General features: G+C 35.8%; 32 protein-coding genes (1 of these 32 cut by a window edge). 6 read left to right on the top strand and 26 right to left on the bottom strand.

Going from position 1 to position 57671, the window contains the following annotated elements:
* Positions 1–240 carry the 3' portion of a hypothetical protein gene (locus NLJ00_RS17175; RefSeq protein WP_256634716.1) on the top strand. 126 nt of this gene lie to the left of the window's left edge, so 240 of the gene's 366 nt are visible here — the last part of the coding sequence; its start codon lies beyond the left edge, outside the window; the stop codon is at positions 238–240.
* 77 nt (positions 241–317) lie between these two features.
* Here the strand turns inward: NLJ00_RS17175 and NLJ00_RS17170 are convergent, their stop codons facing one another.
* Complete coding sequence (locus NLJ00_RS17170) at positions 318–605, bottom strand: hypothetical protein (protein ID WP_256634715.1); 288 nt, start codon at positions 603–605, stop codon at positions 318–320.
* Positions 606–607: 2 nt separating this feature from the next.
* Here NLJ00_RS17170 and NLJ00_RS17165 point away from each other — a divergent pair, with 2 nt between their 5' ends.
* Positions 608–700: a winged helix-turn-helix transcriptional regulator gene (locus NLJ00_RS17165; protein WP_256634714.1), complete on the top strand. Its 93-nt coding sequence runs from the start codon at positions 608–610 to the stop codon at positions 698–700.
* Between the two features lie 28 nt (positions 701–728).
* Here NLJ00_RS17165 and NLJ00_RS17160 read toward each other — a convergent pair whose 3' ends face one another.
* From NLJ00_RS17160 to NLJ00_RS17110, 11 genes are all read right to left on the bottom strand, one after another.
* On the bottom strand, positions 729–1199 hold the full coding sequence (locus NLJ00_RS17160) for an energy transducer TonB (protein WP_256634713.1): 471 nt from the start codon (positions 1197–1199) through the stop codon (positions 729–731).
* Positions 1200–1214: 15 nt separating this feature from the next.
* Positions 1215–1895 carry a 3-keto-disaccharide hydrolase gene (locus tag NLJ00_RS17155; RefSeq protein WP_256634712.1) on the bottom strand — a complete coding sequence of 227 codons (681 nt, stop codon included), beginning with the start codon at positions 1893–1895 and terminating at the stop codon, positions 1215–1217.
* A gap of 181 nt (positions 1896–2076) precedes the next feature.
* Positions 2077–5325, bottom strand: a complete 3249-nt coding sequence (locus NLJ00_RS17150) for a TIM-barrel domain-containing protein (protein WP_256634711.1) — start codon at positions 5323–5325, stop codon at positions 2077–2079.
* 100 nt (positions 5326–5425) lie between these two features.
* Complete coding sequence (locus NLJ00_RS17145) at positions 5426–7549, bottom strand: RICIN domain-containing protein (RefSeq protein WP_256634710.1); 2124 nt, start codon at positions 7547–7549, stop codon at positions 5426–5428.
* A 182-nt stretch (positions 7550–7731) separates the two neighbouring features.
* Positions 7732–8895 carry a SusF/SusE family outer membrane protein gene (locus NLJ00_RS17140; protein WP_256634709.1) on the bottom strand — a complete coding sequence of 388 codons (1164 nt, stop codon included), beginning with the start codon at positions 8893–8895 and terminating at the stop codon, positions 7732–7734.
* A gap of 16 nt (positions 8896–8911) precedes the next feature.
* Positions 8912–10804 (bottom strand): RagB/SusD family nutrient uptake outer membrane protein, encoded by a 1893-nt coding sequence (locus NLJ00_RS17135; protein ID WP_256634708.1) that lies wholly within the window; start codon positions 10802–10804, stop codon positions 8912–8914.
* A 17-nt stretch (positions 10805–10821) separates the two neighbouring features.
* Positions 10822–13962: a SusC/RagA family TonB-linked outer membrane protein gene (locus NLJ00_RS17130; RefSeq protein ID WP_256634707.1), complete on the bottom strand. Its 3141-nt coding sequence runs from the start codon at positions 13960–13962 to the stop codon at positions 10822–10824.
* A gap of 569 nt (positions 13963–14531) precedes the next feature.
* Entirely contained in the window at positions 14532–15515 is a 984-nt protein-coding gene (locus NLJ00_RS17125; protein ID WP_256634706.1) for a glycoside hydrolase family 43 protein, read from the bottom strand.
* 51 nt (positions 15516–15566) lie between these two features.
* Positions 15567–17942 carry a GH92 family glycosyl hydrolase gene (locus NLJ00_RS17120; protein ID WP_256634705.1) on the bottom strand — a complete coding sequence of 792 codons (2376 nt, stop codon included), beginning with the start codon at positions 17940–17942 and terminating at the stop codon, positions 15567–15569.
* A 25-nt stretch (positions 17943–17967) separates the two neighbouring features.
* Positions 17968–20133: a TIM-barrel domain-containing protein gene (locus tag NLJ00_RS17115; RefSeq protein WP_256634704.1), complete on the bottom strand. Its 2166-nt coding sequence runs from the start codon at positions 20131–20133 to the stop codon at positions 17968–17970.
* 187 nt (positions 20134–20320) lie between these two features.
* Positions 20321–21370, bottom strand: a complete 1050-nt coding sequence (locus tag NLJ00_RS17110) for a glycoside hydrolase family 43 protein (protein ID WP_256634703.1) — start codon at positions 21368–21370, stop codon at positions 20321–20323.
* 410 nt (positions 21371–21780) lie between these two features.
* Between NLJ00_RS17110 and NLJ00_RS17105 the strand changes: the two genes are divergently transcribed.
* Positions 21781–25731, top strand: a complete 3951-nt coding sequence (locus NLJ00_RS17105; protein WP_256634702.1) for a hybrid sensor histidine kinase/response regulator transcription factor — start codon at positions 21781–21783, stop codon at positions 25729–25731.
* Positions 25732–25815: 84 nt separating this feature from the next.
* Here the strand turns inward: NLJ00_RS17105 and NLJ00_RS17100 are convergent, their stop codons facing one another.
* The gene (locus NLJ00_RS17100; RefSeq protein ID WP_256634701.1) at positions 25816–27132 is read right to left on the bottom strand and encodes a sugar porter family MFS transporter; all 1317 of its coding nucleotides are present in this window, start codon (positions 27130–27132) and stop codon (positions 25816–25818) included.
* 212 nt (positions 27133–27344) lie between these two features.
* Between NLJ00_RS17100 and NLJ00_RS17095 the strand changes: the two genes are divergently transcribed.
* Entirely contained in the window at positions 27345–29831 is a 2487-nt protein-coding gene (locus tag NLJ00_RS17095; RefSeq protein WP_256634700.1) for a beta-glucosidase, read from the top strand.
* A gap of 41 nt (positions 29832–29872) precedes the next feature.
* Entirely contained in the window at positions 29873–33067 is a 3195-nt protein-coding gene (locus NLJ00_RS17090) for a glycoside hydrolase family 2 TIM barrel-domain containing protein (protein WP_256634699.1), read from the top strand.
* Between the two features lie 84 nt (positions 33068–33151).
* On the opposite strand, the gene NLJ00_RS17085 is transcribed toward NLJ00_RS17090, so the two are convergent.
* The 12 genes from NLJ00_RS17085 to NLJ00_RS17030 form a co-directional block, all read right to left on the bottom strand.
* A complete protein-coding gene (locus NLJ00_RS17085) occupies positions 33152–35854 on the bottom strand; it encodes an alpha-L-rhamnosidase (RefSeq protein ID WP_256634698.1) in 2703 nt (900 codons plus the stop codon).
* 493 nt (positions 35855–36347) lie between these two features.
* The gene (locus NLJ00_RS17080) at positions 36348–38306 is read right to left on the bottom strand and encodes a glycoside hydrolase family 97 protein (protein WP_256634697.1); all 1959 of its coding nucleotides are present in this window, start codon (positions 38304–38306) and stop codon (positions 36348–36350) included.
* 66 nt (positions 38307–38372) lie between these two features.
* Positions 38373–40553 carry a GH92 family glycosyl hydrolase gene (locus tag NLJ00_RS17075; RefSeq protein WP_256634696.1) on the bottom strand — a complete coding sequence of 727 codons (2181 nt, stop codon included), beginning with the start codon at positions 40551–40553 and terminating at the stop codon, positions 38373–38375.
* 32 nt (positions 40554–40585) lie between these two features.
* Positions 40586–42016 carry a glycoside hydrolase family 125 protein gene (locus NLJ00_RS17070; protein WP_256634695.1) on the bottom strand — a complete coding sequence of 477 codons (1431 nt, stop codon included), beginning with the start codon at positions 42014–42016 and terminating at the stop codon, positions 40586–40588.
* A gap of 40 nt (positions 42017–42056) precedes the next feature.
* Positions 42057–44354: a GH92 family glycosyl hydrolase gene (locus NLJ00_RS17065; protein ID WP_408611652.1), complete on the bottom strand. Its 2298-nt coding sequence runs from the start codon at positions 44352–44354 to the stop codon at positions 42057–42059.
* 6 nt (positions 44355–44360) lie between these two features.
* Positions 44361–46169 (bottom strand): glycoside hydrolase family 2 protein, encoded by a 1809-nt coding sequence (locus tag NLJ00_RS17060; protein ID WP_256634694.1) that lies wholly within the window; start codon positions 46167–46169, stop codon positions 44361–44363.
* Positions 46170–46296: 127 nt separating this feature from the next.
* Positions 46297–47481, bottom strand: a complete 1185-nt coding sequence (locus tag NLJ00_RS17055; RefSeq protein ID WP_256634693.1) for a glycoside hydrolase family 76 protein — start codon at positions 47479–47481, stop codon at positions 46297–46299.
* Positions 47482–47542: 61 nt separating this feature from the next.
* Positions 47543–48664, bottom strand: a complete 1122-nt coding sequence (locus NLJ00_RS17050) for a SusE domain-containing protein (protein WP_180857795.1) — start codon at positions 48662–48664, stop codon at positions 47543–47545.
* 29 nt (positions 48665–48693) lie between these two features.
* Positions 48694–50319: a RagB/SusD family nutrient uptake outer membrane protein gene (locus NLJ00_RS17045; RefSeq protein WP_256634692.1), complete on the bottom strand. Its 1626-nt coding sequence runs from the start codon at positions 50317–50319 to the stop codon at positions 48694–48696.
* Between the two features lie 11 nt (positions 50320–50330).
* A complete protein-coding gene (locus NLJ00_RS17040) occupies positions 50331–53399 on the bottom strand; it encodes a SusC/RagA family TonB-linked outer membrane protein (RefSeq protein WP_256634691.1) in 3069 nt (1022 codons plus the stop codon).
* Positions 53400–53917: 518 nt separating this feature from the next.
* Positions 53918–54943, bottom strand: coding sequence for a LacI family DNA-binding transcriptional regulator (locus NLJ00_RS17035; RefSeq protein WP_053470462.1), 1026 nt, complete (start codon positions 54941–54943; stop codon positions 53918–53920).
* A 161-nt stretch (positions 54944–55104) separates the two neighbouring features.
* Positions 55105–56049 (bottom strand): ROK family protein, encoded by a 945-nt coding sequence (locus tag NLJ00_RS17030; protein WP_256634690.1) that lies wholly within the window; start codon positions 56047–56049, stop codon positions 55105–55107.
* 626 nt (positions 56050–56675) lie between these two features.
* On the opposite strand from NLJ00_RS17030, the gene NLJ00_RS17025 reads away from it, so the two are divergent.
* Positions 56676–57119 carry a DoxX family protein gene (locus NLJ00_RS17025; RefSeq protein ID WP_256634689.1) on the top strand — a complete coding sequence of 148 codons (444 nt, stop codon included), beginning with the start codon at positions 56676–56678 and terminating at the stop codon, positions 57117–57119.
* A 78-nt stretch (positions 57120–57197) separates the two neighbouring features.
* Here the strand turns inward: NLJ00_RS17025 and NLJ00_RS17020 are convergent, their stop codons facing one another.
* Positions 57198–57641 carry a carboxymuconolactone decarboxylase family protein gene (locus NLJ00_RS17020; protein WP_053470459.1) on the bottom strand — a complete coding sequence of 148 codons (444 nt, stop codon included), beginning with the start codon at positions 57639–57641 and terminating at the stop codon, positions 57198–57200.
* Positions 57642–57671 lie beyond the last annotated feature (30 nt).

The raw sequence follows: 57671 nt of genomic DNA, 5'->3' as shown, positions 1-57671 counted from the left end.
GAATTTAAATTGACACAAGGTGTTATTGTTATTCCCTCACCAACGTATATTCCTAGGAATCAAACAACAGGCGCCAGTGGGTTCGTGTTTCCTCCTCCTCAAAACAGTTGGGTTCTTCCAGCAGAAGAGGGTGATATTATACGGTTTAATTTAGGAGGTTTGATAGGTTTCAAATGGTATACTGTTACCGCAGAAGATGAACAATCAGGTGTTGTAAATGTTGACATATTAAATTTATAGTTACCCTGTAATGATTAATATAAAAACTGCTAAACGAATGGTTTAGCAGTTTTTTTAGATAAAAGAATTATTACTTCTTAAATAATTTTCAGAATATCCAAAATAGTTGATATGTTATCTACAGATTCATTCATCATTGAAACCTGCTCTTTTTTATCATAGTTTTTAATGTGATCTGCAAAAGCTTCTGCTTCAAAACTAAAACCGCTTCCATAATCAACTTCGATCTTTTCTAACTCATAATTCCAGTCTAAATCTCTTTTGATTTCTACAAAGGCTGTGTTTGGTTTTGTAGTATTGTTATATCCACAGGTAATTATACCTTTTGCACCTATCACACGGGCATTATCCTGTAGTACCGCCAAAAGTGGAATACAGCCTTACCGAAAACGGTAAAGCCATTATTCCTGTTATTATTGCTTTGAGAAATTTTGGCTGTTTTTTAAAACACCACAGTTAATAGGCAATTTTGCTTATAAAAAATTTACCTACTGAACATAAAAGGGAAAATTGTACGAACACCTTACTCGTTTTCCTCCCTTTAATGCAGGCGTCCACTTAGGAGATAATTTCATAACCCTTAACATCTCTTCACCTGATCCATAGCCAAAATCACGAAGAACTTCTATATTAGATACTGTTCCATCTTTTTCAATTACAATAGTTGTAAAAACTGGCCCCATCGCTTCTTCTTCAACTGCTTTTGTCGGCATAACATAAGTCTTCGTCAGGAAAATATTAAACCTATCCATGCCTTCCGGATATTCTGGCCGGGAATCCACTGATGATGCATTATAAATTTCCTTGTCATTTTCATCAATACCATATTCTAATACATCTTTTTTTGGAGCTTCTTTTTTAACTTTTAAAGGAGGATTAACAATTGCAGGTTTACTGCTTTCTTTTTGACAGCTTGTAATTATGATTAAACTAAAAAGTAAAAAAAACGTTTTCTTCATTTTGTTTCTCTTTATTTATAATTGTTTTAGTTCAATGTTACGATACCATACATTGTTTCCGTGATCCTGCAACGCTATTTTTCCTTTTTTGAATGTTCCAAATCCTGCCCAGTCGGCAAATTTACTTCCTGCTATTAATTTTTTAAAATTATCGTCCCAAAGTGTAGTTTCAACTACGACAACGCCGTTTAAAATAAGGGTTAGTTTTCCTTTGTTGCTGATAACTTCGGCTTTATTCCATTCCCCTACTGGTTTTACCGGTTCTGATTTACTTTCAATTAAATCGTATAAATTTCCCGCGCGGTGTTTTGTGATTTTTCCGTCAGGATGTCCGTCGTTGTCCAGAACCTGCATTTCTAAACCTGTACTAAATGTGTTTGGGTATTTTTGAGGATCTTCGTTCACATAAAAAATAATTCCGCTGTTTCCGTTTGGTGATATTTTCCATTCTAATTTTAAATGAAAATTTTCAAATTCAGCATTGGTTACTAAATCTCCTCCCTGTCCGTCTTTTGCCGTATCGGGGTTAAAATGCAATAATCCGTCTTCTACATTCCATCCGGCAAGAGCCGAATCTTTACCGTAAGTATGCCACCCTTTTGTAGTTTTTCCGTCAAAAAGAGGTTTAAAACCTTTTTGCGCCTGAATTATTTGTGTAAAAGATAAAATCAAAACTGCTGCTATAACTTTTTTCATGTGGTTTATTTTTTTTGATAAACTGAATTTTATTTCAGTCTTTTCAGTTAGTAAATTCTTAAATACTGGGTAAAGATTGGATTTTAGATTCCAACCTTAGTAAAAATAGTAAAAAAGGATGAACATTTTGCTCATCCTTTTTTAATAGTATTATGTATTTTTTACTTCTAAAAAATTCTCTTTAAATAGAAGGAAAAAGACTGGTTTTAGCGATTTTGTCTGATGAAAAATCAACTGACAATCCTGCGCCATAACTTTCCTGAAAATATTCTAATCGAATTGGCACTAATCCTTTCTTTAAGATTATTTCCGATTTTTTTTCATCAAAACCATGTAAGCCATCATTATCAATAAGCAATTGATCGTTGATATAGAATTTACTTCCATCATCAGACGAAACATAAAAAGTATATTTTCCGTCTTCGGGAACGTTTATAAATCCATTATATACCAAGCCATAATTGTTGTCGTCATGGTTAATTTTGTTTAAATCAAAATCTGGGGCATAACCTTTATCAACTGGAGTAAGTTTACTAAAATCAGGTATTTTGCTCCATTTTCCTTTGTATAAATTATAATTTAAACCTGTTTTTTTATTGTAAAATATCTTCGAAATAACAGAACTCGCTGAACCTTCGCCCACCGGAACTGCAATTGCATTTACACGCGCCGGAACATTAACTTCAAATGCTTTTGTGTAAAGCTGTGAATTACGTGTTGGAACAGAACCGTCTGTAGTATAATAAATTTTATCAGTTCCTTTTTGAATAAACTCCACTTTTGCTTTTGTATCCGATTCTAACTCTGTTTCGTTGTTTTTAAATTCTGGTCTTTCGGCAATTTTTCCGTAGATTTTCAGTAATTCGTAATAAGGTTTGTAGACTTTATTGGTTTCACTAATAGATTGAATAGTCAATAAAGCACTATTCCAGCGGGTGTTAAATCCATCAATTTCTTTTTTAATATCGGCAATATTATATTCAATATTTTGACCAAATTGAGAAAGTGACATTATTTCGAATGGACTGTATAATCCATCATTCCAATTGTTTAACAAACGAAATGTTTCGAAATTTTTCATGTATTTAATTTGTCCTTTTTTCCCCGAAAGAAGCTGCTGATCATAATCTGGAAATTGTACCTCAACAGAAATTTTTGTATTCGTTGAAGATTCGGGTACATAAATACGGGTTTCAAAATCGTCTCCTACATATGACCAGGTTCCTGCTTTAGGTTCTTCGCTGTACGGAATATTTTGTCCGTTTACTGATACCGCTGTTGGAGGAAATGAACATGGAAAACGCAGTTCATAACTTCTTGAAGTCAGCATTCCGGGAAATGAACCTTCTACAGGCGCGATCACAATATTGGTTTTATTTCCAGTTTGTTCTGAAGTTATTGGCGTATACGTAAAAGCATTTTTCTTGAAGTTGTTGTTATTGCCTTCGTCTTCATACAGTTTTAAATTTCCTTTTTTACCCGGATAGAAAGCAAGAATTAAAGGATTTAGAGGTTTTTCATCTGTTCTTTCCACTTTTGACTGCATCGGGATAATTGCACCTTCTTTTACAAAAACCGGAATATCTCCTAAAGTAAATGGCATTGCAACTTTTTTACCGCCATTTATAATGTTTCCTGTGCTCAATTCATACCATTTACCTTCTGGCAGCCATGTTTCATGCGTTAGGAAAACACTTCCTTTTTCGATAGGTTTTGTTATGGGATGCACAATCATATTACGCCCAAACATATATTCGTTTGGTGTAGCATAAGCGGTTTCTTCCTTTGGATAATCATAATACATTGGATGCACGGTAGAAACTCCTGTTTCGTACGTATTGCGTGCTTCGTTGTATAAATACGGCACAAGAGAATATCTCATTTGATACGCTTCTCTCATAATAAGAAAATTATCTAGCGGATAAGCCCAAATACGTCTTTCGTGTTGTGGTGCAGCTGTGGCATGTGTTCTGAATATCGGACTAAAAACGCCCCACTGAATCCATCTTGTATACAGTTCTGCCGTTCCTGCGTCGCCTTGGTGTCCGCCAATATCGTGGCTCCAATATCCAAATCCAACGTTGGCAGCCGTAGCGGTAAAATAAGGCTGATAATTTAATGATTCCCAAGATACGTGCGTGTCGCCAGAGAATCCAATTTGATATCTGTGGTTTCCAAGTCCTCCCCAACGGTGAAATATAAGCGGACGCACTTTGTTTTGGCGTTCCATGTCGCTGTAATGAACATAATTTAAGTAAATAGTTGGATTTACTCCTGGAATATTCGTGCTTCCCCATTGCTGCCAGTCTAGCCACCAAAAATCGACACCCGCTTTTTCAATAGGATGTAATACCAAATTCATGTAATTGGTAGCAAATTTTTTATCGGTAATATCAAAAGGGACGTATTTTTTGGTAGAAGGATCAATTCCCATTGCTTTTGCCATTTCGGGATATACTTCTTCAAAAGGCTGAATTCCAGATGCCGGATGCAGGTTTAAACAGGTTTTAAGATGCTGCTCATTCGTCCATTTTAAGAATTTTTCAGGAGAAGGAAATAAGTTTTTATTCCATGTAAAACCAGTCCATCCCGAATCTTCTCCGGCCTGATCTCTTTGTCTTTGTCCGTTTTTGAAAAATTCAGGTAACGATTTTACGTGCCAGTCCATATCGATTACAAATACATCAAGCGGAACGTCATGCATTTTAAATTCACCAACAAGATCACGAAATTCAGTATCTGAATATTCTCTGTATCTTGACCACCACGCACCAAAGGCAAATCTTGGCGGCATGGCTATTTTTCCGGCAATATCAGTGAAATCTTTTAAGGCAGCTTTATAATCAGAATCATAAGCAAAAAGGTATAAATCCTGTGGTTTATCTCCCGGACGCGCCATAACCCACGGCCACTCTGAATTATCAAAAAGCGGGCGTTCGCTGTCGTCTATTAAATACCATCCATCACGAGAAATTATACCTTTTTCCAGTTCCTTAGCCGAGCCGTCAACTCCATCCAGCGTGCGGGTTGTTCCTAAAAGGTTTTTAGTATTGGCTAAACCTGGTTTCCATGAAATGAGTTTACCGTTTACAATAAAATCTACACTTAAATTTTTGTCGTTAAAATTGCCTGAACCTGTTTTGTATTTAAGTTTTACGACATCGGTTACAATTTGTAGTACACCATTACTTTCTTTTTTGGTAAACGACGGCACGGGAAGATTTCGGTTTACAAAGGTCAGCGAAGCATTGTCTGTAAACTTTCCGTCTGAACTCCATTCCATACGAATTACTCGCGGAGAAAGTACTGTAAATCTGGCATTGCCTGAAACTACCATTGCTTTAGGATTGGCTTCGGGTTTGTATTCCTGAGCGGATAAAGCTGCGGAAGCAAGACAAATAATTGTAACTAAAAATTGTTTTGTTTTCATATTTTATTTTAAAATTAATCTTAAATAAATACTTCAAATCGTTTCGTTAAAATAATGATTTTAATAATCTTATTTGAAGTATTTACTTTTCATTCTCCGTTTATTTTTTAATAAATCGTTTTGTAACTTTTGTTCCATCTTTTTCAAAAACAGCAAAATAAATTCCTGTTGCCAAGCCCGAAACATCGATACTGTTTTCTTTTACTATTTGCTGCAAAACCTGACTTCCGGTTTCTGAAAAAACCTGAACTTTTATTCCTGCCATTTCAGAAGTAAAAAAGAGTGTATTTTTTACCGGATTTGGATATACATTTAAAGTTTCCTCAGCATTTGGTGAAGGCTTCAAAATTTTGGCAGTTCCTAAAGTTGGTGTGAATTTTAGTAATTGCAGTTTCCAGCGTTGTGCATCGTTGTTGTTATCGGTCCACTGATGTACGTTTGTTCCCGGTTCTGCAAGGTTATTGACAACGTCCAGACACAAATTCGTGTTTTTATGGGTCAGTTTAAAATAACCGTCACTCATTAATTCTATTTTCCAGCGTTGTGCATCGGTTCCCAAATCTGACCATTGCTGTACATTGGCTCCCGGCTGACTGCTGTTGTTATCTACATCTAAAACCTGAGTTGTACCTCGATGCGTTAATTTATAAAAACCATCTGATTCTTTTGTAATTACCCAGCGCTGTGCATCGGTTTCATTACTGGTGTATTGCTGCACATTTGCTCCTTGCTGTGTGCTGCCGTCACTTACATCAAGACTTTGGTTCGTTCCTTTGTGAATTAGTCTATAAACTCCGCCGGAAACAATTGGCACTTCAATTAAATCTAATTTCCATCTTTGGGCATCATTATTCGCGTTCAGGTTATCTGTCCATTGCTGCACATTGGCACCGGACTGGCTGCTGTTGTTATCAACATCCAAACATTGATTTGTTCCTTTGTGGGTTAACTTTGCATAACCATCAGACATGATTTCAATTTTCCAACGCTGTGCATTGTTATTGCTGTCCAGCCATTGCTGTACGTTTGCGCCTTGTGCATTACTGTTATTATCAACATCCAGACATTGATTTGTTCCTTTGTGGGTTAATTTATAAAATCCGTCTGCTTCGAGTGTTATCACCCAGCGTTGTGCATCATTGCCATTGTCTGTACTTTGCTGCACGTTTGCTCCCGACTGGCTGCTATTATTAACAACATCAAGACATTGATTAGTCCCTTTGTGGGTTAATTTATAAATTCCTCCCGATACAATGCTTTGCGTTGGGCAGGATTGATCCGGTATTCTTGGTGCCACACCGTAATTAGTCATGTTTACTGGTTCAATCAAATCATTAGAATTGAAATACATTCTGTCAATAGCAATTTTTCGATCCCCAGATGTGCCATTTTCATAACGATGGTAAACCATGTAATATTCATCGCAGTTTCCTATTTTGATTACACCATGATGACCCGGGCCTTTATCTTCTACATTAGAACTTAATACTTTCCCTCTATAAGTCCAGGGTCCCATTGGTGTATTTGAAGTGGAATACTGCACATTGTAAGTATCATTAAACCAGGATCCGTTCGAATACATCATATAATAAATTCCTTTTCGTTTTACCATATATGGGCCTTCGGTATAATTTTGAGGTGTTATATCTGTTGGGCCTGTGGCTAATGAAACCATGTCTGGATTTAATTTACGAACGACCATTCGGCTTTTGCCTGATCCTCCGTAATAAATATACGCCTGCCCGTCATCGTCAACAAAAACATTTGCATCTATAATATCATCGGTGTAAGGATCTGTTGCTATAAGCGGTGCGCCAATATCTGTAAAAGGGCCTATGGGTGTATTCCCTACTGCAAGACCAATTTTGGTTTCGGCAGTATAATAGAAATAATATTTGTTATTGCGAAAAACTACTGCCGGAGCCCAGCCGTTATATTGCGCCCACGGACTATCCGGAAAGAGGTCAAAAATAAGACCTTCGTCATGCCAGTTGGTCAAATCTGTGGAAGAATAGGCATGAAATTGTGTTCCGTAAATAGCTGTGGTATAGATGTAATATTTATTGTTGAAGTAATGAATTTCGGGATCGGCTCCTGTAAACAACGGATTGCCGCTTGTTTGTGCCTGAACGGTATTGGCTAAACTTATAAACATTAAAAATAATGTAAAACGCAGTCTTAAAGAATTCATAAGACAGAAACTATTTATTTTAAATTGTATCATAACTTGTTTTTTTTATAAGAATTACTACTAACTTCTTCGTTTTCCGTTTAACGGAAATCTATTAAGCATGCCTTATTTAGTTCTTGAAAAAAGTTAAAAAAGAATCCAAAACTCTCCAGTCCAATATGGACTGAAAAGCCTTGTCTTCTCCAACTTAACTATCTAATTTTTATGCCATCGTATTACAGTTTTTTCAATAGAATAGTCATTTTTGCCGGATTTATAGTAAGCTCATATTGTCCTGCGCTTTCAATAATCCATTTATTATCCGGTGATCCGTTTGGCATTAACATTACTGTTGGATTATCAGATGCTTCTCCTTTTATCACCGTTCCATTTGCTGGAGGCATCAAAAATCTTCCGCCCCAGTTGCCTAAGTCTAAAGCAAGTTTAAATTCTCCGGCATCAAATTGCCCTTTATACGTAAATACTTCAGGGTTTTGAGGATCCCAATTCATTGGTTTTGCTCTTCCAATATCCCAGCCTATACCCGTTATAGCGTTTCCAACCATATAAACATTTTCATAAGGTACATATCCAAAGGCATAAGTTCCCTGATCAATATCCAGATAGAAAGAATGACGGCCTGCCTGAGTTACTTTAAAGACATTATCATTGTTTCTTGGCTCGGTTTCGTTGTACACAATTTTGTTTCCTGCAATAGGATCATAAGATGGTAATTCGCTGCCCGGTTTTTCAATAACTTTGAATGAACCTACAGAGAAATCTCCGATGAAATTGTAAATAGTTCTTTCTGTTTTTTCCGGTAAAATTTTACCTGCACTGTAATCCCAGCCGCCGCTTATGGCATCTCCAACCATAAACAATGGCAATGGCCCCGGACTGTAACTGGTTACTGCAAAACTTGATGTAGAAACTTCCGGCAGCTGATATTGTGCTGAATTATCGACTCTCGCAATAATCTGCACTTCCAGATTGGTAATAACTCCGCCCGGACGTTTAAAGTTTTTGAGCAATAAACCATTTAACTGCTCTACGGTATACGATTTGGTAAAAACACCTGCCGGAATTTCTTCGGTAATTGTTGTACTTGTTCCGGGTGCTGCGCCTTCTCCAAAATTATTTCCTGCGATATCCATTCTGAAAAAATACGTCAGGCTGGTTCCGGCTCCTCTGTCATTTCCTTGTGTCCACGTAAATGTTATGGCGTTTGCCGCTTCATTATCTTTAGTTAATACAATTTCTTTGCTCGAAAGTGTTATCGTCAAAGGATTGGCAAAATTAGGCTGCTTAAGCCAATCCTGATTTTCAAGTCCGCTGTCTTCACAGGAGACAAAAACCAAACTCATTATTATAAATGAGATAATATTTTTTATATTTTTCATTTGCTTTGATTTTTAGTTATTTGTCCCAGAAAGGAGCCTGAATTAAATTAGGGTTCTTTTCGATTTCTGCTAAATATATCGGGAACCAATAGAAAGATTTTCTGTATACTCTCGTTTGATACGCCGTTCTTTTATAGAATTCATCAGCATTTTTACCGTTAAAGTTCATTCCGTAGAATTGTCCATTCAAAACCGTTTCTGCCAGTTTCCATCTTCTTAAATCATCATAGCGAATTCCTTCTGTACAAAGCTCAACTCTACGTTCCATTCTGATGATTTTTCTAATACTTTCCTGATCGCTGTTTACATGAATATTGTCAACATCTGTTCCGCCAGTTGTATAGGTTCTTACTCCTGCTCTTGTTCTAATTTTATTTAGATAAAGAAGGATTTCAGGATTTCCGGGATCAGATTCATTAAGAGCTTCAGAATAATTTAGATAAGCTTCGCCTAATCGGTATAAAATTCCGTGACGAGGGGCAAAATAACCAATAGTAGGATTTCTTGTTGGATCTGTTCTTTTTCTGGCTAAATATCCATTTTGTGGGGCATCATGAGTATTGTTATTGTCTTTTTTACCGTTAAAAAATTCCAGTTTTCTACCTTTGTCTTTTCCGGCATTATCACCGTCTGTATACCATGCACCATCAAAATTTACAGCCAGATAAAATCTTGGTTCACGATTACAATACATATTGTAAGTCCCTGCAAGCGTTACAAGTCCCGGACTTTTTACTTCATTAAATTTGGTTATTCCATTTGTCCAGTATCCGTCCTGAGAAGAAAAACCATTTTCAACATATCCTGAATTAGAATCGGTTATAGGTAAACCATTTGCGGTAAAAAAGGCATCTACTAATGATTGAGTTACGCCATAGCCTCCTGCTCCACCTGCTCCGCCCGGTGCGGTATGTCTGTCATATTCTTTAGATTCTACATTTACACGGGCAAAAAGTACTTCTCCATTTCCTTTACTTGCTTCAACAAGATGTAAGTTTTGACAAGATAAAAACGGGTCAATTTTTCCTGCAGCGTTTGTTTCTGTATATAACTTATGTCCCGCAGCTTCTGCACTTAGAATTAAATCTTTACTCGCATCTGCGGCAATTTTCCATTTATTGGCATCATAAGTCGAATTAAATAATGCTTTTCCGTCTTTTGTAACATGGTTTGCATATTCTGAATTTCCATTAACAAGCGGACTTGCGGCAAAAAGCAGCATTCTGGCTCTTACGGCTTTACACATAATTGATGTAGCACGTCCAAATTTTCTTCCGTCTGAATAATTTGCAGGTAAAATTGTTTCTACTTCTTTCAGTTCTTTATTAATCCACGCTACAATGTCATCATACGGCGTCTGCCCTACTTGTAAGTCTGAAAGGTTATAATTTACAGGCGTAATTTCATCCGGGCTAAAAGGAATTGGACCATATGTATTGATCAATAAAGAGTAATAATAGGCTTTTAAAAAACGACATTCTGCAATCATTAAACGAACTTCATCTTCATTTAAATTTTGTGCCGGTAATGGTTTTATGTTTTGTATTAGCAGATTACATTCTCTTATTCGCTGTGGAAGATTGTTCCAATATCCAGGGCTCCATTGTGAACCTACTGACCAGTCTCCTAAAATAAATGGAATAACCTGCCAGTCGTACTGACGCCATCTTTCTGATGGGGTCATATCATCTCCTAAAATTTCCCATCCTAAACTGCGTGCATATCCCCATGTAGGGTCCGGAATTCTGGAATAACAGCCTGCAAGCCAATTTTCTGTTTTTGTTTTGCTCTCAAAAACACCATCCAAAGTAAGTTCGGTATCGCTTTCTTTATCCAGATAATCAGAACAAGATGACGATAATAATAATCCTAGAAAAAGGAAAATCGATCTAATGTATATATTTTTCATTTTAATTTCTTTTTAAATTATAGTCCGATTGATAATCCAAAAAGGACTGATTTTGTTGATGGATATTTTAAACCATTTCCTGTATCCAATTCCGGATCCCATAGTTTAAAATTAGAAGCGTACCATAAATTATTTCCGCTGATGTAGATTCTTAATCCCTGCAGATAGAATCTTTCAATTAGCTTTTTATCTAATGTATATCCAACTTCCATCGTTTTTAAACGACCAAAACTCATGTCTTTTTTCCACCATGTTGAAGCAACAGAATTGTTAACATTTGGTCCATAACTTAATCTTGGCCAAAACACATCCTGACTTGGATTTTCTTCTGTCCAGCGATCGTTGTAATTAGAATAAATATTTCCTAAAGTTCCTGTTCCGCTTCCCGGAATAAAGTTCGCTCCGCCAATGATGCGCTCCGATTTGGCTACACCCTGAAAGAAAAAACTAAAATCGAATTGTTTGTATTTTAAATTGTTTCCAAAACCATACACAATCTGAGGATCTGTTGTTCCGCCAATAAAACCTTCGTCTAAACCGCTGATAATTCCGTCACCGTTTCTATCTTCGTATTTAATATCTCCCGGACGCAAAGCTGTACCAAAAGTTGGAATTGGCAGTCCCGGTGCTAAAACTCCCGGCGATGTAAAATCTTCATTGGTATATAATCCGGTTGCAGTATAACCGTATAAAGTATTATTTTGAATTCCTGTTCCAGAACGGTAAGTTCCTTTTACGGCTTCGGCTTCGTCTCTTTCTGTTACTTTGTTTTCAACAAAAGTGAAGTTCGCGCGCCAGCTCATAAAGAAATCCGGAGTTACCTGTTTATTGATATTAAGACCTATCTCGATTCCTTTATTTTCCATTTTTCCGAAATTGGCCCAAGGCGCATTAATAAATCCTGCCTGAGTTGGAACCGTATTTCTTTCTACAAAAATGTCTTTCCTTTTCTCCTGAAATATATCTACTGTTAAGTCCATCATATTCAGTATTCCTAACTCGATACCAATATCAGCTTTTGCCACTTTCTCCCAAGTCAAATCGTTTACTCCAATCTGACCTTCTTCAATTCCTTCAAATTTTACTCCCTGTCCTGTACCAAACCAGTAATCAGAATTATTATTATCGCTGATTGTAGTTAAGTAAGCAAACCTTCTGTTGGCTCCAATGTTGTCATTTCCAACTAATCCGTAAGAACCACGAAGTTTGATTTTATTAAAAATATCTTTAACAGGTTCCATAAATTTTTCTTCAGATGCAATCCATCCCAAGGCTACAGAAGGGAAAAATCCGTATCGGTTTCCTTTTGCAAAATTTTCTGATCCGTTGTAACCAAAGTTAAATTCCCCAATATATTTTCTATCAAAAGTATACGAAGTTCTTCCCGCTAATCCCTGATGTTTAAAAGCTTGTGGCGCTGTTCCATCATTATAACTGTCCTGATTATACAATAAAAGTCCGCTTAAATCATGTTTCCCGAAAGTGCGGTTATACGTTGTATTCGCTTCCAGATAAACACGTCTGTTACCAAACTCCGCCGATCTTTCATAGCCAAGATATTCCTGTCCATAAGCCTGAACAGTTCCGTGAATTAAACTTCCGTCAAGGTCTCTTTGAGTTGCTACGTTATAATAATCCGGTGATTTACCACGTGTAATTCTGTTTTCTGAATAAGAGTCAAACGAATAAGTAAATTTTGCTTTTAATCCCGGTGTAATAATATCTTTGAAATCCTGCTCTAACGATACCAGACTTTCGATTTTGCTTCCGCCTTGTCTGTAATATCCTTGCTGCGTGCTCATCGCCCACGGATTTTCACGTGCAAAAACTCTCGGAATAGTTCCGTCTGAGTAAATAGCAGGATGAACAAACGGTGTTGTTTCAAAAGCCGTGTTGAATAAAGCATCTGTACTGCTGTTTCCTTTTTGAAGGTTTTGTAGAAATCCTCCAATATTTACTCTTAATAAAGTTGTTTTAGATACGTTAACGTCGACATTGGTACGAACGTTTGCTCTGTTTAAATTTGTTTCAGAATCGTAAGTTTGTTTTGGATCTGCGGCAAGGATTCCTTTTTCGCTGTAATAAGAAGCGGTTAAGGCATATCTTAAAATTTCTGATCCTCCGGCAACGTTTAAATTGGATCTTGATGTAAAAGCATAATCTTTAGTTATGGCATCAACCCAGTTAACATCTGGATATAAATCCGGATCGTATTTACTTTCTGTTTTTGAAATACGGTCTTCAGAAAACAAAACCGGTTTACCCTGCTCTACCGCCAGTTCATTTAAAAGTCTCATATAAGGACCAGCTTTAATGAACTCCGGTAATTTTGTAGGTTCCTGAATCGAATATTCTGTTCTTACCTGAATTCTTGGCGCACCAACAAAACCTCTTTTAGTATTAATCAAAATAACTCCGTTTGCTCCTCTCACTCCGTATACAGCACTTGCGGCCGCATCTTTTAAAACAGAGAAAGATTCTATTTCTGAAGGATCAAGATCGTTAAGGTTTCGTTCGATTCCATCTACCAATACAAGCGGATTAGTTCCTCCTTTAAATGTAGAAATTCCACGAATCTTAATATCGGATTGATCATAGCCCGGTTCTCCTGAACGCTGTACGGCCATAATTCCCGTAATCTGACCTGCAAGGTTGTTTCCTAATGTACGTGCCGTTCCTACTTGTAATAACGAAGGTTTTATCGTTCCAATCGCTCCTACAACCGAGGCTTTTTTCTGAGTTCCGTAACCTACAACTACAACGGCCTGAAGGTCGCTGGTTTCGTCTACCATGGTTACGGTTATTGTTTTGGCATTATTTAAAGGTTTTTCGACCTCTTTCATTCCAATAAATCTAAATACAAGTATCGCTTGCGGAGATGATACTGTAATGGTAAAAGTTCCGTCAAAGTCTGCCGTGACTGCATTCTTAGTACCTTTTTCAATCACGGTTGCACTGGGTAATGATAATCCTTTTGAATCAATTACTTTTCCGGTAATTTTTACGGGGTTTTGAGTACCATTTTGTGCATAACTGGTCTCTGCAAAGAGCCCCAGAAACAATAAAAAAATCAATCCGGCACTCCTAAACTTTATTTTACCCGGGGTAAATAAGCTTAAAAGATTGGATGACATTTTCCAAGTCGTTTTAATTTCCATTTGGTTAATTTTTTTTGGTTGGTTAAAAGTTAGTTTTATCGAATTAAAAATTCATTCTAAAGATTTTTTTGAAGTATTCTTTAAAAAAATAAGATTAATCTTGTAAATACAAATAATAGATTATACCCTCTTATTTTTTAATAGATGATAAAATATCATATACTTTTTTATTGATACTTCAATTTATCTCTTAAAAATTTCATTTTAATTTTTGACCAAATTAGCGCATTGGTAACATTATTTTAATCCCATTTCGTGTCATAATTGTGTTCAAATGATTCACGAGGCCTTGAAAACACTGAAATTTAGAAATGTGAGACGAAATGGATTGTTAATTATAAAATGTAAATTGTGAATTGGTAATTTTGGGTTTGTGAGTTGTAAATTATAAGTAGGTAATTACAGCTAAAAAACTATAATTTGTGAATTTGAAATTTGAGACGCAGAATGATTTCAGAATAAGTATTATTAAGGAATAAAGACTAATACAAATCATAACTCAAAACTTTCAAAGCAAAAAAATAACGCATCACTGCGTTATTTTTACGTTCTACAACTATCACTAAAAATTATTTAATCACATTAGCTTTTACGCCTTCGTTGGTGATAACAACGGGTTTAATAAAACCATTTTCATCAAAATGCATTTCTTCAATACAGGTTTCTCTGGAGTTTCCATCGGTTTCTGTGAGTGGTCTTCGGTGGTAAACTATAAAATACTGGTCAGAATCTGGTTTTTTAATAACGGAATTATGACCGGCACCATTGGCAATTTTAAAATCTTGTTCCAAAATTTTTCCAATTCTTTTAAATGGTCCCATTGGCGAATCAGCGATGGCGTAGGCTACGCAGTAATCGGGCCCTGTCCAGCCGCCTTCTGACCACATAAAGTAATATTTGTTATTTCTGATAAACATGAAAGGGCCTTCAACATAATTCTCTGGCGTAATTTCTTTAAAAACCGTTTTATCTTCAAAAGGAATAAAACCGGTAAAATCAGGTTTTAGTTTGGCAATATTACAATGTCTCCATCCGCCGTAAATTAAATAATGCTGTCCGTCTTTATCCCTAAATACAAACTGATCAATAGGCTGCGCGCCATTATAAAATTTATCAACGAGCGGTTTTCCTAAGTAATCTTTATAAGGCCCTTCTGGTTTTGAGGCAACGGCAATACCAATTCCGCCAATTTCATTGTCACTCTGAATATCATTTGCACCAAAAAACAAAAAGTATTTGTTTTTATTTTTAATGATAGATGGCGCCCACATTGCCTTTTTTGCCCATTTTACCGCCGAAGTATCTATAATTCTGGGATGTTTTTTCCAATTGTTTAAATCTTTTGATGAAAAAGCATCCATAAAAACCTGATCTTCATATCGGGCAGAAAATGTGGGATAAACCCAATAGGTTTTATCAAAAATAATTCCCTCCGGATCTGCATACCAGCCTTTAAATATGGGATTATTGTTTTTTTTCTGATTTGAAGCTGTTGCTTGTGCAATTGTTTTTGTGCACCAAATAAGCAGCAGAAAATATAATACTTGTTTCATAACATTTGGTTTGGTTTAAGGTTAGTTACAGCAATTTACGAAGTTTAACAATTAATTAGACCACGTATATGCCGGATTTGAATCTACTTTCATATTTAAAGTTCCTCCTTTTTTGATCGCTTCTAAGTCAATTGAAAGCTGCTTTAAGTCAGTATTATTTAGTTTTACTTCTTGTAAATAAATGCTTGTTTTAGAATTATTTTTCACGTCAATAACAAAATTATTACTGCGCGTTTTTCCTAATTTCTTAATGGTGATTTTATCAAACAAAGGACTTCCAATTTGAAATGACGGGTTAATATCAGTTAATCCTTTCACATCAAATAAACCAATAGACGACATAACATACCACGCTCCCAATTGTCCCTGATCTTCGTCCTGACCGTAACCGTAACCATGAATTCCTTCGGTTCCGTAAAATTCATCGCAGATGGCGTGAACCCATTTTTGTGTGAGATAAGGTTTTCCGGAGAAATTAAAAAGCCACGAGATATGCAGATTAGGCTGATTTCCATGGTTGTAAAAACCAGATAATCCAGCAAATGCATCGATAGTCGTTCCGCCGCCAAAAACATTTTTTTGAGATTTTGTAAAAATAGTATTCAAACGTTCGTTGAAAGTATCTTTTCCTAAAACAGAAACCAATTCCGGAACATTATGCGGAACATAAAAAGTATACTGCCACGCATTTCCTTCCTGAAAACCTCTCCACGGCTGCGACGGATCAAAATCTTTTATAAATTCTCCGTTTGCATATTTAGGCCTGATAAATGTTGTTTCCTTATCGTAAATTAGTTTCCAGCCGTCGGCTAATTTTATAAGTTTTTCATAGTCCTGCGTTTTGCCCAAAGCTTTAGCAAATTGCGCTACCGCATAAGCACTATAAGAATATTCTAAAGTATGCGAAGCCGAAAACCCTGAACCTTGCGTATTCGTTTGATAATCCATATTATCCAAATACGGCGAATAGCCTAATTCTACAAACTGTTTCACATCCATTTTTCCGGCGCCTTCAATTCTGCCTTTCCATTCTAATTCATTTTTTAGAGCGGCTTCATATCCTTTTTCTACATCAAAATTACGAATGCCAGAATTATAAGCCGAGGCTATTGCAAGTCCGGTAAAGTTTGTGCCTACGCCAGATACATATTTACTATTCGCGATTCCGTCACCAAGCCAGCCCGCATCTTTGTATACCAGAATTTGTCCCTGAACCCAGTCTGCATAATATTCAGGATATGCAAGTGCCCATAATTGCGTTAAATTCCAGAATCCTCCCCAAATGGCATCGGTATTATAATAATTGTGCTGCGGTTTTCCTTTTGCATCCAAAGGAATCTGACCTATTTTGCCATTGTTCATTGGATAAGCACCATTGACATCACTTCCTAGTCCGCGTCCTAATAAAGCGTGGTATAATCCGGTGTAAAATTTAATTTTATCATTTTCATTTTTACCTTCTACGGCTATCCTTCCTAAATAATCATTCCACGTTGCTAGACTTTGTTTTTTCGCTGCTGCGAAATTTAAACTCTTGGCTTCAGTTTCAAGATTAAGTCTGGCATTAGCTACAGATGTATACGATAAACCTATTTTTACGGTAATCATTTCATTTTCTTTGGTGTCAAAAGTGAGGTAAACTCCCGCGCCTTCTCCGGTAATTTCTTTTACATTGGCCTGAATTCCCTGTTTATTGAATGTGCCAAAAGCAGTTGGTTTTTTATCTAAAACTGCCGAGAAATACATTGATACCTCGGCTCCAGCCTGATATTTTTTCACATATTCTGGTATGGTAATTACATAACCTTCAATTCTTCCGTCTTCAGTAATCGTAACTTTTGATTCTTTAACGGCACCGCTTTCGCCTTGTCTGTTTCCAATATCAAAAATTATATTCGATTGTGAAGATTTTGGAAAAGTATATCGCTGAAAACCTACACGTTTTGTTGCTGTCAATTCTGCTTTAATTTTATAATCTTTCAACAAAACCGAATAATATCCTGATGTAGCGTATTCGTCTTTTCGGTCAAATCTCGATCTGTAACCTTCTTCCGGGTTTTCAAGGCTTCCCGGTGTTGTCTGCAATTTACCAACAGACGGTGCGAGCACAATACCTCCAACCTGAAATTCGTGCAGACAAGCAAAACCTTCGATAGAAGTATCTCTGTCGTCATAACCTGTGGCTTCCCAACCTTGTACATTGCCTATGTGCCCATTTGTAGAAGGTCCCAGTTTTGCAAGTCCAAACGGCATTGCGCCCGGAGTATAAAAAAACCAGCGGCTGTGTGCGGTTCCTATATTCGGATTTACATAATCAGACCACTTTTTTGTCGACTGCCCAAAAGTTGTATTACTGAGGAATGAAAGAACAGTTATAATGCAGCATTTTACCAGAATGTTTTTCATATCTAAAATCTTATTATTCAATTTTGCTTTTTTATTCTAATGAAATCTACTTTAAAGTAATCGTAATTCCATCTTTAAGAGTTCCTTTTCCTGTATACGTTTTACCGTCAAGTAGTACATTTACAATGATATCTTTTACATCCTTGCTGCTATTTCTTTTCCCAATTTGATCAGAAACCTTAACCACAACAGAATTGTCCTTTCTTTGAGCACTAAAAGTTACTAAAGCGTAATCTTGTTTTTGAAACCCAAAACCATCTCCTTCGTCCAGATACAAATCTCCATTTGCTTTCCCGTCTTTATCAAGGCATACAAAAAGACTCAACGGATCGAATGAATTTTCTCCAGCGTTTTGAATAATTTTTCCGGCCGGAATAATGCTTCCGCCTTTTATACTCAATTTGGCCTGATATTTATCTTGTTGGTCTCCATCAACTAAACTTAATTTTTCCCAAATTCCTGAAGGAAGTATCGGATCTTTGGCGAAAGCCGGAACTACCAAAAGATTTTCACCTAATAAAAAGGCCTGTTCTTCGGCTCTCAAACGTGAATCCTGAGCATCTGCAAAAAATACCGGAGCCATAACAGGCAATCCTGTTTCTGAAGATTCATAAAAAAGTGTGTATAAATACGGCAATAAACGGTAACGTCTTTCTAAAGCAATACGAGATGTTTTTTCAATTTCTGCGCCGTAAGCCCAAGGTTCTTTATCGTTTGTTCCAGCGCAGGCATGTCCGCGTGCAAAAGGCATAAAAGCTCCAAAACCAAGCCAGTTTGCCCATAAATCTCCATCTGTATTTCCAAGGAAACCTCCAATATCCGGACCGTTAAACGGCTGTCCTGATAATCCCAAAGTAAGCGACATTGGAACCGATAATTTTAAATGATCCCAGCCCGCATAGTTATCTCCTGTCCAGGTTGCTGCATAACGCTGTCCTCCCAATAAATTAGATCTTGTAAGCAAGAATGGGCGTTTTGATGGATTTGTTTTTAAAATTCCGTTATAAGATGCTTCTACCATTAAACGTCCGTAAGCGTTGTGATACAACAAGTGAGAACCCTGCGGTAAATTTCCGCCTCCTTTATGCGGTGTATCATACGGCATTGTTCCCAAACGTTTGTCTTCGGGAAAATCATTATCATTTACGGCAGGTTCGTTCATATCGTTCCAAACGCCGTCAATTCCTGTCGCTAAGAAATCTTTGTAAAGTCCGCCCCACCAATTTCTTGTTTTTGGACTTGTAAAATCAGGAAAAGCACAATCTCCCGGCCATACTTTACCGTGATATTCTTCTCCGTTGTTTTGCTTCACCCAAACATCACTTTGTGTTCCCGAATTATAAACAGCATAATCTTTATCTACTTTCACACCCGGATCGATCATGTAAACAGCACGAAATCCTTTTTTGTGCAAATTGTCGTTTAAGACTTTCGGATTTTTGAATCGAATACTGTCAAAAGTAAAAACCCTGTAACCCTGCATATAATCAATATCCATCCAGATTACGTCACACGGAATTTTCTTTTCCCTAAAAGTATCGGCGATTTCCATAACACGTTTTTCGCTGTCATAAGAAAATCGACATTGGTGATATCCTAATGCCCAACGAGGCGGTAATTTTATAGTTCCCGTTAATTCCGAAAGTCCTTTTATAACTTCCTGAGGAGATTTTCTATCAATAATATAAACTCTGAATAAAGCGCCTTCAGAATTATAAATAATCTGATTTGAATTGGTAATTAACTCCGCTTTCCAGGTACTGTCAAAGATAATTCCGAAAGCAGAACCATCTGCACGAACTCCCATAACCCACGGATGTGTTTGATACAATCTTTTTCCGCCTTCAACGCTGTAAGCTCCGGTATCAGTATTCCATAATTTTATCGATTGTCCGTTACGCAATAACGGACCGGTAACTTCGCCTCCGCCGTAAAGGCTTATATCGCCTTTAAGATTAAGAACGGCACTTGCTTTTTCATTTTTGAAAGTAAATTCAGGAACCAGCGACCAGTCTGATGGCAGTTTTCCTTTTGCTTTTGGTTCAGAAGCAAGAATTAACGATGGCGTTTTGTTTTTATCAAATCCTTTAGGAATAAATTCTGCAATTCTGTTCCCGACTAATGAAGATTTTAATACTGAAATTTCCTGAGCAGTTGTTGTGGTTATTCCTGCTGCAATTAAAAAGGAAAATAAAATAGGTTTTAAATTCATGTTAGTAAGTTAAATGTTATAAACGGTTATGAATCAACATATGCGAATATACTAAAACGTTTTAGTATATTTATAAAAATATTGACAAATTTTGTGTTTTTCAATTATAAGCTATGAACTGCCTTTTGCACAGTCAATAAAATGACAAGCCAAAAGACAGTTTTATTTTATTTTAAAAATAGTTCTTTTACATAGCCGGAATAGCCAGCACAGCTTCTTCCGACATTGGATCTCCAATTACAGGATTTCCGCTTTTATCCCATTTGATCTGCTGCATTCTTGGCGATCTTTTTTCGCCGCAGCCTTCTCCCGGATTAGAATTAGCATGGTACAAAATCCAGTCTTCTTTACCGTTTGGCGATTTAAAAAACGAATTATGTCCCGGGGCATATACTTTATTTTTATCGGATTGACCTAAAATAGGCTTATCCGATTTTACCCAAGCCGAAGCATCCAGTAAATTATCTTTCCCTGTAAAGGTTAAAAGTCCTAAACTATAATTATCTGTCCAGCATCCGCTTGCAGAAAAAACAATAAACACTTTATTTTTATGAGATAAAAATTGAGGGCCTTCATTTACATTTACCTGCGGCGGATTTACATCGTCATGTAATGCACCAAACAATTCCCAAGGATTTGACGGACTTGAAATTCTCATCCTGTCTCCGTCAATTTGAGTTGGGCTTTTCATTTTGGCAATATAAATATTCTGCTGTCCGTTGGTATCTCCTTCCCATCCTGACCAAATCATGTACAATTGTTTTTTATACGTAAATACATTTCCGTCAATGGCCCATTTATCTGTTTCGGCGGCAATTTTTCCTTTAAAAACCCATTCTCCTTCCATCGGATTTTTTGAATCATTTTCTAAAACATACATTCGGTGTGTATTGTTAGAACCGTTGTCTGCAGCAAAATACACGTACCATTTGTTGTTGATGAAATGAAATTCCGGCGCCCAGATTTCAGCAGAATAATCGGTGTTTTTAGGCGCAATCCAAATGGTTTTCTTTTCGGCATTTTTTAAATCTGCCAGATTTTTTGATTTTAAAAGCACCAAACGATCCTGCATGGTATGCGTGTAGTAATAATAGCCATCATGATACGTACTGTAAGGATCTGGCCCATAATCCAGAATAGGATTCGAAAAGGTTTGCTGCGCAGATGCAATATTGCCTGCGATACCAAACAGCATTAACAACAGTGTTTGTTTTAGTATGGATTTTTTTCTTTTCATAAATAACTTTTGGTGTTTTTTTGATCCATTGCTGGTCGCTTTTGTTTTTTGTTTTTTAGGTTAGATTATTCGATATGATTTTAAAAAATAACTTTTAAGAATTTCATTTGTATTATTAAAAATATAAGTAATATTGCAATCGCTCTATTGCTGTTTATTTTGAGTCCTTTCAAAATATTTTGCTTATTTTTCAACAATTCCATAATTTATATATTAAAAAAATATCAATTTAATTTTTGACCAAAGTAGCACACAGCTCACTTTATTTTTATCTCATTTTGTTTCACAATTGTGTTCAAATGGTTCAAATGTCCTTTTAAAACAAGGCAAAAGCGAGATAAAAATCAAAATGAATGCTTGTGACACAAAAGGGGAAACTATTTTTATAAAAAATTAATAAAGACATTTACATGCAGCGCTTTTTAAAACTTGGGACATTAGTTTACTTTTTCTTTTTGTCTACCACCATTTTTAGTCAGGAATATTATTTTAAACATTATAAGGTCGAAAACGGAATGTCTAACAATACCGTTTTGGCTTCTATTCAGGACAAAGACGGATTTTTATGGTTTGGTACCAAAGATGGTTTGAACCGTTTTGACGGTTATCATTTTAAGACCTTCCGAAGCGGCGCCGATCCTAAAACTTCCTTAGGAATAAATTACATTCAGTCACTGCATGAATTCAAAAATTATATCTGGGTAGGAACTGATAAAGGTTTGTATTCCTATGATAAAAAACTGGAGAAATTTACTTTTATAAACGAAGCAATCAACAACCGTATTAATGATATTGATAATGATTTAAAGAATAATTTATGGTTTATTTCTATTGGAACATTAATTAAATATAATGTTGACACCAAAGAAACCAGAATGTTTGACGGCAGAAATTCCTTTTATGCCACTTCGATAACCTGCGATAAAAATGGCGTGATCTGGGTTTCTTCTTACGATGATTTATACCGCTATTCTGAAGCGACGCAGAGTTTTGATAAGATTAAAGTGCAAATGCCCAACAGTACTTTTTCAATCTCTGTAATTTATGCTTTAGATGCTAACTCGATTTTAATTGGAACGCGTGATCATGGTATTTACAAATATGATGTGGCAACGGGAAAAACTGCACCTTTTATCAATGATGTCGAAAAACCGGTTTTTGTTCGTCAGTTTAAAAGAAACAAAAATGAATTGTGGATTGCCAGCGAATCTGGTGTTTATATTTATAATTTAAAGAATAAAACAACCCGAAATCTACGCAAAAGTCCGAGTGATCCTTATGCGATTTCAGACAATGCGGCGTATTGTATTACAATTGATAAAGAAAACGGTGTCTGGATTGGGACTTATTTTGGCGGTGTCAATTATCATCAAAAACAATACGATCAGTTTAAGAAATATTTCCCTAGAAAAAGTGAAAATGCAATTGTTGGAAGTGCCGTTCGGGAAATTCACAAAGACAATCAGGGAAATCTCTGGATTGGTACTGAAGATGCCGGAATCAACAAGTTTAATTTGCAGACTAAGAAATTTGTAAATTTTAAACCCGATGGAACAAAATCGGGACTTTCATTTTATAATATACACGGCGTTTTACCCAGAGGTAATAAAATCTGGATTGGAACTTTTGAACACGGACTGGACGTTATGGACGCTGCAACCGGAAGGGTTATCAAACATTATGACCATACGACAAGCAGTTTTAAAAGTGATTTTATTGTTACGTTTTACGAAACTCCCGATAAGAAATTATACGTAGTAACATCTGTTGGAATTTATTTGTATGATGAGAAAAATGACAGTTTTAAAATCTGTGATTATTTTTCAGAAAGCACACATTTTACCTGTATGTTTAACGACAAAGACGGGAATTTATGGGCGGGATCTTATCGCGACGGATTGTTTTATTATAACCCAAAAACGAAAGAAAAAGCAGTTTACAGACACGATTTTAAAGAGGATAAAAGTATCAGCAATGACTTTATCACTTCGATTTTTCAGGACAAGCAGAACAACCTTTGGATTGCTACCGAAAATGGGTTGAATTTATTTGATTTTAGAACGAAAGCATTCAAAAAATTCACGACTAAAGATGGTTTTTCGAGCAACGTAATTTATTCTATTTTACAAGATGAAAATCAGAATTTATGCATAACCACTTCAAAAGGATTAGTCAAATTTAATTATAAAACAAAAGCAGTTAAAATTTTCACGACAGCAAACGGTTTACTGAGCGATCAGTTTAATTACAGCTCTGCTTTTAGGGATTCAAACGGAGATATGTATTTTGGAAATCTGAACGGAATGATTAGTTTTAATCCTAAAAATTTCAGCACTTACAAATACAATCCTCCCATTTTCATTACGGGACTTCAAATTAATAATCAGGATGTAATTGTAAATGATAAAGATTCTCCGCTTGACGAATCTGTTTCGTATATCAAGAAAATTACTTTAAAAAGTGACCAGTCCAATTTTAATATCGATTTTGCTTCGTTAAGTTACACCGCTCCTGAACTTACGCAATATTGGTATAAGCTTGACGGAATCAGCGATGACTGGGTTTATCTGAATAAAAACAATAAAGTGTTTTTTACTGAACTTCCTTCCGGCAGTTATAAATTCAGGGTAAAATCGTTAAGCGCGGGCGGAATCTGGAGTAAAGAAGCTGTCGTAGAGATTACTATTTTACCGCCTTTTTGGGCAAGCGGTTATGCTTTTTTCTTGTATTTTTTAATTATTTCGGGATGTCTTTACTGGCTTTTACGTAGATATCATCATATGAATATCAAGGAAAATAACCAGAAAATTGCCAACCTGAATAACGAGAAAGAGAAAGAAATTTATCATGCAAAGATTGAATTTTTTACTAATGTCGCACATGAAATACGAACACCTTTAACGCTGATTAAAAGTCCGTTAGAAAGTTTATTAAAAAGAACGTACGAGTCTCCGGAAATTATCCCGAATTTATCTATAATGGAGAAAAACACTTCCCGTTTATTGAATTTGGTAAACGAGCTTCTGGACTTTAGAAAAACAGAAATGGAAGGTTTGGGACTGACTTTTGTGGAAACAAATATTTCATTATTAGTCAGACAATTACATTTGCAGTTTACACCTTTAATTGAAGAAAAAAATATTCACTTAGAATTAGTATTAGGAGAAAAAAACATCTATGCTTTTGTTGATGAAGAAGCCATTCGAAAAATCCTGACCAATTTAATTAGCAATGCTATTAAATATGCTAAAAAAGAAGTGATTATAACTTTGTTCAGAGATGAAGATTCACTGGAATTTATCGTTAAAAATGATGGAAATTTAATTCCGAAAAGCCTTAAAAGTAAAATTTTCGAACCTTTCTTTAGAATTTTAGGTTCTGAAACACAAACCGGAACCGGAATTGGATTATCTCTCGCCCACTCTTTAACGGAACTGCATAACGGAACTTTAAAACTGCAGTTTGTAGACGATTCGATGAATACGTTTGTTTTGCGACTACCGCTGCGTCAGCAAAGTGAATTTCATTTGTATAAAGATTCGGCAGATACGATAAAAGATAATGATGAAGAATTTGAAAATGAGATTACGGCTAAAAATGTAAAAACCCAAATCCTGATTGTGGAAGATAATCTGGAACTGCTCAATTTTATGAGTAAAGAATTGAGTAAAGAATATAAAATCTATAAAGCTGCAAACGGTGAAGAAGCTTTAAAGATTATTCACAATCAATCGATTCATATTGTTATCAGCGATATTACAATGCCTGTAATGGACGGAATTGAATTGTGCAGCCGTATTAAATCTAATATCGAAACCAGTCATATTCCGGTGATTTTATTGACTGCTTTAAGTGCTATCCAAACTCGTATTAAAGGCCTCGAATCTGGAGCTGATGCTTATATTCCGAAACCATTTTCAATGGATTTTATATTGGCGCAAATCGATAATTTATTGTCAAACAGACGTCACGTTATGGAGTATTATGCGAGTTCTCCGTTATCACATTTAAAATCTATTGCCCATAATACCATCGACGAAGAATTTATTAAAAAACTGGATGATATTATCGATCAAAATATGGCCGACACGAACTTAAGTGTTGAATCTCTTGCCGATATTCTGCACATGAGCCGTTCAACTTTATACCGAAAAATTAAAGATATTTCCAATCTAAGTCCAAACGAGCTGATTAATAACGCCCGTTTGAAAAAGGCCGCAGAATTACTGCTTTCAGGCAAATACAAAGTCTATGAAATCGCCGAAATAGTGGGCTATAATTCGCAGTCAAGCTTCAGCAGAAATTTCCAAAAAAGCTTCTCGATGTCGCCATCGGAGTTTATTAACGCAAACGAAAAATAATTATTAATGGTTAATTGTGAATGGTTAATGATTAATGATTATATGGTTTCTCATAATTAACAATTAACCATTCACAATTAATAATTACTTCAAAATTGTTTCCTGAAGTTCTTCCAGCGTTTTTCCTTTGGTTTCCGGCATCATGAAAATGACAAAAAACAACTGGAAAACCATCATAATGGCGAAAATCAAAAACACGGCGGCTGCTCCAATCGTGGAGAATAAAAACGGAATCATCGATGGAATAATAGCAGCCAAAACCCAATGCGTGGAGGAACCAAATGCCTGACCGCTGGCTCTTAAATGGTTTGGGAAGATTTCTGAAATAAAAACCCAGATTACCGCACCTTGTCCTATGGCGTGTGAAGCTATAAATAAAAACAGAAAAATTGGAACCTGCAGACCTTCCCACTTAAAGAAAAATGCTGCAGCAACCAACCCTAAGGAAATTATATAGCCTATTGATCCTATGTACATCAAAATTTTTCTTCCTAAAACATCAATTAAAAAAACACCAAAAAGTGTAAATATTAAATTGGTTATTCCGATACCTACACTGCTCATTAAAGCGGCACTTTCGCCCAAACCTGCTTCTGCAAAAATTCTTGGAGCGTAATATAAAAAAGCATTTATACCCGAAAATTGATTGAATAAAGCGATCAAAAATGCTAATAGCAACGGAAATCGGTATTTCTTTAGAAATATGGTTTCGCCTTTTTTATCGTCACTGTCGTTTCCCAAATGCATTTCGTGCAGTAAATCTTCAATTTTGGCTGTAGGATCTATTTTTTCTAAAACTGCTTTTGCCTCGGTTATTTTTGATTTTGATAAAAGCCAACGTGGACTTTCGGGAATTGTAAATACTACAATCGTATAAAAAAATGCCGGAAAAGCCATTATTCCAATCATCCATCTCCAGGCATTTTCTCCTGCATCGCGCAGTAAATAATTAGACAAAAACGCCATTAAAATTCCTAAAACAATATTAAACTGATACAGCGAAACCAATCGTCCTCTGTCTTTTGCCGGAGCAATTTCAGAAACATAAGCCGGAGCCGCAATAGTTGATGCGCCAATTCCCAATCCGCCTAAAAATCTAAAGAAAGCAAAAGTCCACGGGTCATTTGCTAACGAAGAACCTATTGCCGAAACAAGGAATAAAATACCAATCCAGATCAGCGTTTTTTTACGTCCTAATTTGTTCGTGGGAATTCCGCCAAAAATAGCACCCACAACCGTTCCCCAAAGTGCCATTGCCATGACAACAGAACCATGAAAAACATCAGATGTATGCCATAATTCCTGCAGTTTAGTATCTGCTCCAGAAATCACAACGGTATCAAAACCAAATAAAAAACCGGCCAATGCGGCGGTAACAGACCATAATAGTATTTTATTCATAATAAGTATTTGTTAGTATCATCCATATAAAAACTCACAAAAAACTATAGTAACTAAAAAAAATCACATAATTTTTTATCAAATGTAAAAAAAATATTTTCAAATACTAAAACGTTTTAGTATTTTTATTAAATTATTAAATGTTTAATTTTTCAAAATCAAAAAATTGCTATTCAACAAAACTTAAAAACTACAACCGCAAAATAAACCACATGAAAAAAACAATTATCATAGGCTTGTTAACCACAACATTTGCCTTGAATGCACAAGTCTACAAAGACCCCAAAGCGCCCGTTGAAGAGCGGGTCAAAGATTTACTCGGCCGCATGACGCTGGAGGAAAAAGTAAATTACATAAACGGTACCAACTGGATGTATACCAAAGAAATCAAACGCTTAGGAATTCCACAATTTAAAATGAGTGACGGCCCTGTAGGAACTAAATCCTACGGAAAAAGCACTGCCTACCCTGCCAGCGTAATGAATGCTGCCACATGGAATACCAGTTTGGTTTACGATCTGGGCGTTGCATTAGGAAGGGATTCACGTTCCAGAGGTATCAATTTTCTTTTAGGGCCTGGCGTAAATATTGCACGCGCGCCAATGACGGGACGTAACTTTGAATATTTGGGAGAAGATCCGTTTCTCTCAGCAGCGTTAGCCGTTAATTATATAAAAGGGGTTCAAAGTCAGCGTGTGGTGGCAACCGTAAAACATTTTGCCGCTAACAATCAGGAATATGATCGAAATTTTGTTTCTTCGGATATTGATGAACGAACTCTTCAGGAAATTTATCTGCCTGCTTTTAAAGCCGCTGTGCAAAAAGCAAAAGTCGGCGCAGTTATGAACAGTTATAATTTGCTAAACGGCGAACACACTTCGCAAAATGCGCATTTGAATTTAGATATTCTAAAAAAAGACTGGAAATTCGACGGCATTTTAATGTCTGACTGGGGCGGCGTTCATGACGGAATTGCAGCATTTAAAAACGGAACAGATCTCGAAATGCCGGGTGATGAACATATGCTTCCAACATTACTTCTGCCCGCTTTAAAAAGTGGTGAACTTCAGGAAACAACTTTAAATGATAAGGTTTCACGAATTTTAAGAGTTTGTTTCAGCTACGGTTTTTTTGACCGAAAACAAACCGACGAAAGTATTCCGAAAGATGATCCTAAAAGTGTCAAAGCTGCTTTAAAAATAGCTCAGGAAGGAATTGTTCTTCTAAAAAATGAGAATAACATTCTTCCTATAAATCCCGCAAAAACTAAAAAAATTGCTTTTATCGGGCCAAATGCCAATTCATTTAATGCAGGCGGTGGAAGTTCTCAAACAGAACCTTTTCATTTTAGTACGTATTATGACGGATTTAAAACTGCTGCAAAAAATAGCACTGTAACGTATGCAATGGGAATTCCGAGTTTGAATGCCTTATCTGAACAATCTGTTTTTTATTTAGAACCGGGTTCTCAAACTGTTGGTTTGAAAGCAGAATATTTCAATAATAAAGATTTATCAGGAATTCCATTGGAAGTAAGAAAGGATAAAATTGTCGATTTTTCGTGGGTTCAGACTCCAAATGTTATCGGAATGGGTCAGGATAATTTTTCTGTAAGATGGACAGGCGTTATCAAACCAACAAAAACTGCTGTTTATAAATTTGCTGTTCGAGGCGATGATGGCTATCGCTTATTTATCAACGATAAAATTGTACTGGATTACTGGAGTGACCACGGCCCTATCGAAAAAAATGCGGAACTTACTTTAAATGCTGATACAGAATACAAAGTAAGACTGGAATATTATGAAAATAGCGGAGATGCTTCCATAACATTTGCGTGGTTTGAACCAAAAGAAGAAAATTTCAACGAAGCTATAAAACTAGCTTCCGAAGCCGATATTGCTATTCTTTGCGTAGGTTTTAATCAGCAGATTGAGCATGAAGGAGATGAAAGACCTTTTGAACTTCCGGAAGCTCAGGAAGAATTGATAAAAGTGGTTACAAAAGCAAATCCTAATACTATTGTGGTTTTAAACGCCGGAGGAAATGTGTATATGCAAAACTGGCTTCAAAACATTAAAGGTCTGGTTCATACTTTTTATGCCGGGCAGGAAGGCGGTGCGGCATTAGCAGATATTCTACTGGGAAAAATAAATCCAAGTGGAAAACTTCCGGTAAGTTTCGAAAAAAACTGGAAAGACAATGCCACTTACAACAATTATTATGATACCGATAATGATAAAAGAGTGCAATACAAAGAAGGTTTATTTGTAGGTTACAGACATTATGATAAAAATAATATTGAACCGCAGTTTGCTTTTGGTTTTGGATTATCTTACACGAGTTTTCAATACAGCGATCTTAAAGTTTCCTTACAGCAAAACGAGGGCAAAATATCTGCTAATGTTACTTTTAAGGTAAAAAACACAGGAAATGCAGATGGTGCTGAAGCGGCACAATTATATGTTCGCGATATTGTTTCTCCAGTCGAAAGACCTGTGAAAGAATTAAAAGGATTTAGCAAAATGTTTCTGAAAAAAGGGCAAACCAAAGAGTTTAAAATAACGCTGGACGAAAGTGCTTTTTCGTATTACAAAACAGCTCTAAAAGATTTTGGTTATGATGCAGGAGAGTTTGAAATTTTAATTGGTGCGTCATCAAAAGATATTCGATTAAAAGAAACCATTACTTTAAATTAATAAACAGCATAATGATAACTAATGACCGAAATTTTAAATTTATGATGCCACCATTATTAAAAAATCAAGCTTCCAAAATTTTATTATTTTTAATTCTGATCCTGAACCAAAATTCAATTTTTGCCTTTCAAAAATTAGAACAAAACCTTTCTGCTCAGGATACTGCCAAAGTTCCAAAAGAAATTGAAGATCCGGAAAACATTGGCATAAATAAAGAAGCTGCTCATGCAACCTTAATGCCTTATGCTTCACTCAAAGAAGCACTTACTGCTAACCGACACGCTTCAACTTTTAGTAAAAGTTTAAACGGAATGTGGAAATTCAACTGGGTCGACTGGCCGCAAAAACGTCCGGTAAACTTTTACAAAACAGATTATGATGTATCGAAATGGAAGGAAATAAAAGTCCCTTCAAACTGGCAGATTGAAGGTTACGGAACGCCTTATTACAGCAATTACAATTATATTTTTCAAAAAGATTTCCCTAAAGTTATGAGCACGCCTCCTGAAAAATTTACGGCTTTTCATGAAAGAAATCCTGTGGGAAGTTACCGCCGTGATTTTACTGTTCCCGAAAACTGGAAAGGAAGACGTATTTTAATCACTTTTGATGGTGTTGATGCCGGTTTCTTTATTTGGGTAAACGGAAAAAAAGTAGGTTACAGCGTAAACAGCCGTAATGCCGCAGAATTTGACTTAACAAAATATCTTGTTGCCGGAAAAAACACGCTTGCTGTTGAAGTATATCGTTTTACAACCGGAAGTTATTTAGAAGATCAGGATATGTGGCGATTAAGCGGAATTTTTAGAAATGTAACGCTTTGGAGTACGCCTCAGCAGCATATTCGAGATTATTTCATCAAAACTAATCTGGATAAAAATTATAAAGATGCCGATGTTTTGGTTACAACAAAAATTAAAAACTATGGAAATACAGCAACAAAACCTCGTTTAATTGAAGCTGCTCTTTATGATGGAGAAAACCCTGTGACTAAAGCTGTTGGAAAGAAAAATATTCCGGCCTTGAAACCCGGTCAGGAAATTACGGTTGATATAACTTTTCATGTCAGCAATCCTAAAAAATGGACTGCAGAAACACCTGCTCTTTACACCACTGTAATTAATTTAAAAGAAGGAAAAAATACAATCGAAACTTTATCATCAAAAACAGGTTTTAGAAAAATTGAAATTAAAGGAAGATTATTTACTGTAAATGGCACAGCGATAAAACTAAAAGGTGTTAATCGCCATGAAAACTGGCCGGACGACGGTCATGCGGTTACAGAAGAACAAATGATAAAAGATATTCTTTTGATTAAACAAGCCAATTGTAATCATGTGAGAACGAGCCATTATTCTAATGATCCGCGATGGTATGAATTATGCGATCAATATGGCCTTTATTTAGTTGCCGAGGCCAATGTAGAATGTCACGGCGCAATGAATGAATTTAATGATGAACCGCGAATGAAAGCGGCAATTGTTGATCGAAATGTGGCGAATACTGAAAATTTTAAAAATCATCCTTCGGTTTTAATCTGGTCTTTGGGAAATGAAAACGGAACGGGCGGTGTAAACTTCAGAACGGCTCTAAAAACAATTAAGGAAATTGATCCAACGAGACCTACTCATTATGAAGGTTTTGGTATTGCGTTGAATAATCCGGCAGATATTGACAGCCAAATGTATACGGATGTTTTTAATTTAGAAAAACATGCTAACGATGCCTCTTTAACCAAACCATTTTATTTATGTGAATATGCGCATGCCATGTTTAATTCGATGGGATCTGTAGATATCTACAATGATTTATTTGATAAATATCCGGCTTTGCTTGGCGGTGCTATCTGGGAATGGCAGGATCAGGGAATTTATAATAATCGTGATCCTAAACATCCTATAACGGCTTTTGGTGGTGGTTTTGGCGAATATCCAAACGATCAGTATTTTATTCATAAAGGTGTTGTTTTTTCCGATAGATCATTAAAACCGCATTATCCGGAATTAAAGCATGCGTATCAATGGATTACGATTGTAGATAAAGACAGTAAAAATGGACTTTTCACGATTAAAAACCGTTACGAAACCAAGAACTTAAACAGTCTTACTGCTACATGGGAATTAACGCAAGATGGCAATTTAAGAGCTTCAGGGAATCTAAAAACCGGTTCTATTAATCCTGGTGAAGAAAAAGAGATCAAAATCCCTTTAGATATTTTGTATAAACCGGGTTCAGAATATTTCTTACGGATTTCATTTGCTCTTGCCGAAGATGAATTATGGGCCAGTAAAGGTTTTGAAGTAGCTTCGCAGCAATTTGAACTTCCGGTAAATATTCCGCCAATTTTACAACATATTGCAGAAGCAGATTTATCTGTAAAAAACAGTAAAAACTTTATTCAGCTTATTGGAAGTGATTTTAAAATTGAGTTTGATAAAAACAAAGGAACGTTTTCTAAAATTGAAAAAAACGGTAAAAATCTTTTGCAGGAAAATGGAGGACCGCTTTTACATTTATGGCGCGCACCGCACAGAAAAGACGATATGTGGGCTTATGAAAATTGGGATAAATATGGTTTACAAAACATTAAATGGACAGCAAGCAACATAAAAACGCAAAAAATATCAAGCGGCAGTTTTGAAATCAAAGCGACTTTAACCGGAACGGGCAAAGAAAACTTTAAAGTAATACACAACGTTTTTTATACCATTAGCGGAAACGGTTCTATTAAAGTCACGAATGATGTGAGTTTTAATGATCCCAATTTAATTTTAGGCCGAATTGGTGTTCGTTTGTTTTTAGATAAAGATTTAAACCAATTTGATTATTTAGGACGCGGACCAATGGAAAATTATCCTGATCGAAAAAGCGGTTTTGATGTTGGTCATTATTACAGTTCTGTAAACGAACAATTAACGCCTTATGAAAAACCTATGGAAGCCGGAAATCACGAAGATGTACGCTGGGCAAATATAAAATCTCAAAATGGTTTGGGATTAACGATCAAGCAAGGTGATGATTTACTGCAGGTTGCTGCGCTGCCCTACAGTGATGAAGAAATGGAAAATGTAGAATATAAAATAGACTTACCTAAAAGTAAAGGAACTGTTTTGTGTATTTCGCATAAAACGTTAGGCGTTGGTTCGTGGGGATGCGGACCAAAACCTTTAGAACAATATTTGGTGTATGCAAAAGCAACTTCGTTTAATTATGAAATTGATTTGAATTCGAAATAAGATTTTAAATTCGTTAACCAGAAATAAAAAAAGCATTAGTAAATCGTACTAATGGTTTTTTTTTTAAAATAGAATCTAAAGTCTTTATTCTTCAGTAATTTTAAAAGAAAAAGAACCAGATTTAAGCTGAATCACTTTATATATTCCTTCATTTGTAACGATGATATCTTTTGAATTACAAGTAAAAGTGCTGTTCTTGCCTAAATAAAAACTCGCATTGGAGTTTGGCGGAACAATGACTTGATACAGTATATTTTTATTTTCCCGTTTCCAGTTTGATACAATTTTGCCGTAAGGAGATATGTGTTCCGATTCAAAAAAATCAAGTCCGTTTACAAAATTTGGTTTTAATAGAATGTGCTTAAAACCCGGTGCATTTTCATCTGGAAAAATTCCGCCCAATCCTTTGTACATCCACGCTCCTATTTCTCCAAACATAATATGATTTAAAGATGCGTCGTTTTTTTCGACATGCAGCGGCCAGTTTTCATACAAAGTTGTAGCCCCGTTTTTTATCCAATAACCCCACGAAGGAAAATCTTCCTGTGAAGCAATTTTATAAGCGGCATCGGCATAACCGTTTTCGCTTAACGCATTTAGTAAAGACTTTGTTCCTAATAAACCAACATCCAGATGGAAGTTTGTTTCCTGCACTTTTTTATACAAATTATCAGCTACTTTTTGTTTGAATTCATCAGGAACTAATCCCCAATAAAGCGGGCCCGATAATTCGGTTTGTGTTCCGCTCGCATATAAGTTTGTCGACGCATTAAAAAACTGCTGGTTGAATGCCGTTTTAATTTTTGCTGCTAATTTAAAATAGTGTTCGGCATCGCTTGTTTTTCCTAATAGTTTTGCTGTTTTGGCTAAAATCAAAGCATCTGCATAATAATAAATTGTTGAAGTAAGCGGTTTAGAACTTTGACTTTTAACAGGAACCCAATCGCCTAATCCCCAATCTGTAATACCTGTTGGATATTTTTTATCAATTAAATCTACATATTTTTTGATGTTGGGATACATCTTATTCAGCAAACTGGAATCTCCGTAAAACTCATATATTTTCCACGGAATAATCGCAATCGAACTCGTCCAGTCGGGACCCGTTGCAAATTCATATCCAAAAGCTCCAGGATTTGGGACAATGTTAGAAATTCCGCCGTCTGGCTGCTGCTCATCCTGATGATCTGCAAGCCATTTTTCGTAAATCGTAATGCCGTCAAAATTATATAATCCGGTTTCTACATTGGTTTGCGCATCTCCTGTCCACCCGTTTTTTTCGCGCTGCGGACAATCGGTTGGATAACCAAATAAATTGGCCAAATAACTGCTGTTTGTAGCTTCCCAAATTTTATTAAAAACCTCATTTGAAGTTTTTATTTTTCCGACAGAAGGAACGTCGCTGTGCATTTCCAAAGCTAAAAGACAATCCTCATTTAATTTAAAAGGTTTATTTGTGGTTATTTCTACAAATTGAAATCCTTTGTAATTAAATTTTGGAGAAAAGCTTTCATTAGAATTTCCTTTTGCAATATAAATATCCGTTTGAAAAGGATCTGAATTGTCTGTAGGACGATAATGTAAATCGATATTAGAAAGATCAACCATTCCGTTTTGATACAAACGTTCTGCATGTTTTATTCTGAAAATAGTTCCCGAAGCTGCATTTTTTATCGAAAAACGAACGGTTCCTGCAATATTTCTCGGAAATGAAAATACGGTTAAAGTATCATTTACCCGATTAATTTTTGTTGGTTTTAACTGAGCGGTAACCCGGATAGGATGCAATTGCTGAGAAACCAAATCTGATGATGGTGCTTTTACAACTATTGCTTTATTCCAATTGCTATCGTCAAAATCAGGTTTGTTCCAGTTTGTAATTTCTTTACGGGCATCATAATGTTCGCCTGTGTAAATGCTGTTAAAAATTACAGGGCTATCTGTTGTTTTCCATGTTTCATCGGTTACAATTGTTTCGGTTGTATTATCAGAATAGGTAATTCTGATGTTTACCAAACAACGCGGACGATTTCTCCAAATTGCTTTATCAAACTTCCAAACGGCAGTCGATTGATGGTTGTACCAGCCGTTTCCTAACAAAATACCAAAAGCATTTTTTCCTTTTTGTAAATCGGCTGTAATGTCTAAAGTGGCATATAAATTTCGGCTGTCAAATTTTGTAAACATTGGGTCGAGCATTCGGTTTCCAACTTTTTTTCCGTTTACATAAAACTCATATAATCCTCCGGCTGTAACATAAACACGAGCTGTTTTTATAATTTTTGCTGTAGAAATTTCTTTTCTGAAATACGGCGCAGGTTTGTAATTTACATCATGTGAATCTGAAATCCAGCTTCCCTTCCAATCACTGGATTGCATCATGGCGGTTTCAAAACGCTGAATTTTTGAAATTTGCGTTTTGTTATTCTGATCCCAAATTTTTACTCTCCAAAAATAGGTTGCAAAAGATTTTAGGGATTCTCCTTTATAAGAGATTAAAATATCTGATGAAATTACTTTTCCGGTATTCCAAATGATTGCTTTTTCTTTGCTTAAAGCAAATGAATCTGTGGCAATTTCTATTTGATATGCGGTTTGATATACATTATTCTTGCTACCGTTTAACTGCCAGGAAAATCTGGGCTGTTGTACATCAATTCCTAATGGATTTACCAAATGTTCGCATTTGAGATTTACAGGCGTTTGCGAATGGCCTGCTAAACTCATTAACAGAAAAAGGAAAAACAGATATGTTGTTTTATTAATTTTTTTATTCTGTATTATCATTCGTTTTTTTCTTTTGATTCGTTTTAAAGGTGTAGTCCCTAACGGGACAAAATAATTGCGGTAATTGATGTTTGCTACCGATATTAAATCCCTAACGGGATAAACTAGTCTTATCATATTGCTCCACATATAAAATCCCTTTCGGATAAAACCGCAATTAATTATTTTTTTTAATTGTATTTACTTCAAGACTATTTGTTTAGTCCCTAACGGGACAAAATAATTACGGGCATTGATATATTTCTACCGATATTAGATCCCTACGGGATAGCACACAATCGATTGAAATGTTTACAAAAAATTATGCAACATTTTATTTGCTTTATCCCGTAGGGATTTTATATCAGTAACAATATACAAACGCCCAAACTAGTTTATCCCCGTTAGGGATTATATATCGGTAGAAATATATTATGCCCGCATTCATTTTGTCCCGTTAGGGACTAAACAGACAATTAAAAATTAACTATATCTTTCAAAAATTTCGTTAGTTCTAAATCTCATCTAAAACTGCAGCCCAGCCTCCATTTCTAACCATTTTGATTTTCAGGACATCATTTTTACTGACTTCAGTACTTTTTTTCCTGTAATCCATGGCTTGATATCCGGCATTAATTCCGTCTTCAAATGAGGTTATTTTGTATTTTTTTGACGTTAGAAAATCTAATTTTATTTCAAAAGAACGTTCTTTTTCAGCACTGTTTGTAATACCGCCAATAAACCATTTTGTGCCTTTTCTTTTGGCTACAATTGCGTATTGTCCAGCGTTGGCTTCTAATGCTTTGGTTTCATCCCAAGTTGTTGGAACAGAAGTTATGAAATCGGTACATTCTTTTTCGCGATAATAAAGCGTTGGATTATCTGCCAGCATTTGCAGACCACTTTCAAACACCACAAACAAAGCAAGCTGATATGCTCTTGTTCCAATACTTGCCGAATTTGGTCTTTCAGATCGGTACACATCCGGCTGCATGCTGATCATTGCTCCCGGCGTGTAATCCATTGGGCCGACTGCATTTCGCATAAAAGGAAAATACAAACTGTTATCTGGTTTACAGCCGTCCATTTGTTCCATTCCCCTTACTCCTTCGTAGGAAATTAAATTTGGGTATTTGTATTCTAAACCAGACGGTTTAAAAGCGCCATGAAAATCTACAAATATTTGGTATTTGGCTGCTTCTTTTACTACTTTTTCATAATAATTTACCATTATCTGATCGCTTCGATCCATAAAATCAATTTTTACGCCGGCAATTCCCCATTCTTTAAAGGTTTTAAAAAGCTCCATATTTTTATCTACTGTAAGCCAAGTAAGCCATAATACGATGCCGACTTTCTTTTCTTTTCCGTAGCGAATAAGTTCCTGAACATTTACATTTGGATTTGGCGAATAGGGATCTTCTGTGTTATTTGCCCAGCCTTCATCCATAATGATATATTTTATGCCAAATTTTGAGGCAAAATCGATGTAATATTTATACGTATCTAAATTATATCCTGAAACAAAATTAACATCCGGGCCATAAGGCGTTGCGCCATTCCACCATTCCCAGCTTGCTTGTCCGGGTTTTATCCAGGATGCGTCTTTAAGTTCACTTTTTGGAGCTAGTTTCAGTGTCATTGTGTTTTCAATCAGCTGTTTGTCATTTTTTGTAATGACAAAATAACGCCACGGTAAATTTCTTGTTCCTTGTGTTTTTGCTATATAGTTGGCTTCTTTAAGGATTTTAAGGCTTCGGTCACCGTCTGGGCCAAATTCAAAAGGTGTTTTTGGAAAAGTCGATACAACTCCAGTTCCTGTTCCTTTTAAAAACATTCCTGCGTAATCAGAAAGGTCAGATTCACTTATTAGAATTTTGTATTGCTTTTTTGTATCAACTAAAATGGGAAGTGTTGACATTTTATCTGAAGGTTTCCAATCTTTGACTGTCGTTTGTGAATAGGCTTCTTCATAAGAAGTTTTAAAATTTCCTGTCTGCTGTAAATGCAGTACATAATCGTCCGGGAAATTAACTGCAAAATCCTCATTTACTACTTCAATTTCGCCTTTTTTCGCGGTTATAAACCGATATGCAATTCCTTCATCAAAAACCCTAAATTCTACTGAATAGTTTCCTTTAAAATTCAGCAATAAATAATTGTAATTATTAGAAACAGATGAAAATTTCAGCGGAATTACGGGTTTAATTTCTTCTTTTATTTTTCCTGTTTTGCTTCCGCTTAATTTTGGTTTTAAACCTAAAGTTTCATCTTTGAGAATTAAAGCCAAATGACTTTTTGAGGTTAAAACTTCGTTTCCTGCTGTAATTGAATAATAAATTTTATCACTCAAATTAACCGAAACTTTTAATTCTCCGTTTGGCGATGTGATTTCAAAATTAGTTTGCTGCGAATGCACATTTGAAATACCCAAAAGCAATAATAAGCACGTAAATAATTTTATATTTTTCATAAAAACGTTTTTATATGAATAACGTCCCACGAAAATGGGACGTTATTTCTTATTTATAAAATGCTGTTATTTTGTTGTAAGTTGTATTTCACCGCCATTTTTAAACAAATCGTGAGAGATAAAATAACCGTCGATTTTAGAACCGTTTACTTTAATCGTTTCCAGATTTCTTTTTCCATTTGGATTTTTAATGGTTACTTTTTTGCCTGCCGGCGTTGTCCACGAAACTTCTTTAAAAATAGGAACGGTTACAATATATTCAGGATCGGCGGGAGATAACGGGTAAAGTCCCAGTGCTCCAAACACATACCACGAAGACATTTCGCCCGCATCATCCATACCGCTCATAGCTAGTTTTTCAGGACCAATTCCGTACATCGTTTCTAATATTTCGTCTATTCTTTGCTGTGATTTCTCTGGTTTATTTACAAAATAATATGAAAACGGAGCTTCATGATCCGGCTGATTTCCGTGACAATATTGCCCAATAAAACCAGAAATGTTCCAGGCAATATAATTTGGATTCCAGGGTTTAGTAAACAATTCGTCGAGTTTTGCTTCAAAAGGTTTTGCACCTCCGTAAAGCTTTACTAATCCCGGCATATCATGTGGCGTAAAAAAGGAAACCTGCCATGCATTTGCTTCTCTGTACATGTATTCGTAATACGGAAACTCCGGATTAAATGGTGTAACCCAAGAACCATCTGCCAGTTTTCCTCTCATAAAAGTGGTCGACTTGTCAAATACATTTGCATAGTTTTTAGAACGTTTTACCAAATCATTGTAATGTTCTGTATCGTTCAGTTCTTTGGCTAATAAGGAAAGCGCGTGATCGTCATATGCATATTCTAACGTTTTTGTAACGCCGGCATTTGCTACGGTTTCTATCTTTGGATCTTTAATATTTTGTTCCGGCACATATCCTTTTGCAATATATTCTGCAATATGAGGTCTTGTTCCGCCTTCTTTATAAGCGTTATTCAGCAATAATTCGTATGCTTTTTTAACATCGTAATTTCTGATTCCTCTCATATATGAACCTGCAATGAATGATGCGGCGTGATCTCCGTGAAAGAATGTTGGAATAAAACCTTTAATTTCTCCTTCGTTGATAATGGAACTGATTACGTCGCTGGTAACTTCCGGAGAAAAAATACTTAATAAAACGAGTTTATTTCTGTAATCGTCCCATAATGATGGAAGTGTGTAATAATGGTAGTTTTCTTTTCTAACTTTTCCGGCTTCATCTGTAAATTGTCCGTTTACGTCGCTGCGTAAGGCAGGCCATAAAAACGATCTGTACAACATACTGTAAAACATTACATTTTGCTGCTCTGTTCCGCCTTTTACCTGAATTTTAGAAAGCAGGTTTTCCCATTGTGTGCTTCCTTCTTCAAAAACTTTAGTCAGGGTTTTATCCCCAACTTCGGCTTTTAAATTTTCTTTTGCATTTTCTACGCTCACAAATGATAAAGCGATTTTTACTGTTACGGGTTTTGTGTCACCGTCTTTAATGTTTACCAATGCATAACCGTTGCTTTTAGCGATATCTTTGATATCTACTTTGTCAATTGGACTGCTTAAAGTGGCGTAGAAATATATTTTTTCGCCTCCGGTTCTTTGAAAACCGCTTACGGCATTTGTGCCTTCCTGCTTAATCTGCCAGTCGTCTACGTGATTATTGGCTCTTCCTAAATCAAAAAGTACTTTTCGTCCTTTGTTGTTTTTAAAAGTATATTCGTGAATACCACAGCGCAATGTTGACGTTAATTTTACCTGTACATTATAATCTTTTAAATAGACTTCATAATACGCCGGACTTCCTTTTTCCTGATCGTGACTAAACGATGATTTATACGGAAATGACGCTCCTTCTGAAACAGGTAAAAGTGGAATATGGCATAAATTCCAATGTCCTTTATTAGTATGTGTAAATCCTAAAATTTCGGTGTCTTCGTATTCATATCCTGCACCAGATCTGTATTTTGTCATTGGACTTAACTGAACCATTGCATTGGGAACTGATGATCCCGGAAATACTAATCCTGCCCATACGCGCATATCTGCCGGCGGTGTATACCCAATTATTTTGGTGTCTAATAAAGGTGCAGTTCCAATAAACGGATTTACCAAAGCTGTATATTTTCCTTTTGCAAGTCCGCCGCCCGGTTTTTGTGCCGCCGCATTATAGCCAAAAAATGATATGGAAAGGGCTGCAAGAACGATATTCTTGTTGAATTTTATCATTTTATATAAAATTAAAACGTTTTACAAATAAGTTATAGCTCCAGTAATTTTGGATTTTTTTGATACGTGTCCCATAATAGTTCACCAAATAAGGTATTTGTCCAGGCAAACCATGATCTGGTGAAATTTTTAGCATCGTCTTTATGAAAAGATTCGTGCATAAATCCGGTATCGCCATGTGATGCTTTCAACATTTTGATGCATTCTTTGATTTCATTTTGGTCTGATGTTGTATAAGCTCTCATAACCAATGACATTGGCCAGATCATATCCATACCTACGTGCGGCCCTCCAATTCCTTCGGCAACTTTTCCTTTAAAGAAAAACGGATTGTCTTCTGAAAGGACAAATTTTCTTGTGTTTTGATAAATTGGATCGTTTACATCAATGGCATCTAAGTACGGAAGGCTTAATAAACTTGGCACATTGGAGTCATCCATCAATAAATGACCTCCAAAACCATCTACTTCAAATGCAAAAATATCACCGTATTTTGGGTGTTTCACTACTCCATATTCTTTAATAGCTTTGTCGACTTCTTGTGCTAAAGCTCTTAATTCCTGTGCAGAAGCGGTATCTTTTTTAATGGATTCCAACATTTCTGCAGCTTGTTTCATACTGGCTACAATAAAAAAGTTTGAAGGAATCAGAAAAGAAAAAACGGTTGCATCGTCACTTGGTCTAAATGCCGAACACACTAAACCAACTGGTTTCACCGGATATCCGTAACCTTTTAATGGTCTTGTATCTGTTGCAAATTGTGTTGTTCTTTGAAACGTGTATGGATTTTTTCCGTCTTTTTGCTGCTGTTCTTTAAATACTTTTAATGTTGTTTTAATGGCTTTTACCCAATTTTCATCAAATGGAGAGGTGTCTCCGGTATTTTTCCAATAATTATAAGCCAATCTAATTGGGTAGCAAAGTGAATCTATTTCGTATTTTCTTTCGTGAACGCCCGGTTTCATATCGGTGTGATCGGTTGTCCATTCTCCTTTTTTGTTGGGATCGTTGTAAAATGCATTGGCATACGGATCTTTCAGGATATATTCAGTTTGTCTGTTTATAACGCCGGCAATCAGGTTTTTTAGTTTTGTATCTTTTCCTGCAAAAGCCATATACGGCCATACTTGCGCAGAACTGTCTCTAAGCCACATCGCATCAATATCTCCGGTAATTACGTACGTATCTGGTCTTCCATTTTTTTGTGAAAAGGTTACTGTCGTGTCAAGTGTATTTGGGAAACAGTTATTAAATAACCAGCCCAATTCTTTGTCTTTTACATTCTTTTGAAATTCTGCGATTGTTTTTTCGATAAAATCACTTTCAAAATTCCTTTTACCTTTTGCAACCCTCACAATAGGGAAATCTTTGACCATTTTAGTTCCTGCAATAATTTCCATTGGATCGATAAGGGCTAAACTGCCAAATAATGCCGCGTTTTGGATAAATTTTCTTCTTTGCATTTGTTGTATATTTTAAAATTATAAAGGTCTAAACCTTTTATTATTCGTTTGTTAATGAGTATGGAACGTCTTCTTTACTGGTTCCTCTGTTTAAATTTGGCGATGTGGACATATCAAAATCTAGTGTTGCCCCATTCATCAATTCAGAATGGCTTAACCAGTTTTTTGTGTATGCTTTTCCATTGAATTTCATGTCTTTGATATACCTGTTTTGATTGCTGTTTTCCGGTGCGTTGATTTCTATTTTCTTTCCGTTCTCCAATTCGATTGTTACTTTTTTGAACAATGGCGCTCCAACAACATATTGATCTGAAGCGGGAGTAACGGGATAAAAACCTAAAGAAGAAAATACATACCAGGCCGAAGTTTGTCCGTTATCTTCATCTCCGCAATACCCATCTGGCGCTGCGTGGTACATTCTGTTCATGGTTTCTCTTACCCAATATTGTGCTTTCCACGGTTCTGCTGCATAATTGTAAAGATAAATCATATGCTGAATTGGCTGGTTTCCATGTGCATATTGTCCCATATTTACAATCTGCATTTCTCGCATTTCATGAATTACTCCGGCAGTGAAGTTTGATGTTGCAAAAACAGGCGGCGACGAAAATACTTTGTCTAATTGTGAAACAAATACCTGATTTCCGCCCATTAAATTAATTAAACCTTGTACGTCGTGAAAAACAGACCATGAATAATGCCAGCTGTTTCCTTCGGTAAATCCGTTAAACCATTGAAAAGGATCAAAAGGTTCCATTAATTTTCCGTCGCTGTTTTTTGGGTGCATTAAATTGTATTTCGGATCAAAAAGGTTTTTATAATTTAAACTTCTCTTTTTATACAAATCAATTTCTGACTGCGGTTTGTTCAGGGCTTTCGCCAATTGATAAATCGCAAAATCATCGTATGCATATTCTAATGTTCTGGCGGCACTTTCATTTACAATATCCTGAGGTACATAACCTAAAGTATTGTACGCATCTACTCCTGCACGTCCAACTGCTTTTAGCGGACCGGCATTATTTGCGCCATGAATTACGGCTTTGTATAAATTTTCGATATCGTATTTATTTCCTTTTCCGCTTTTTAAATAAGCTTCAGATACGATTGATGCGGAGTTGTTTCCCACCATAATATCACGTAAACCGGGACTTGACCATTCCGGCAGCCATCCGCTTTCGTTGTATGCGTTTGAAAGTCCTTCCTGCATTTGGGCATTCAATTCCGGATACATTAAATTTAAGAAAGGATATAATGCTCTAAAAGTATCCCAGAAACCGGTATCGACAAACATATAACCGGGCAAAACTTTTCCGTTGTAAGGGCTGTAATGCACTGGTTTTTTGTTTTTATCAAATTCGAAAAATTTTCTTGGAAACAAAAGCGATCTGTACAAGCAGGAATAAAAAGTTCCCATTTGGTCTTGTGTTCCGCCTTCTACTTTTATTCGGCTTAATTCTTTGTTCCAGATTTCTTTTCCTTTTTCTTTAAGTTCGTCAAAATCGTCTTTTCCAATTTCTTTCAGGTTTCGTTCTGCTTGTTCATAGCTTATAAATGACGAGGCTACCTGAGCGTTTACTTTTTCTCCGGCTTTTGTTTTAAAACCAATTATGGCTCCGGCGTGATCGGCCTGCATTTCTAAAGCATTTCCTAAAATATCTCCGTTGAAGGTAGAATGTACTTCAAAATCTTTATCAAAAATGATAACAAAATAGTTCTTGAAATTTAACGGAACTCCGCCGCTGTTTTTAGTGGTAAAACCGATAATTTTTCTTTCTGACGGAATTATTTTTACATACGATCCTTTATCAAAAGCATCAACAACAACATACGATTGATCTGTTTCGGGAAATGTAAACCTAAATCTGGCTGCTCTTTCTGTTGGCGTAATTTCGGTTGTTACATTATGATCTGCTAAATAAACGCTGTAATAATATGGCGTTACGATTTCTGCTTTATGCGAAAACCAGCTTTGTCTTTCTTCTTCTTTAAATTTTAATGCACCTGTAACGGGCATTATCGAAAACTGACCGTAATCATTCATCCACGGCGAAGGCTGATGGGTTTGTTTGAAACCTTTTATTCTGCTTGATTTATAGGTATACGCCCAGCCGTCGCCCATTCCGGCAGTTTGTGGTGTCCAGAAATTCATTCCCCACGGCATTGCAATTGCGGGATAGGTATTTCCGTTTGAAACTCCGTAATCAGAATCTGTTCCTATTAATGGATTTACCCAATCTACCGGAGGTTTAGATTCGCATACTGTTACATTTTGCGCATTGATTTGAGTAAAAACAAATAACGCAAATAAGCTAAAAAGTTTATATCTGTCTTTTATCAAAACTTAATTATTAATAGCGTTAATGACTTCTTTGTTTATTTTACTTACTTCCGAAAAATTCATTTTATCAACTTTACGATCGTAGGTCATAAAACCGTTTACTTCGCCTTCAACATCAGTTGTCTGCGTGTAAACTGCTGCCGAAAAACCAACTTTTGCTAATGTTTTTAACTGTTCCGCGTATTCTCTGTATTTGGCTGTTGTTTCGTCATTATTTTTAAACTGAGTGTAGCCCCAGTTTTTATCTGTCTGCCATAAATGTCCGGTAACCGGAAGTCCAATTCCGCCGTATTCACCTAAAACTGTGACTCTGCGTGCGTCATACAATTTTAAGTTGGGTTCTGGATAATGGTGAATGTCTAACATATCTCCGGTTTGAAAATGGTTTCCGCCGCTTGATGAGTTTACTAATCTGCTTGGATCATGATTTTTTGTCCATTCTGTGATTTCAACCGTTTTAAATTGTCCCCAGGCTTCATTAAACGGAACCCAGACTACAATACTTGGATAAGAATACAAGTGATCCATTATTTCTCGCCATTCTTTTTTATATGTTTCCTCAGATTGTGCTGTTCTTTTTAGCTCTGTTCCTTCAAAGTATTTATGCATTTGCCAAATTGGACCATCGTCTCCGTTTGGCATATCCTGCCATACTAAAAATCCCATTCTGTCGCAATGTGTGTACCATCTTGCCGGTTCTACTTTTACGTGTTTGCGGATCATATTAAAACCTAATTCTTTAGTTCTGACAAGATCATATTTTAAAGCTTCGTCTGTTGGTGCGGTATATAATCCGTCAGGCCACCATCCCTGATCAAGAGGTCCAAATTGGAAACAATCTTTGTTATTCAGCTGAATTCTCACAATGCCTTTATCATCTCTTTTTGAAGAAATTTTACGCATTGCAAAATAGCTTTTCACTTCGTCGGTTACTTTGCTTCCGCTGATTAATTTTACTTTGATATCATATAAAAATGGAGAATCAGGCGACCATAATTTTGGGTTATTCACTACAATATCTAGCGGCTGACCTGCAACTGCTTTTTCTACTGCAATTGTTTTTGCTCCGTCGAATACTGTAATTTCAACAATATCGCCTGCTGAAGTTCCTTCTACTTCTGCATTGATATTGATGGTATTGCGGTCAATATCTGGTGTTGTTCTTAAATTGGTAATGTGTTTTTTTCTAACTGGTTCCAACCAAACGGTCTGCCAGATTCCGGTTACGGGTGTGTACCAGATACTTTCCGGATTTTTAACTTGTTTTCCTCTTGGCTGTGTTCCGTCGCTTGTTGGGTCCCAAACTTTTACAACCAGTTTTTGGGATTTTCCATTTAGGAAAGGTGTTATATTAAAACTAAAAGGAACATATCCGCCGGTATGCGTTCCAATTTTTACGTTGTTAATCCAAACTTCTGTTTTCCAGTCTACAGCTCCAAAATGCAGTAAAATGTCTTTACTTTTCCAGTTGCTGTCTATTGTAAAATTGGTTTCGTACCATAATTCGTTTTCTGATCCTACCTTTTTCATTACGCCCGAAAGGCTTGATTCAACAGCAAAAGGAACGAGTATTTTTCCTTCGTAGCCTTTTGGCGCTGTTTGTCCTGCGGGTTGTATGGCGTAGTTCCATAAACCATTAAGGTTTTTCCATTGATTCCTTTCCATTATAGGACGGGGATATTCAGGAAGCGGATTGTTTGGGTCTACCTGTTCTGCCCATTTTGTTTTGATTTTATCTCCTTGTGGTTTCCATTGTGCAAAGGATGCAAGGTTTACCAAAAGAAAACATATAATTGTGATTTTATTCTTCATTATAATATTTTATTTTTTTGAAATTGCAGAACTGCTTTTCTGTTGAATGGCTAAATAGTATAAAACCTGAAGGCTGTTTATTTCCTTCAGGTGTTACAAAAATTACTAACAAATACTAACTTACTAATTAATCAAAAAAGCCATCTTTATCCAGCTTGGCAGCTGCTTCTATTAACATTACACCGCTCAGCTGAGTCGTTAAATCAACGCTTGCTCCTGCTGCCGGCGCTACTTTCCAATTGTTTCCGGAAAGCATTGTAGGTCTTAAAATTCCTTTTTTATAGAATGATTCTGCATTAAATTTCAGAAATGAGGCAAATTTTTCTGTATCTGTAGAGTTGATGGTTGGCTGTTCTATAAGTTCTGTAAAATAGCGTACTAAAATACCTTTAAACAATCCTCCGTCGCCTTGTCCTTCGTCTCTCAAAAGTCCTTCTGAAAGTAATTTTGGATTGGTTAAAACATTTCTTCCGGATTTTACGGCATCGTCAAGATAAGTCTGCTCATTTGTAGCTTTGTACAATCTTAAACCTGCGCCAATCCATGTTCCCATGTTATAGGTAAAAACCCAGTCTTTGTTGGTTACGACTGCTCCGTTTACTTCTGAAATATTATCCCAAACTGCTCCCGAAACCGGATCAACTAAATTGCTTTTCTGCCATGCATAAATTTTCTTTGCCCAAACTAAATCATCCGGATCATTATCTATTTCATATAATCTTAGGGCAAGAATTACGGCCGGACCATTTGATACGGCATTCTTTTGTTTTGGTGTATCTTGTTTCCAGGTAATTCCTCCTCCAAAAACATCACTCCAGCTTAGTTTTATTCTTTCCCATAAAAAGTCTGCTACGTCTTTGTATTCCTGATCATTTGTTGCATTGTAAGCACGAACGCAGGCATTAGCAAGCCAAAGCATATCATCATTAAAAACATTGTTGTAGGTATTGTTTCCGTTTTTAATTTTGATTCCTTGTACCAAAGCTTTCATTTTGGTTTTATAATTGTCATTCCCGGTTCTTAAATAACCGTCTACCAAAACATCCAGAACGTGTGCATTTGGCCAATAATTGAATGTACTGTTTCCGGCATTGTTTTGTACAAATGTCCCGTTTGATCCCAGGTAATTATTGTAGGTTGAAAGCTGTAAAGAATCGGCTGTCTGAGCCCATGTATATTTAAATTCAGGGCCTGTTTGTCCGTTTGGGTCACGCAGCGGAATTGCTTCATCATCACAAGAGACAGACAATAACCCAAATCCTACTACGCAAAGCAATAAGGCCGTATAACGTGTTGAAAATAATTTTTTCATGATATATTTCGTTTAATAAAAACGTCTCTTAAAAAACATCTTTAAGAGACGTTTGGGTTATTTATAGAATTGTGAAACTGTGTGTGTAAGCTGGTGAAGCTGCACTGAAATTAATTTCTGCATTTACGTTAGCATTGTCTACTGCAGAGGCAAATTTGAAACAGTTATTCCAGAAATCACTTGTTACCGGAACCATGTACCAGAATGATGCTGCTGTATTTGCATCTGGTCTGTTGTTGTCCCCGTTTATACTTCCGTACCATTCTTCAGTTGTAGCAGCGCCGTTTACCACTGTAAATTTGAATTTGTAACGCTCGTCTCTACCCCAAGATTCTTGTTTGAAAGAAATGTGTTTGTTAGCTGCTTTCCAGATTCCGCCGCCTGCATATGTATATTCAAAAAGGTACTGGCTAAGTGGAGGGAACCATAATTCGATTTTCTTAATCTCTGTCATCGTTGTTACTCCTGTACTAAAGTCAAGTACAATTTTATACACTTTTGCATCTCCAGTAACAGTGGTTTCACCATTTTCTTTTAATTTTCCGTTATCAACATAGTAAACTACCGGAGTACCATTTTTTGTTGTAATGAATTTGTAAGTACCTGCACTTAACTTCGTGTAAATTTCAAATTTGGTTGTTCCTACTTTTTTGAAAGCCTGAGCATTAGCAACTGTTGTTCCGTTTTCAGAACCTGTTCCTGTAATAAACAACTGATCTGGAGTTGGGAATCCGCTTGCTGTAAGCACTTCGAAAATACCAGATGCTGCTGATTTTTGAACATTAATTCCTTTAGACGAATGAACTGTCCATTTTAATTTCCCGACAGCTTCAGTTGGAATACCTGCTAATCCTGCAATTTTATTCAAATCTGAAAAAGAAAGCGTTAGTGTTTTTTGAAATCCGTTACCATCAGATGGCATTGTGTAAACTGGTTTAGAGAAATCTCCGTTTTCTTTATCAAAAACCACATCATAAAGCACCACTCCGTTGTCTTCTGCTTTAGCTGCTTCCCATTCAAAAACCGCAGAACTTTGTGCGTTAAGATCAAAGAACTTATTATTTGCCGGAGAATAAAGAGTATTTACTGCGCTTACATTAGTATGACTCATTTCGTCATTATCGCAGCTTACAAGAAATACTGTACACAGTATTAATACTAATTTTGAATATATATTTTTCATGTTTTTTATTTTAGGTTGTTAGTTAGTTTTTACCAGTTTGGATTTTGAGATAAATTGGTGTTAATCAAACGTTCGTCTCTTGGTATTGGCCATAAATAATGCTTTGCGGGATCAAAAGTTCTTAAGTTCACTCTTAAGTAACCATTGTCTACAGACGATACTCCAAATTTGGCTCCGTGTGCATATCCGTTTAAAACATTTTCGGCAATTTTCCATCTTCTGATATCAAAGATTCTTAAGCCTTCCATTCCAAATTCTGTACGACGCTCGTTTCTAATTACTTCTTTAAGTCCGGCTTGTCCTAATGCGGCATTATAATTTAAAGCTGCTGCATCTGTAAAACCTGCACGAGATCTAATTGGTTTAATAGTCTGATCCCAAACTGTGCTCGTCATTTGGCTTAACTCATTTTTAGCTTCTGCATACATCAATAAAACATCTGCATATCTAAACAACATTAGGTTGATTCCTGATTTTAAATCAGTTCCGTGTTGTACATCGTAATATTTACGTGTAAAATAACCCGTTGGTGTTGATGATGAACCTTGCGCAAATTCATCTGGATGCTCATTAGTTGGAGAAGATCCCGGTTTGATGTAAATAATGTGTGAACTTCCATCGGCTTCTTTCCAGTTGTATTGATCGTAAACTACTGTATAAGTAAGTCTTGGATCTCTGTTTACATAAGGATTATTTTCATTGTATCCTGAACCTGTTTCGTTGATCTTTTTTCCGTTAAGCATTAAATAACTATCTACTAATTCCTGTGTTGGAGCAAGGGCATTTAATCTTGAACCTGCAGAAATTGGCGCCATATCAAAAAACTCACCCCACGTTCTGTCTATTGGTACATATTGTAAGCTCAAAATGTCTTCGCTATTGTACTCATTTTGCTGCTGAAAAAGACCTTCATAAGAAGGGAACAAACTGTATGTTCCGTAAGTATTTGTTAAAAATGGTTCTAATGTCTGCACTACTTCCTGCCATTTTCCTTCGTATAAAAGTACTCTTGCTTTTAAGGCTACAGCAGCTCCCATTGTGATTTTTCCTCTGTCTGCCGTGGCAAGCTGTGTGTTTTTTGGCAATGCCGGAATTACAGCATTCAATTCATCTAATACAAACTGAATTACTTCTGCATGTGACGTTCTCGAAATTGTAGTTGCTTCTGTAAGAGACGGATCTTTTTGTAAAAGAGGAATATCTCCAAACCAGGTTGTTAACTGAAAATGCTGAAATGCTCTTATAAAACGGGCTTCTGCTTTCATTCTTGTAATTACACCCGGATCTGCATTTGGAACTCTGTCAATATTTTCTAATAAAAGATTACAGGATTTAATTCCGCCGTATCTGTCGTTCCATTCTTCTTTTATTCTTCCTAAAGAAGGATCGTAAAGTCCTGCTCCAATAGATGCTGCACCTGCATTATCACCTCTTCCGTTGTAGGCATTATCAGAAAGTGCTTCGTTATAAAAGAAATACTGGCTTTTTTGCATTTGCGAATAAGCTGTATTCAACATCAATTGCGCTTTTTCTACACTTGTCCAGTAATTAGAATCTGTAAATCGATCTTCTGGTGCAAGATCAAGATCTTCGCAGCTTACCAGTAGTAAGAATACTAATGGTATGAATTTTATGTGTTTAAATATATTTTTCATTTTGATTTTTTTTAAAAACTGATATCAATACCCATTCCGTAATACACCTGCGTTGGATAAGCTCTTCCGCTGTTAGCTCCTGAAGTCGACATGCTGTTGTTGAATTCTGAAAGTTCAGGATCAACAAATTTTACTTTAGATAAGGTAAGCAGGTTTTGTCCTGAAACGTAAACACGGAATGCACTCATTCCTAAACTGCTTGCAACATCATTTGATAATGAATATCCTATCTGTACATTTTTCAGCCTTGCATAGGCACCGTCATACAAATACATATCAGAACCTCTTCTAAAATTGTTTGTATTAGACTGCGTACCGTTGTTTGCCAGTCTTGGATATCTTGCATCAGGATTTTGCGGAGTCCAGTAATCTAATTGGTGTGTGTACATTGTCATACCATAATTGTAGTGAAATGGCTCTACAAGCTCACCTCTAATCATCATGGTTCTTTTTCCAACACCTTGTATAAAAATGCTTAAATCAAAATTCTTGTAATCTATGTTGTATGTAGCTCCGTATGTGTATCTTGGAAAAGGATTACCAAAGATAAATTTATCATTGTCATCGATTTTTCCGTCTTTGTTTAAATCTACATAACGATTGTCTCCTGGATGTACTGTAATTCCGGCCGGAACTGCTGCTCCCTGAATTTCTTCAACATTTTGGAAATAGCCGTCTCTTTTTAAACCAACGTATGAATTGAAAGGCAACCCTTCGCGAAGAATAACCTGAAGTTCCTCAACTCCTGTTAGTTTTTCTTGTCCATTGTTGTAATCCAAAACTTTGTTTTTAGAATCTCCAATATTTACAGTCAAACTTTGATTTACTTGTTTTCCTTTATGTCTGTAAGTAGCGCTGAATTCCCATCCTCTGTTACCTACTTTAGCAGCGTTAAAATCTGGAAGCGATGTTCCGTAAACTCCTGGTACCTGCGGCGGAACAAGAATATCTGATGTTACTTTATCAAAGAAATCGAATGAAACCGATAAAGCTCCTTTAAAGAAATCTGCATCAAGTCCCGCATTGAAAGTTGCTGCTTTTTCCCATTGAAGATCAGCGTTTGCAAAGTTAAATCCTGCACCGCTTACTGGTTTGTTGTCAAATCCGTAACCGTTTTGGAAAGAAAAATACGTTGTTTGATATTGGTAATTGTTTACGTTTTGATTTCCTACAAGTCCATAAGAAGATCTCAATTTAATATTACCTACTTTATTGCTGTAGTTTTCCATGAAACCTTCTTTAGTTAAAGCATAACCAATAGTGGCAGATGGAAAGAATCCCCAGCGAATTTCTTTTCTAAATTTTGATGAACCATCATATCTAAAACTGAATTCGGCAAAATATTTATCGTTGTAATCATAAGAAGCACGTCCGAAAAGAGAATTAAGGCTGTTTTTAGGCGAAGCCGGATTTTTGTTTGGATCACTTCCGTTTGAGTTATAAGAATCCTGTCCAATAACAGTTTCACTCGTTGGCGTTCCTAAATCAGGATCTGTAAATTTCTTGTAAATACCAATTCGCCTTTCTGAATGATTTTCGTTAGAAACCCCAACTAAAGCACCTACATTATGATTTCCAAATGCCTTGTTGTATTCTACCATAAACTGCGTATTCAGGTCAAGTGCTTTTGTAGTTTCATCTCTGGTATCGCGATCTGCACCATAAACTCCCTGCGGAGAAAACTGCACTTTTTTCACTCGGCTGAACATACTTCCGTTCCATAAACGTCCTCCGAAAACTCCTTTAATTTTGAACGATTTTGTTAACTTAAGTTCAGCATTTAAAGCTCCGAAAAGATCATCATTATCGTATTTTCTAAAACCTCCCTGCTCTAAAATACCTAATGAATTAAACTGTTGTAAAACGTCGTTTGTTAAGTAATTTCCATTTGCATCTTTTTGAGTATAATATAAAGGAACCCTGAAAGCATCAACCATTAAGGTACTTGTGTTTGATGAATGGTCATTAATTAATTGTTTTGAATACGCTAAAGTCGACGTCAATTTAAATTTGCCATACTCATTGGTAAGGTTCATTCTAAAATTATAACGTTCCATACCTTTCGTAGGCCCAACAAAGTTGCTTCCCTGATTTAAATATCCTAAGGAAACTAAATAAGTTGAGTTTTCGCTTCCGCCTGAGATCGAAAGACTTTGGTTTAACTGCGCTGCCGGTTTTACAATTTCTTCTGCAAACCATTCTGTGTCGCCTTTTGCTTTTAAATCTGAAATTTGGGCAGCAGTAAATACGGCAGTTGTTTCACCAGAGTTAAATGCAGCTTCGTTTCTAAGCATTGCATTTTCATATCCGTGAACCGGTTTAGTAAAGAATTTTGGTGTATTAAATCCGGTTAAACTGTTGTACTGAATTGACATTGGTTTGCTTTTACTTCCTCTTTTGGTCGTAATTAAAACAACACCATTACTTGCTCTTGATCCGTAGATAGCCGCGCTACCCGCATCTTTTAATACTGATACACTTTCGATATCGGCAGGGTTCAGCGAATTAATATCGCCTCCTACTATACCGTCAATAACAATCAGCGGACTATTGTTCCCTAATGTACTAATACCACGAATGTTTAGGTTTATACCTGCACCCGGTTCAGAATTAGTCTGCTGAATAGTTAAACTTGGCGCTTTACCCTGTAAGGCCAGTGTTGCATTTACATTTGGTCGCCCATTAAATGCATCTTTATTTACCTGATCGATGGCGCTGACCACTTTTCTCTTTTTCTGCGTACCGTAACCTACTACTACAACTTCATCTAAAGCTGATACATCTAAGTCCATCTCTACATTTATAACACTTCTGTTATTTACTTTTACTTCAACTGGTTTGTAACCAATCATTGTAAAGCGCAAAGAACCAGTTCCGTTTTTTAATGATATACTATAGTGTCCGTCAAAATCTGCATTAACAGCATTTCTTGGATCACTTACATCACTAATTGAAACTCCCGGAAGAGACAAATGATCTGAAAGAGAAGTAACAACTCCCGTAACTTGAGTTTTTTGGGTCTGGGCAGCAAGATTATTAAGGCCCCCACAAATGAGAATAATTGTGAGAAAAAAATGCATACAGAGCATCTTTTTCTTTCTGCAATTTGATTGTTTCATCATGTAAAAAATTTGGTTAGTTAGTTTTTATCGAATTAATCCCGAAGTTTAAAAAGGCTTCTCTCACCAGCCTGATTATTTAAAAAAATCAACGTAGAAAAATCTTTGCGCATCGATTAAAAGTCCGGTAATTTTTAATCGTTAAATTTTATCTAGTTAGATTAACATATTAATTCTTTAACAAACATACTAAAACGTTTTAGTATAAAAAAATATTTTTTGTTAAATATAATTTTAATGTTAATTTTATAAGATATGTGTTTATTTGAGGATATTTATTGAATATTATTCAATAAATATCTACGAAAACGTTATAAATGAATAGTAAAAAGAAGAATCTTAAAATTTTCAAAAAATGGATATTTACAGAAAATTAAAATTTAAGTAAGAAATGACATAAAAAAAAATCTGACTATCAATTGAAGTATTGATAATCAGATTTATTAAGTATTTTTTTTAGGAAGATGTTTAGTAATTAACTACTTCTGTAATGATGATTCCCGAATTATTAATTCTGTTTTTAAAATCACTTTATGACTTGTTTCGGTTACATCTTTTTTCTTTAAAAGAGGCAGCATCACTTCCATTAATTTTGTACTTATTTCTAGTAAAGGCTGGGAAACTGATGTAATGGCAGGATCGTAAATCTTGAACATATCATTATCATCAAAAGCAATAATCCCTAAATCCTTAATTAATCTTGGATTGTTTTCTTTCAAAACCTCAAGTCCGCTTTGTGCAAGGTAATTGGTGGCAAAAAACATAGCATCTAAATCAGCATGCTGGTCTATAAACTCCTTAATATACTCCTTCCCTTTTCCTTTAATAATTTCATTAAACGGAATTTGAAGTGTATTGGGTTTTAAACCGTTTTCTTGTGCCGCTCTTTCATATCCAACCAAACGTCCGTGCATCTGGCTTTGATCTGAAGCTGTAGTAACAAATCCGATATTTTTAAATTTATTCTGGATCAAATGCTGCGTTGCATCAAAAGAAGCCTGCTCATTATCAATAACAACACTATTACAATCTAATCCTTCAAAAAATCTATCCAGTAAAATAACCGGAATATTATCTTTAATTAAATTTTCGATTGTGTCTTTTATTCCCGGAGACGGTACAATAATGAATCCGTCAACCTGACGAAAGTTGAATAATGTGATTAATTCATTTGATTTTTCATCATCATTTTCGTTACTGCAAAAAATAACTTTATATCCTTTTTCGTAAGCGATGTCTTCAAAAATTCTGGCCAGCTTTGAGAAGAAATTATTCGAAATATCTTCGACCATAAAAACAAGCAGTTTCGACTTTCCTGTTCTAAGGCTTTGTGCAATTTGATTAGGTCTGTAATTTATAAGTTTTGCATAATCTAAAACCTTTTTTGTAAGCTCCTTAGAGATGTGCTTTTCTTTTGCTTTTCCATTTAGCACAAAAGATACAGTTGTAACAGATATTTTCAGCTCTTCTGCGATATTCCTAATAGAAACAGGTTTTTTTTTCATGTGTGAATTATTTTTACTTTAAAACCTATAATTTTTCGTCAAATATAGTAAAGTTTATTGTTTCCTAAATAGCAGGATCTTAAATTAGTGTAATACAAATACTTATAAAAAACAGAACCTTCAAAATACATTTTCTAACTTCTCAATTGCTTACTGCCAGATTAAAAAAGCGGCAGTTCTTCTTTTATCTTTTCCCAAAACGACTCATTAAAAAGATAACTCGAACCCAGAATACTGGTCTGCTCTGTATTATCAACAATGCTGACCGCTAATTCTATGTTTCTGTTTTTTAGGCTTTCTTCAAAAGGAGCTAAAAACAAACGATGTGATTTTGCTATATTTCCGCCAATAACCAGTAATCCGGCATTAAAGTCAACAATATAAGGTGCTAAAAATTCGGCCAGGTTAAAAGCAAAACTTTTGAAGATTTTTACTGCGTGTTCATTTTCAATATCTGCTATTTCCTTCACGCCGTCTGTTAGCTTTTCGCCTGTACTTTGTTCATATTGATTTAAAAACCATCTGGTTGAAAAACAATTGTCGGCAAGATCACCATTATACTTCTTATCCCAAAGACAGCCATTATCAGGCACATTATCGCCTTGTGTTATGGGCAGTTTATTATCTAAAAAAGCGGCTCCGAAACCTGTTCCTAAAGTTATGGCAATAACCTTTTTATTTTCTGGTTCCTGTTCTTGTTTCAAAACTCCTCCAACTCCAAAACAGCTGGCATCATTGAGAAATCTAAAACTTACATTTTGCGTTTTTAAATACTTTAAAAGTTCGTCCGGCACAGAAACATTATATAATGACTCATACTTATCATTTCCTTCAAACATCGCAATTCCCGTTTGATACTGAAAAGGGCCAGGCATAGAAAAAGCTATTCCTATTTTTTCATCAGCATCAAATTCCGGGATATTGTGAACTACATCGATGGTATGGTTAATTATTTCTGCCCATTTTTCTAAAATAACTTCTTTGGAAGCTTTGCTATTTACCGCTCCGCTGAAATAAGTTCCGTCAATTATTGTAAAAACATTGCTTTGTATTGCTGCACTGCTTATATGACTTCCTCCAATATCTACTCCTATTATTATTGACATTTATTCATTATTTTTTAGTAGTTATTTTTAATACTAATTAGACTTGTTAACTAAAGTTTTTTTGTACTGATGTAAGGTTCAAACCTAAAAGGAAAGAATTACAAAATCCAATACTTTATTATCAAAAAGCAATACTATTTACCTCGTACATCAGAATTTTATCTCACAGCTATTCCGAAATATATACTTTGGGTTAAAACATTAAAAAGTGATTATACGCATTTTGTCACCGGACAGAAAAAACAACATACTCCACTCTCATTACACTAAAGCAGTAATATTTTAACTATAAAAACTAGTTATCATTAAACAAATAACATTATAACTAGTTTCTAAATAAATAAGTTAACAGTTGGGACAAATATACTAAAACGTTTTAGTATACAAAACAATTCTTCTTTTATTTTACTTTTTGCGGCAATCATTACAAAAAAAATCTTTTGATCTATATATGAGCCTCCAAATTGACAGCAAACTGAAATGCATTCTCAGAAGTCAAACAAAGTTTAACACTGGACTACTTAACAAACCAAAACTGGTCCAAAATGCTCCCTTTGTGCCTTCTTAATTTTGGTCTGCCAAATAAAAAAATCATAAAATTTCCTAACTATTTTAAAAATCAATAAATGAAAAATTCAAACGGAATACCACAATTGTTTCTTCGTATCGCATTAGGACTGGGTTTTATTTTACCGGTCATGGACAGAATTGGATTAATGGGTCTGCCCGGCTCAGGGAAAGTAGCCTGGGGCGACTGGGAACATTTTATAGATTATACTAACACACTTATTCCTTTTGCCAGCAGATCTGTTGCCAATATATTTGGACTTACCGCTACTATTGCAGAGGTTATTATAGGAATCTGTTTAATACCCGGACTTAAGATAAAACTAGCCGCGATTGGTGCTGCTCTTATAACAGCAACTTTTGCTGTGTTCATGATTTTCGCATCAGGAATTGGTGCTCCGTTTCAATATCCGGTATTTGTTTTTACAGGAGGTGCATTACTGCTTTCAACAATAGATAATTTTAAATGGAGTCTTGATACTTATATAAATAAACCAAATTAATTAATGAGTTTTCAGTCGCAGTTTTCAGTCACAGTAAATACTGAAAACTGCGACTGCGACTGAGAACTAATAAAAAAACTATTCATCCAGATCAGGCTGTTGATGCGTTGTGATCGCAATTCTGTTCCAGGCATTTATGGTAATTATCGCCATAATGGTTTGAGAAAGCGTAACCTCATCCATGAGTTTAGCTATAGTATTATAAGTCTGTTCAGAAACACCTTTGTTGATGAAAGTCATTTCTTCGGCAAGTGCTAAAACCGCTTTTTCAAGCTCACTAAAAAAAGAAGTTTCTCTCCATGCGTTTAAAGCATAAATTCTCTGTTCTGTTTCTCCCATTTTTCTGGCGTCTTTTGTATGCATATTGATACAAAACGCACAACCGTTAATCTGCGATACTCTAATTTTAATCAGCTCTTTTAATGAAGCATCAAGATTTGATTTTTCTAGATATTTTTCAAACCCAAACATTACTTCATAAGCCTGAGGCTGCACTTCACTAATAACTACTCTTTTACTCATTTTTTTATGTATTTAAATTATTAATGATGC

This window comes from Flavobacterium panici, assembly GCF_024499525.1.
Taxonomy (GTDB): Bacteria; Bacteroidota; Bacteroidia; order Flavobacteriales; family Flavobacteriaceae; genus Flavobacterium; species Flavobacterium panici.
Note: the sequence above shows the minus strand (reverse complement) of the source record. Positions and strands in the feature narration are given on the sequence as shown.

Coding starts and splice junctions, on each gene's coding strand:
- NLJ00_RS17125 (WP_256634706.1), bottom strand. CDS start 15,515: ATGAAACAAGTATTATATTTTCTGCTGCTTATTTGGTGCACAAAAACA.
- NLJ00_RS17025 (WP_256634689.1), top strand. CDS start 56,676: ATGAAAAATTCAAACGGAATACCACAATTGTTTCTTCGTATCGCATTA.
- NLJ00_RS17090 (WP_256634699.1), top strand. CDS start 29,873: ATGATGCCACCATTATTAAAAAATCAAGCTTCCAAAATTTTATTATTT.
- NLJ00_RS17145 (WP_256634710.1), bottom strand. CDS start 7,549: ATGATACAATTTAAAATAAATAGTTTCTGTCTTATGAATTCTTTAAGA.
- NLJ00_RS17055 (WP_256634693.1), bottom strand. CDS start 47,481: ATGAAAAAATTATTTTCAACACGTTATACGGCCTTATTGCTTTGCGTA.
- NLJ00_RS17050 (WP_180857795.1), bottom strand. CDS start 48,664: ATGAAAAATATATATTCAAAATTAGTATTAATACTGTGTACAGTATTT.
- NLJ00_RS17100 (WP_256634701.1), bottom strand. CDS start 27,132: ATGAATAAAATACTATTATGGTCTGTTACCGCCGCATTGGCCGGTTTT.
- NLJ00_RS17140 (WP_256634709.1), bottom strand. CDS start 8,895: ATGAAAAATATAAAAAATATTATCTCATTTATAATAATGAGTTTGGTT.
- NLJ00_RS17110 (WP_256634703.1), bottom strand. CDS start 21,370: ATGAAAAGAAAAAAATCCATACTAAAACAAACACTGTTGTTAATGCTG.
- NLJ00_RS17070 (WP_256634695.1), bottom strand. CDS start 42,016: ATGCAAAGAAGAAAATTTATCCAAAACGCGGCATTATTTGGCAGTTTA.
- NLJ00_RS17160 (WP_256634713.1), bottom strand. CDS start 1,199: ATGAAGAAAACGTTTTTTTTACTTTTTAGTTTAATCATAATTACAAGC.
- NLJ00_RS17135 (WP_256634708.1), bottom strand. CDS start 10,804: ATGAAAAATATATACATTAGATCGATTTTCCTTTTTCTAGGATTATTA.
- NLJ00_RS17020 (WP_053470459.1), bottom strand. CDS start 57,641: ATGAGTAAAAGAGTAGTTATTAGTGAAGTGCAGCCTCAGGCTTATGAA.
- NLJ00_RS17040 (WP_256634691.1), bottom strand. CDS start 53,399: ATGCATTTTTTTCTCACAATTATTCTCATTTGTGGGGGCCTTAATAAT.
- NLJ00_RS17105 (WP_256634702.1), top strand. CDS start 21,781: ATGCAGCGCTTTTTAAAACTTGGGACATTAGTTTACTTTTTCTTTTTG.
- NLJ00_RS17080 (WP_256634697.1), bottom strand. CDS start 38,306: ATGAAAAATATAAAATTATTTACGTGCTTATTATTGCTTTTGGGTATT.
- NLJ00_RS17130 (WP_256634707.1), bottom strand. CDS start 13,962: ATGGAAATTAAAACGACTTGGAAAATGTCATCCAATCTTTTAAGCTTA.
- NLJ00_RS17085 (WP_256634698.1), bottom strand. CDS start 35,854: ATGATAATACAGAATAAAAAAATTAATAAAACAACATATCTGTTTTTC.
- NLJ00_RS17035 (WP_053470462.1), bottom strand. CDS start 54,943: ATGAAAAAAAAACCTGTTTCTATTAGGAATATCGCAGAAGAGCTGAAA.
- NLJ00_RS17095 (WP_256634700.1), top strand. CDS start 27,345: ATGAAAAAAACAATTATCATAGGCTTGTTAACCACAACATTTGCCTTG.
- NLJ00_RS17150 (WP_256634711.1), bottom strand. CDS start 5,325: ATGAAAACAAAACAATTTTTAGTTACAATTATTTGTCTTGCTTCCGCA.
- NLJ00_RS17030 (WP_256634690.1), bottom strand. CDS start 56,049: ATGTCAATAATAATAGGAGTAGATATTGGAGGAAGTCATATAAGCAGT.
- NLJ00_RS17060 (WP_256634694.1), bottom strand. CDS start 46,169: ATGAAGAATAAAATCACAATTATATGTTTTCTTTTGGTAAACCTTGCA.
- NLJ00_RS17155 (WP_256634712.1), bottom strand. CDS start 1,895: ATGAAAAAAGTTATAGCAGCAGTTTTGATTTTATCTTTTACACAAATA.
- NLJ00_RS17075 (WP_256634696.1), bottom strand. CDS start 40,553: ATGATAAAATTCAACAAGAATATCGTTCTTGCAGCCCTTTCCATATCA.
- NLJ00_RS17115 (WP_256634704.1), bottom strand. CDS start 20,133: ATGAATTTAAAACCTATTTTATTTTCCTTTTTAATTGCAGCAGGAATA.
- NLJ00_RS17045 (WP_256634692.1), bottom strand. CDS start 50,319: ATGAAAAATATATTTAAACACATAAAATTCATACCATTAGTATTCTTA.